Below are 49,975 nucleotides of genomic sequence, written 5' to 3' on the forward strand. Positions count from 1 at the left end.
ACAACATCCGGCTCACAGCCGGCCTCGAGGACCTGGTGCACGAGCGGACCCACGAGCTGGAGCAGCTCAGTCGCCGCCACACGTCCATCCTCGATGGCGCCGGTGAGGGCATCGTCGGCCTTGACCGCTCCGGACTGGTGACATTCGCCAACCCGGCAGCGGCCGCGCTGCTCGGTCGCGCTCCCGACGACCTGGTCGGGCGTTCCTTCCACGAGGTGACCCAGCCCCACGACGCCGATGGCGAGCCCATCGCGGCAGCCCTCGATCCGGTTGCCGTTGCCCTGATGGAAGAGCGGCGCCGCAGCGTTGCCGATGGAACCTACCGGCGAGCCGACGGGTCGGACTTCCACGTCGAGCTGACGGTCGCCCCCGTCCGGGACAGCGTGAACGGGGCCGGCGCGGACGGGGCCAGCATCGACGGGGCCGGCGCGGTCGTCATGTTCCGCGACGTGACCGAGCGCCGCGCGGTCGACCGGATGAAGAACGAGTTCGTCTCGGTGGTCAGCCACGAGCTCCGTACGCCGCTGACCTCGCTGCGGGGCGCGCTGGGCCTGCTGCAGCATGGCCTGCTGCGCGACACGGATCCCAAGGCGCAGCGGATGGTGCACATCGCGGTGGAGTCGACCGACCGCCTGATCCGGCTGATCAACGACATCCTCGACGTCGAGCGGATCACTGCCGGCAAGCTCGCCCTGCACCGACAGGCCTGGCCCGCGGAAGACCTGGTGGGCCGCGCCGTGGAGGAGATGCGGGGGCTCGCCTCTCAGGCCGAGGTGCACCTCGAGTTGCGTGCGACCGTCGGAGTCGTCGACGCAGACGCCGACCGCATCGTGCAGACACTGGCGAACCTGCTCTCCAACGCGATCAAGTTCTCCCCGGCAGCAGGCACCGTGCGGGTCACCGCGCTGGAGCGGGACGACGACGTGCTGTTCGGCGTCAGCGACGAGGGAACCGGCATCCCCCTAGACCAGCAGGAGGCCGTTTTCGGTCGTTTCGCCCAGGTGGACGCCTCGGACACCCGGGAGAAGGGAGGGTCAGGGCTCGGCCTGGCGATCTGCCGCGGCATCGTCGAGCAGCACGGGGGAGAGATCTGGGTGGACAGCCGGCCTGGCCCGGGGGCCACGTTCTGCTTCACGCTTCCCAAGGTGGATGCCTACCCCGGCCCGGAGACGGCCCCGGACCACGACCCTGCGCTCCCGACCGTCCTGGTCTGCGAGGACGATGCGCCCACCCGGACCGTGATCAGCGACCTGCTGGGCATGCACGGCTATCGGGTGGTCGGCGCAGCATCGGGCGAGGAGGCGCTGACCCTGGCGGCCAAGCAGCCGCCGGACGCGGTGCTGATGGACCCATCCCTGCCGTCCATGGACGGCTGGGCCGCCATCGCCGCCCTCCGGGCGGACCCGCGGACCCGCAACGTGCCGGTGCTCATCGTGAGCGGCCTCCAGCCGGGGGTCGCGCCGGTCGACGTGGACGCGTGGCTGACCAAGCCGCTCGACGTCACCCGGCTCCTGACCGTGCTTGCCGACACCGTCGGCGACGGCGACGCGCGACGACGTGTCCTGATCGTCGAGGACGACCCGGCACTCACCCAGGTGCTCACGGCGCTGTTCGCCGAGCACGGCGTGACGGCGGTGCACGTGAACACCGCCCGTGGCGCGCTGAGGGTCAGCCAAGACCTGGCGCCGGACCTGATGCTGCTGGACCTGCTGCTGCCCGACAGTGACGGGTTCGCGCTGGTCGACTGGCTGCGTGAGGACCCGCGGCTGTGCCGGGTCCCCCTGGTCGTCTACAGCGCACTCGAGCTGGACGAGGGCGCCAAGCAGCGACTGCGGCTGGGCCCGACCGAGTTCTTCACCAAGACCAAGACGAACCCTGAGGAGGTCGAGCGCCAGGTGCTGGAACTGCTCGACGCCGTGGTCGCCGGAGCCACCCGATGACCCGGCGAGCATTGGTCGTCGACGACGACGACATCCGCGAGGTGGCCCAGTACAGCCTGGAGCTGCTCGGGTGGGACCGGTGACCTCGCCACGACCGCGGTCCGAGGCCACCGCGACAGCCCAGGAACGGACGCAGGCAGCCGAACTGGCCTCCCACGGCGACACCCTGCGTGCCCCGACCAAGGCCGCCGAGGCGGCGCTGTCTCGCGCCAAGGCGGGACGGGCGCACGTGCTCACCGCCGAGGACCAGCCCCACCCCAGCCGAACCGCCCCGCGCGCCTCGGAAGAGCACCGGCGACCGGTCCCGCCCGTCGAGCCCACCATCCAGGCCTACTACGCGACCCTGGTCGAGCACGAGCGACTCGACACGACCTGCCACGGACGTCTGGAACGGGCACGCACCCAGGAGCTGCTCACCCGGACGCTACCCGAGGCGCCCGCGCGGATACTCGACGTCGGCGGCGGGACCGGCGTGTACGCGGCCTGGTTGGCCGAGGCAGGCTACGCGGTGCACCTGATCGACGTCATCCCGGAGCATGTTGCGGCGGCGCTCAACGACGGTGCTGCGTTCACCGCAGCCCTCGGTGACGCGCGGCACCTCGACGAGCCCGACGACTCGGCCGAGGCGGTGATGATGCTGGGCCCCCTCTACCACCTGCTCGACCGCAATGATCGTGTCCAGGCACTGCGTGAAGCGCGCCGAGTGCTCCGTCCCGGCGGCACCCTCGCCGCCGCGGTGATCAGTCGGCATGCCGCGCTCCTCGCCTACGCGAGCCGTGGCGAGCTCGACCCCGGTCGCCGGGACCTAGCGCTCGCCACCCTCGGCCACGGGCAACACGACCCGCAGCTCGGATTCACCACAGCCTTCTTCCACACCCCCGACGAGGCGCTCAGCGAGTTCCGCGTGGCCGGCTTCCACGACGTTCACGTGCGCGCGATCGAGGGCCCGATGTGGACTGCGGTCAAGACCTGCACCGACCCCACTCACCAGGACGCCTTGGTCGAGAGTGCCCTGATGTGCGCCCGCGCCGTGGAGACCGACCCGGCCATGCTCGCGGCCAGCGCTCACCTGCTCGCCACCGGTCACGCGTAGCCGACGCCACCAGCCTGCAGTCGAGAACACGGCCTTCTGGTTGCCGTCGACATCGTCAATGGGCTCCGTGCCGCCCAGAGCCGTCCGCACCCTGGTGAGGTTCACCCGGATGTCGTCCAGTGTCCGTGTGGTGTCCATCCGCGGGCTCCTGTGGGGGTGGGGTGCCGCTGCTTGCATGTGGCTGCTCAGGACTGGCGTCGTCGTGGGACTCGGGATCACGTCGTGGCGTGGCCGGTCATCGACTCATGAAAGGGTGATTGAGTTGTCCCACGACGACATCGAGAACATCGGTTCCAACACGTCCACCAACCCGCACATCGACCAGATCGTCGCGACCCGGTACTCCCGACGTTCGCTGATGGTGGGCGGCACGGCCACCGCCGCGGTCCTCTTCTACGGCGGCTCACAGGTGCTCGCATCGGGCGCGGCCGCCTCCGGAGCCGGCCGGCGGGGTCCCCGCATCGGCTTCACGCCGGTGCCGACAAGCTCGGCCGACGCCCTCACCGTTCCCGAGGAGTACACCGCCCAGGTGCTGATCCCCTGGGGCACGCCGCTCTTCGCCGGCACGGAGTGGCAGAAGGACGCCTCCAACACCGCCGCCGACCAGGAGAAGCAGGTCGGCTTCAACCACGACGGCATCTTCTACTACCCGCTCGAGGACGGCGCCGCGGGCTCCCGGCACGGTCTCCTGGTGCTGAACCATGAGTACACCGACGCGAACCAGATCTACACCGCCGAGCAGGGCTCGGCGATCACCCCCGACGCTGCAGGTCGGGAGAAGGTCGCCAAGGCCCTCGCCGGCCACGGCGTGACCGTGGTCGAGGTGAGCCAGAACGCCGACGGCACGTGGAGCGAGGTCATCGACTCGCCGTACAACCGCCGGATCACCGGTGTCACGCCCGTCCAGTTCACCGGCCCGGTCACCCTCGACCACCCGGCGCTGGCGAGTAGGAACGCGCCGATGGGCACGCTCAACAACTGCGGCAGCGGCCCGACCCCGTGGGGCACCTACCTCACCTGCGAGGAGAACTGGAACGGCTACTTCGGCACTGCTGACACCACGTGGGCTCCGACCGCCTCGCAGCGCCGGTACGGCGTGAGCGCCGCCGGGTTCGGCTACTCCTGGCACGTGGCCGAACCACGCTTCGACGTGGCGCTCAACCCCAACGAGCTCCACCGGTTCGGCTGGATCGTCGAGATCGACCCGATGGACCCGCACAGCAAGCCGATGAAGCGCACCGCGCTCGGCCGGATCAAGCATGAGAGCGCCGCCGTCACCGAATCCCGGGGCAAGGCCGTGGTCTACTCCGGCGACGACGAGAACCTCGACTACGCTTACAAGTTCGTCAGCGCCCGGCCGTGGAAGGAGGCCCGCGCCCGCGGCCTCAGCCCCCTGGACGAGGGCACGCTGTACGTCGCCAAGTTCGAGGCCGACGGCACCGGCACCTGGCTGCCGCTGGTCCACGGCGTCGGGCCGCTCACCGCAGCCAACGGTTTCGCCGACCAGGCCGACGTGCTGATCCGCACCCGCGAGGCGGCCGACGCGGTCGGCGCCACCCCGATGCACCGCCCGGAGTGGATCTCCGTCGACGAGCTCACCAGCGAGGTCTACCTCACCCTGACCAACGGATCCGGCTACACCCAGGGCCGTGGGGCCACCGAGCCGAACCCGGCGGTCAACAGCGAACGCAACCCCAACCCCTACGGCCACGTGCTCAAGTGGCGTGAAAAGGACCGCGACCACACCGCTCTTACCTTCGAGTGGGACATCTTCGTCCTGGCAGGCGACCCGGTCTACGACGAGAAGGCGAACGGGCTAACAGGCGACAACATCTTCGGCTCGCCCGACGGCATCTGGCTCGACCCCGACGGCCGGTTGTGGATCCAGACCGACATCTCCAACAGCTCCCAGAACCTCGCCTCGCGCGGCTACGACAACATCGGCAACAACCAGATGCTGGTCGCGAACCCCCGCACCCGGGAGATCAGGCGGTTCCTGGTCGGGCCGCGCGGTTGCGAGATCACCGGCGTCCACACCACCCCCGACCAGCGGACGATGTTCGTCAACGTCCAGCATCCGGGCGAGTCCACGACCCACTGGAACACCCAGTTCGGCACGCCGAGCACGACCAACCCGCGCACCGTCAGCAACTGGCCGCAGTTCGACCCCGCGGGTCGGCCGCGAAGCGCCACCGTCGTGATCCGCCGCAAGGACGGCGGGGTGATCGGCAGCTGACACCGGCAACCAGGTACGCCGCCGGGTGATGACCCGCGCTACCCGGGTTTCGGCTGGCGGGCTGGGCGAGATCCGGTCGATGGCCGAGGCCAGGGCGGCCGCCAGGCGCACCTGCCGACCGAGGTGAGTGCGGACTGCCCTCGGTCCTGCTGGCTGGACTCCATCCGCTGCGAGGACAAGCAGGGGCATGCGCGGCGCTCCGTGAGGATTGTCGGACGTAGCCCCGGGCGTGGAGGCGGTCTACACGCCCGGGGCTATCCGCGCATCGGTCGGGCTGCGCGAGGCCTGCTACGGCACGCGGATCTCGAAGCGCTGGGTTGCGATCGAGGTGCGGCCGTAGGGGTCGACGCTCCGGACGGTGACCATGTGGAGGCCGGGTCCCAGGTGGGGGATCGGAAGGGTCCAGATGTGGGAGGAGGGTTCCGGGTTGACCGGACGCTGCGCCCCTGAGAGGTTCTCGCGGAGGGTTCTGATGTAGGTGTCCAGGTTGCCGCCGGGCTGCCCGTTGGTCAGCCCGAACACCGGGGGGTTGTTCTCCATCGGGACGAACCTGCCGTTGTCGAACCGGGCCTCCACACGGTGACGGGTGCCGCCGTCGAAGACGTTGGCCTCGATCACGGGTCGCTGGGCGGACTGCCAGTCAGTGGGGGCGAACCAGGGCGCTGGGCTGATGCCGTTGGATCCGCTGGGACCGGACGGGATCCACACGGGGGTGCCGCTGGCGAGTGTGTGGTTTCCGACTCCGCCGCGCATCGTGACGCGCGACTGGAAGCTCGCGGGGAGGCTGGCCGGCTTGTAGCGCATCCGGTACTCGTTGCCGTCGACGGACAGGAAGTAGTAGCCGTTGGGGTTGCCGTCGGCCATGTCGGCGGCCTGGACGCCGCGCTCATCTGTCGGACCCGAGTTCCAGCCACCGCCGCGGACCTCGGCGAGCACCTGGTGATGGAAGGCTTGGGGCCCGTTCCAGACGGCCGGCTCGACGCCCGAGGGAGTCGGACGCTCCTCGCCGGGCTCCAGGTACATCTGCCAGCTGTTGGAGGTGTCGTGGCCGGAGCTGGAGAAGACGTGCTCGCGGCCGTCCAGGATGTCGAACAGTTGCTGGAGGTTCACGGTGTTCTGCGCCTCGTCGCCGATCGCCTCGGTCCGCAGCGGGATGTGGGTTGTGATCACGACCAGCTTGTCCGCCGGAACATGGGCGAGGTCGTTGGCGAGCCATTCCAGCCTGCGCTGGTCGAGGTGGCCGCGGTAGCCGCGGCCCTGACCGAGGTAGTCGATGTTGTCCATGTTGACGAAGTGGACGTCGCCGTACTCGAAGGAGTAGTCGGTGGGGCCGTAGACGCTCTTGTACGTCTCGGTCGAGTAGGTGTCGTCCGGCACGTCGTAGTTGAGGTCGTGGTTGCCGGGGAGGTTCCACCACGGGATGCCGAGCGTGGAGACGATCTCGTTGTGCGGCCCGAACAGGTCGAGCGGGTCGTTCACCACGTCCCCAGCGGTGATGCCGAACGATGCGGCGGAGCCGCCGAGCTCCTTGATGACGTCGGCACGCATGGCCTCGAGTTCGCCCAGAGTGCGGGTCTGCGGGTCGGCGAAGAGCAGCGCGGTGAAGTCCGTGCCGACCGTGGACTTGTGGAGCGCGAAGTCCACCGACTCCGGCAGCGGTCCGGTGGGCGCGATCCCGGGATACCGGGTCTCGAGGGGGGAGCCGTTCGGGTAGTGGGTGTAGTAGAACTGCGGCAGCTGGTGCTCGTCTACGGGGACCGTGTAGCCGGCCGGTTGGGTGACGAAGACGATGGTCTCCTCGTCCACGCCGATGTTGTAGCGGCCGTTCGCGTCGGTGCTTACGACGTCCCGGCCGTTTGAGACCGACACGTCGGCTACACCGGGCTCGGCCGCGTCCTGGCGACCGTTGCGGTTGCGGTCCTCGAAGACGACACCGGTGGCCGTCTGCGCCGAGCCCGTGTCCTCCGCCCAGCTGAGGGTGGGCTCGACGGCGGTCAACGCCGCCAGAGAGACCGCGGTGGCGAGGAGCACGGTCGGCGCTCTCCTCGCTCTCGGCCTTGAGATCTCAGTCATCTCTCTCACCTTCCGTGTGGTTCGCGCCGGCGGTCGCCGGTCACGTCGACAGGAGCCGCAGGGAGAACCACGCCAGGCCGACGAGCGCGATCGAGCCGGAGGCAGCCATCCCCAGGTGCCGCGACCAGGCAAACCGGCGCGCGAGGAGCAGCAGCGGGAACAGTCCTGCGACAACCAGCGCCTGTCCCAACTCGACGCCGAGGTTGAACCCCAGCAGGGGCCAGACCGACAACCACGCGTCCCCCGAGAGCCCGAAGGCCCCGGCGAAGCCCACCCCATGCAGGAGGCCGAACCCGAACACAGCCAGCAGCCGGAAGCGGGACCGGTCACGATGGACCAGGTTCTGCGCCGCGACGTACGCGATGGACAAGGCGATGAGCGGTTCGACGACCGAGGCCGGGACGCTGAGGGTGGAGGTGGCGGCCAGGATCAAGGTCAGACTGTGTGCTGCCGTGAAGACCGTGACCACGGCGAGGAACTCCCGGAATGTGCGTGCGCCGATGAGCAGCGCGACGAGGAACAATAGGTGGTCCAGGCCATGGAGGATGTGGTCGAAACCGAGGGCGGCGAACCGGTAGACCTGACGGGCCACACTGGCCTCGCCCACGACGAGGTCGCGATGTGCGGAGTCGAAGACGAACCGCCCACCGCCGCCGGCCAGCTCGTAGTCGACAACGTTGCTGTGCCCGGGGTCGATGTCGCCGACCAGGACCGCGTACCGGATCTCGAACTCCCCGGCTCCGGGGCAGTCGTAGATCAATGAGATTCGTGCGTAGGGCTCGCCGAACCGCTCCTCCACGCCGGTGTTGGTCAGGTTCCCCGCACAGGCGACCCCGTCTACGAGCACCTGGAGCCGCGAGTCGACGTACTCTTCGAGGATCGCTCGGTCAGCTCGCAGGACCTCGTCCGCGTCGGCCGGCGCACCGCCCCCGGGTTCGCCGATGCCCGCGACAGCAGCCAGGGCGGCGAAGTCGACGACCAGCTCGTAGCGCACGTCCTCGCCGTCCTGCCGGACCTTGGAGTACCCGACGGTGTCGAGGGAGTGGGCGGCGGCAGAGCCGGGTAGCAGGCACAGGACGGCGACGAGCGCGACCGTGCCGACCACCATGAGCTTGTGCGCCCGAGCGCGCGGGGACATGTGGTAGTTCTTCCGTGGGGGACGGGATGGGAACGACTCGCCCCAGACTCTTGCGGCGCGCGCAGGCGCTCCACAAGATCGGTTCCGAGTCCCCGCCGAGTGTTCACGCCAGTTGGTCCAGGGCTTCGGGCACCGTTCATCGGCCGCGCCCGTGATACCGGGTCCTGCGCCACGGGATCGCCGGGAGAACTTCGCCGAGCCAGCCCTTCGCAGTGGACTCGTCCAGCAACTCACGCAGTCGGCCGAAGTGTTCCGTGCTCGGGCCGGTCGTTCCGATTCTCAGGGCGAGCGCGGTCACGGGGTGGACGCTCGCAGGCGGCTATTAGACGGTGCACGTGGGACCGTTGTCCGGCGAGACTCGGTCCAGGCCTTCGGCGGCATGCGCTCCATGCCGCTACCCACCCTCCCCGCATGTGGCTCTGCCGCCTCGTCTTGGGCGTCCCGCTGGGGCTCGGCTTGCCGCGGTTGCTGCTGGCGCGGGGCGAAATACTCGGTCGACTGAGTGGTCCAGGCCGTCCTCGAGGCCGTCCTCGCCTAGCGTCGGCTGCTTGCCCCACGCTGAGCACAACGAGATTTTGTGGTCAGCGGGTGCCGGTCAGGACCCGACAGCAGTGGGCGGCGCTCACGAGTGGGGCCACTTCCATGCGTACCAGACGTTCGGCGTGGTTACGGCGATTTCCAGCCTGCCGAACAGCAGGTAGTAGACCAGCTGGAATTGGGAGAGCACACCCGGCGCGGCTTGGCCCCGCTGGACTACACCCAGAACGCGATCAACAACCGCTGGTCGCGCCGTGCTTCCCTCGACCGGCGCCCGGTGCGCCCGTATCCGTCCCGAACGGCTGGAACGAGCTCGACGATCCTGAGCTGCGTCCGGACCGGTGACGATCCGGACCGTGCTGGACCGGCTCGAGCGCGCGGCGACCCGTCCCGGACCGTGCTCGTGATGGAGCAAAACCCGCCCGAGATCACCTGAGGCGCGTCAGCGGGCCTGCTGCTCGGCGACCCAGCTGGCGACCTGGGGCCGGGAGGTCATGCCGAGCTTGGCGAGGATGTGGTCGACGTGGGTCTCGGCCGTGCGCTGGGGATGACGAGCCGAGCGGCGATCTCTCGGTTGGTAAGGCCTTCGGCGAGGAGCCCGGCGACCTCCCGCTCGCGCGGGGTCAGCCCGCCGGGGGCCTCCGGCCCCGGGCCTCGGGCCGGGGTGGTGGCCGCTGCCTCGGATCCAGGGGCGTCGCCGTCGTCGCCCAGGGCAAGCGCCACGGCTTGGTCGAAGGAGTACGACGCACCCTCCGCGGAAGCCTCTTCGAACCGGGTGGACTCGAACTTGGCGGAGCCGAGGGCTGCCCGCAGGGCGTCCTCGGACCGCCTGTCGAACACGCTGTACGCGGTCGTCTCGTCGACCTTCGTCCCGCTCGTCCGCCAGACGGCCTGGGACGCGCCGAGCAGCCGGGCCGCCCGCTCGTCGGGGGACGCGAAGGCAGCACACCAGGAGAGCGCCTGGACGCCGAAGCTGATGCCGGTCAGGTCCTTCATCGGTTGGAACAACCGGACCGACTTCCGCAGCGACCGCGTCGCCTCGTCAAAGTGCCCGGCCCGCCACTGTGCGATGCCGACCGCCCAGAGCGCGTAGGCCGTCGACGACTGCGCGCCGTGCTGCTCAGCCAGCGCCAGCGCATCCCGGCTGAACTCGTCGGCCCGGGGATCGTCGAGGAAGAAGGTGCCAGCAGTGAGCAGGATCAACGTGTCGAACTCGCCCAGCGGGTCCCCGACCGCCCGGAACTCCCGGCGGGCCTGATCCAGCAGCTCGATGGCGCCCGGTAGGTCGCCCCGGTAGAGCGTGGCCTGTCCCCGGCACTCCTTGATCCGTGCGTGCAGCAGGTCGTCGTCGAGCCTCGCGGCGATCTCCTCACACTCGGCCAGATGGAGTGCGACGTCGCCGGATGGTCCGGTTGGGGATCTACCGCGGCAGCTCTTCACCGATGCCCGCCGAACCGACCTCGAGATGCCAGCGCCAGGTGAGGCTAGTCCGGCAGGGCACTGCGGGGCGTCTCAACAATCCAGCACGGTCGACCTGCCGCATTTCGACACTTCGGATCAGCCACTTCCCGGACCCGCGCCCGCGACGCTATAACGCCGACCCGTGCCTCGGCAGTTCGCGGACACGCATCCGTCCGAACCGACCGTTGACAACAAGAGGGGAGGCTGCTGGTGGCAGGGAGGCGTCCGGAGCGCTTCCGAACCCACGACCCTCCCGTTCAGCTCAGTGGTCGAGCCAGCTGCGCAGCTTTCGGGTGGGAAGGTGTTCCAGCAGGGATGGGTACTCCCGTTCGAGCTCGGCGGCCCGTCCCTGCTCGAGCGCGTGCAGTCGGCCGAAGGTGAAGCCGTTCTCTCCGTCGAGATGCGCTTGGACCCCGATCTCGCGGAGGGTGTCGCGCGCGACCACGGTGTCCTGGTGCTCGCCGAGCATCTGTTGGATGCGTTTGGCCCGGGTGCCCAGGCGTTTGGCTCGCTTGCCGAAGACCGGCCGCGCGGTCTCGGCCGCGTAGCGGAGCCGTTTGGCGGCCTTGCGGACCTCATGGTGGGCGAGGTCCTGCGCGTGCTGGTCCGGAGCCTCTTCGACGGCGCGGTGCCGCTTCCGCACCCGCTTGAGATCGGCCTGGAGTAGCCGGGGCACCCCGCGGCGTATGGGCTGCTGGGCCGCCTCGGAGAACGGGGGAGCGCTGGTGAAGGTGTCCAGCCGGTCCAGCAGCCGGAAGTACCGCTTGCCCGCGAGGGCCAGCTCGGCCTCGGACCGACCCGTGCGGAAACTCGCACCGAGTTCGTTGTCGATTCGTTGAGGCACCGGCCCGAGCACCAGCTCGGCCGGCTGGTGCCGCACCAGCTCGCCGAGCCGCTCCCGCAGGACCTGGGCGTCCCGGGCCGGCGCCAGCACGCCGCCGAGCCACTTCAGCTCCGCACGCAGCCCCTCGGCCGACCCCGGCGCCAGCACGTCGCGGTAGGTCGCCAGGGCCGACCGCAGCCGACGCGCCGCGATGCGCATCTGATGCACACCCTCGTCGTCCCCGGCGCGCAGGCGCAGATCCTCCTGCTTGAGCCGCGATACGTGTTCACTCAAGTACTCGGTCAGCAGCACGCCCGTCGCGTCATTCCTGCCCGGCCGCGTGGCGCGAGACCGCCCCGTTGGGCCGGGTAGCCGCTCGCCGAGCGCCCGGGCGAGCTTGGACGAACTACCCGCGGGGCGGGCGCCGGCGTTGAGCAGCAGCGTCTCCACCGGCTCCAGCAGGTCGGTCCCGTCGACCAGCTCCACCTCCCATTCACGCCAGTGCCCGGGGGGTGAGCCATCTGCGGGGTGCTGCGCGGTTACGTGGTCGTCGCACAGCTCGGCGAGGGTCCTGCCCTCGGCGTCCAGCAGCCGGTGCACCACGCGACGGTTCCTCACCGACATCACCGGCGCCACCTCCTGGTCCCGAACGAAGGCGCGCACATACTCGAGGAGCTCGGCCGGCGCACCCCCGTGACCTTCCTCCAGGGGCCGCCGCACCTCGCTGCGGATGTCCGCGGATACCGGCAGCTTCAGGTGCCATCCGGCGTCCGCACCGCCGGTGCGGCGTCGCAGCGTGATGCCGGCCCTAGCGAGCGCCAGGCCCGCGGTGTCGAAGTACGTCGCGTCGAGCTCGACCTCGTCTGCTGGTGCGACCCGGTCCACCTCAGGCACGCTGGTCAGCTCCGGGACCCTGGCACCGGGCGGCACGTCGTACTTGCGCTCGACCTCGGTGTGCTGGTCAGCGACCACAAGACGATGTTCCTCCCTGCCATCGACGGTCGCAACATCCCGCCCAAGGTCCGTCCGCAACGAAGCGTGCCCGGGGTGCCACAACGTGCTATTGCCGGACATCCCAGGTCGCTCCATCCTGAGTGGATGCACCCAGCAGACCAGGTTCCTGCCGTCCCCGCGCAGCGTCGGGGCATGCGCACGGTTCTGCACACAGAGACCCGAGCGCTGACGGACATGATCGACCGGCTCACGATCCGCTTCCCGCGGCACTCGAGAGCCACCGTCGCCGAGGCCGTCAGTCAGGCACACCAACGGTACGACGACAGTCACTTCCGGGAATACGTTCCCGTGCTCGTCGAACGCGAGGCCCGCCTGAAACTGGAACGCACCGCGGCGCAGGCCGCGCCGACCCACGAACCGTCCTCAGCGCCGCTACAGGCCGGCGTCGGGTGACGGGCAGACCCCGGCCCCGGTGCTGACGCCCTCTGCCCGGCCAACTCGAGATGACTCCCGCAAGGCGCCAGGAACGCCCCTCTCCGCACGGGCCCAGGCACAGGACGAGGAGGCCCGTTCCTCCTGCGGAACCACCCGGCTCGGAGAGCACGTCGAGCGTTCCCGCCAGGGCGTGCTCTCGTCCCAGCACGACCCGCCAGACGATGCCCAGGACGAGGTTCGTCCAGCGACTGACGCCGGAGGCTAGGCGAAGACGGCCTGGACGACCCAGTCGACGAATATTTCGACGAGGGCCACGGCCACTCGGGCCAGCACCGCGGCAACGATCGTTTCCATCTGAACCTCAATTCTGATTCCACGGCAGGCTAGATTTCTTGCCTCGACCGTAGGGTGCGGGGCAGACGGGGCGGGCACGTGAGGCTGGCGCGACGGTGTCGTGTCGAATCAGGAAAGTGTTGGTAAACGGATCCGTTCACCGCGCCTTCGCGGCCTCGGGGATTAGTCCGGCGGCAGTCGCACCCGCGTGTCCCGTGGGCCCGGGGCGTTCGGCGTGCTCGGCCCCGGGGGCGGCAGCGGTGCGGATGCGCGTGGCGATCGCGGCTGCCAGCATGGCGGCCGCCGCGGGGGTCAGGCCCAGCGTCCAACCGATCGGGCCCAGGGGCCGGTTGCCGAAGAAGTGGGCGATTCCCGGTGTCTGCACGCTCACGACCAGGGCGGCGATCGAGGCCAGGCTGGCGGCGATGACCAAAGGGCTGCGGCGGCCGACGAGCAGCGTCTGTCCGAGCTGGGCGCCGACCAGCGCGACGAGCGCGACAGTGGCGGCGTGGGACCGGGTCCCGGTCGCACGGCCCATCGCCCAGGCGGTCGTGGCGGCGATGGTGGTCACGGTGGCGCGGATCCAGATCTCGCGGCTCAGGGCGGTCCCCAGCGAGACGTCCGGCCCCTCATGCAGCAGCTCATCCGGGCTGACGTTGGGGGGTCGTTGTCCCGCGATGGCCATCGCAGGCAACACATCGGTCAGGAGGTTCACCAGCAGCAGCTGGCGGGCGTTGAGTGCAGATCCGGAGCGGGTGGCCACGCCCGTTCCCAGCGTGAACGCGATCTCGGCGATGTTCCCGCCGATCATGACAGCCAACGCGTCACGGACCGAGGCCCACAGCGCCCGCCCTTCGACGACGGCATCGGTGATCGTCTCGATGCGGTCGTCGGTGATCACCAGGTCGGCGGCCTGCTTGGTCGCATTGGTGCCACGAAGGCCCATCGCGATGCCGACATCGGCCGTCCTGATCGCCGGTGCGTCGTTGGCGCCGTCACCAGTCACCGCCACGACCCGCCCGTCGCGGCGCATCAGCTCCACGATCCGCACCTTGTGCATCGGGCTGGTCCGCGCGAAGACGACCGTCTCTGCGAGCGCACCTGCCAAGGACAGGTCGTCGAGCTCGTCGAGCTCGGGCCCGGTCATGATCCCGCGCCCGTCCAGCAGGCCGAGCTCAGCGGCGATCGCCTCCGCGGTGCTCGGGTGGTCCCCGGTCACCATGACCACATCGACACCGGCAGTGTGCAGTGTGCGGACCGCCTCTGCGGCGCTGGGCCTCACCGGGTCCGCCAGTGCCAGGAGGCCCAGGAAGCACAGGCGGGTCAGCCGAGCCTCGGTGAAGTCGGTGCGCCCGGACGCGGGTCGATCGGCGACGGCCAGGACGCGATAGCCGCTGCGCGCCAGCCGGTCGATCTCTGCTGCGACCTCGCGATGCGCGTCGCCGTCGAACTCCACGATCTCCCTGTCCCGTAGCCACGTGGTGCACCGCGGTACGACCACCTCGGGCGCACCCTTGACCGTGATCCGACTCCCGGTCGGGCATCGGCCAAGGGTCGCGTGGTACCCCCGTGCCGGCTCGAACGGCAGCTCGGCAGCGAGCTCCCAACCCGCAAGCCCGGTGGAGGGCTCGACCCGGCAGCGGGCAGCGCCTTCCAGGACCGCCTCGTCCGTCGGGTGTGCGACCGGGTGCGGCGTGTTCTGATGTGGGGTCGCCCGAAGAGCCGCCCCGAGAATGGTCCGGAAGCTTGGCGTCAATGACGCGGTGCGCTGGTCTGTGCGGCCGTTAGAGACGGCCCGGAGCCGGATCCTGCCCTCGGTGAGGGTGCCGGTCTTGTCGAAACACAGGGTGTCTACCCTGCCCAGGGCCTCGATGGTCGCCGGCTGCCTGACCAGGGCGTTGCGGTGCGAGAGCCGACCCGCGGCCCCGAGCTGCGCGACGGTGGCCACGAACGGCAGTCCCTCGGGAACCGCGGCAACAGCGAGGCTGATCGCGGTGGCCAGGGAGCCGTACAGGGGCCGTCTCCACAGCAGGCCGGCGCCGACCAGAGCCACGCCGGCGCCGACAGAGATGGGGATTGTGGTCCGGGTCAGCGAGCGGAGCCGCGCCTCCACCCCGCCGGGCCGCGAGGTGCGGGCCGCCGCCCGCGCCGTCCTGCCGAGCTCGGTCGCACCGCCGGTGGCGACGACCACGGCCCTGCCGTGCCCGGCGGCGATGGCAGTGCCCTCGTGCAGCATCGAATGACGGTCCGCCAGAGCCGTTGCCACCGAGGGTTGCGCACTCTTCAGGACCGGTAGGGACTCGCCGGTCAGGCTGGACTCGTCGACCTCGAGGCCCGTCGCCGCGAGAACCCGGCAGTCCGCGGGGACCGCGTCCCCCGCCTGGAGTTCGATGACGTCCCCGGGAACCAGGTCCCGCGCCTTCGCCTGGGTCGGGGCGCCGTCCCGGCGCAGCCGAACTCGCACGGCGGTGGTGTCGACCAGCCGGTGCATCGCCCGGTCGGCACCGACGCGCTGAGCGCCGCCGATCAGCGCATTCACCCCGAGCACGGTGCCGATCAGGACGGCGTCGACCATGGCGCCGCTGACTGCCGAGGCTCCAGCCGCCATCGACAGGGTCGGGGTGAGCGGGTTCGCGAGCTCCTCCATCGTTGCTCGGGTGATGCCCGGCGTCGCCTGCCCGTGGCCGTCCGTCGCGGCGCGAGCGGCGAGCCGCGCCCGCGCTTCCTGCTCGGTGAGCCCCTCGGGAGCCGACCTGAGCCGCTCCAGGGTTGCCGCCGCGGACAGGACGTGCCAGGAGGTCGGGTCCCTGGGCACCGGGGTGGGACGGCGGACCAACGTCGCCGCGGACCACGTCCCCGCCGCGACGCTGAACAACGTCGCACCGTGGACAGCGACCATCGCCCGACGCGCCGAGCCACGCGCAGGTCCGGTGAACACCAGCAGCGCGCCGAACGCCGACCCGACCAACGCCAGCGTCGCGCTGCGTCGGCTGGCCGTTCGAGCCGCGGGGACGGCGTCCAGCAACTGGCACACCTCGGTCAGACCCGGGCCGCACAGCAGGTGCGCACCCCAGGGCGTCGCGGACGAGGGACCGAGCACGCCGATGCCGCAGTCGGCAGCGGTCAGCGCCTCATCGCCGGTCCGCGACACCAGGACGACGCCGCGCCCGGCCTGCTGGAGGGCTCGAATCGAAGCGGCCAGCCGGCGGCCACCCGGCACCACCTCGTCTACGGACAGTCGCTTGCCGAGATGGGAGGTCGCGTTCGCCAACACCACCTCTCCGGTGTTGCGTGCGGTGGTGACGAGCTCTTCGGCGAGCGGGTCCAGCTCCGGGACAACGGTCACGATGCCGACTCGTCGACCGTTTCTTGTCATCAGCAACGTCGCCGAAGCGCGGCTGGGCAGCGCGCTGCCATCGCGGACGGGTTTACCTGCGGGCTCGCGAGTTCGCCCCCGCACCCGGTGCACGGCCCAGCCGTCCTGACTTCGCGAGCTGTGGGCGCTTGCCGGGTCAACGAGCTCGTGCGCTCGCACGTACAGCTCGACCGGGTCGGCCCGAGCGTCGAGTGCGCGCACCTCACGGATGAGGTGCCTTCCGGTGACAAGGACGGATGAATCCAGGACCGTGACATCGATGCGGTCGAGTCGCCGCAGAGCCGCCGGGTCAACTGCCACGACTCCTCGCTTCGCCAGCCCCTGACCCAGCTGGGCGGCGAAGACCTCACGCCCCACGCGCGCGGCGGTCGACGTACCGGCGAGCAGCAGGCCGAACGCGCGCGAGGGGCTCCGGGTCGCCGCCAACGCGAGACCCGACAGGGCCAAGGTCGTCCAGGAGGCGAGTCTGGCGTACTGCTCGACCGGACCAACGGGCAGCGGCGCCGGCCGCGGCTGCCTGGCGATCGGCGCAACGCTCTGGGCGTCGGCGAGCTGCGGTTCTCGTTGGAGCCACGCGGCCTGCCACGCCTGCGCCTCGGTGAACTCGGAGAGTCGGCGCGCCACGTCGGCGAGGAGGCCGGCCTCGCCCTGGGCCAGCCCCATGGTACCTGCACCAGTCAGCGCGGTCCCGAGGCCCGCGGTCCGGGCCCCCAGACCGGCGACCAGCCAATCGTGCGCCTTGGGCGAGGACTCCACCAGCGACACCAGCCACGGCACGGCTACCGGGATCGGTGGCACCCGAAGGGCACGGCCAGCGAGGGACAGGCCCAGGGCAGTCACATCCGCAGCAACCGCAGCCACCGGGACGATCAAAGACTCGACGTCACCCGGATGCGGCCACGACTGCCCCACGTCCTCGGGGACCAGTCCCGCCTGGCGCTCCTCCTCTTCGATCACCTGGACCAGGGCCTCGACACTCAACTGATCGTCGTCGAAGTCGACAACCACCCGACCCAGCACGCCATTGACCGCAGCGGCATGGACGCCGTCCAGCGCAGCCAGCCGCTCCTCCAGCGCTCGGGCCAGCTTCGCGCCGTCCGGACCATCGACACCCAAGACCTGCACATGTGCGCGGCCGCCGTTCACCCAGGCGCGCCGTCGTGACCGCCCGACCAGGACCGAGCTCGCTCCGCGCACTGACGCCAGCGCCGCGCCAATCGAGGCCAGGCTCGGCGGGCGCGGTAGGCGCACGAGGACCTCCACAGCAAGAGATCGGGAAGACGAAGCCCACCGACGGCGCAAGGCCGCCGGTGGGCGGATCCCTCAGGACCCGGATCGTTGCGACGGGCGAGAGGGGGCTCCAGCGACAGAGCAAGCGCGCTTCGCGACAATGGTGCCCGCCGCGACGGCGGCGGCCACCGGCCAGTCGATGATGCCGATCAGGGCACCGGCGCCCAGGCCCGTGTAAAGGGCGACCTCGTCACGCGGTGGCATGTTCGAGCCGACAATGCGCGCGGCGCCGCTCACGTCTGCTCTGCTGACATGCGGATGCGGGATGTGCACCTTCGGCACGGTCAGTGAGGGCATTCCCGGATGCGGGACGTGAATGCTTGGCGTGTGCACCTCCGGGACCCGGAACTCGGCAGTGACGAACGGGAGCGTCACCGTCGCGGTCTTCGATTTCTTCACGGTTCGAGCAGAAGCCGCGCGCGTAGCCGTCGCGGATCCGGTGGCCGACTTGCGAGGCTGTGATGCCTTCGTCGTGCTCGTGGCAGCGCGCTTCCTGACTGCCTTCGTTTCGCCTGCCTTGGTTTCAGTCTGAGTTGCCATGGCCACCCCCTCGGATGCTCGTGAGTGTCTGGCTGACGGATGTCAAAGCAACACTCCATGCTAGGCCCGCAGCGCAGGCGAGCACAGGGCCGACGGGCCCTCTCTTGGGACAGATTGCGTGCGATCATCGACCACACGGCCGCTGGTGAGCGCGTCGATCGAGATCCACTCCGGGCGGTGCATCCGGGTGGCGCCGACCGGCGTCGGCCGCCTCGCGGGTGCAGATCAGCACGTCGGCCTGGTAGGCGAAGCCTTGGCTGCGGTCAGCCGCCCGACGCCGTGGACCAGCGGCAGCCAGGTGCCGGTAGCGTCGACCTCGAACCGGCGACGTACAGCGCGCCCTCGTCCAGGGCCTCCTTTCCACGGGCGGGCGCTGATGAACTTGAGGAGCTGCCCGCCGAGCAGCCGTCCGGTCGCCCGGTCGCCGGTGAGGCGGACGCACAGTGACGAGGCGCCCGGGTAGGCCTCGTGATCGTCCACGTCGTCCTGCACGCTGAGCGGATCGAAGCCCCGCGGCCTTCGCCTCGCTACCAACCAGGCTGACCTGCACCGGGGGGTCGAGCTCGAGGCAGCGCTCGAGGCAGCGGCGGGGCGGCCTCGATTCCGCCATCGCTTCCCGTATCGCTGCGTGCATGACCTCCCGGTGGTTCCGGCGGTGCGGGGGGTGACGTCGGCCACTCTCAGCATTGCCAAGCTGCGGGCGGCTCGTTCATTCCCTCGCTGCTCGAACGCGGGCCGGCCACCCGACAATTCGTCAACACACCCCCCGCTGGGCCCAACAAGCGCGGACGTTCGGGGGCCCGGTCAGGAGGGCCGCACGCTTGTCCCGATCTGCGCGCGGCAGATCCGTCTGAGTAGCTCGTGCGCCACCGCCGTTGGTTGGAGGTCGACCACTATCCGATGCGGTCCGTCGGCGTGGCGTTCCAGGCTGGTGACCCCTGCGGAGTTCACCCGGACCCAGCCCTGGGCGAAGGTGAACAACTCGGGCCGTACGGCGGCCAGGACCGCGATCGGATCGTGCGGACTGTCCGGCCGGCCAAGCCAGGTCCGAAACTGACGGATCTCGGCCGACAGCAGCGCCCCCAGGGCTCCGCACGCCTCGATGGCCGCGATCTCCTCCTCACTGAGGACGACGCGCTTGGTCTGGTCGATTCCGGTCACCTCCGCCGGCACCCCGGCAGCGAACACGGCCTGCGCTGCAGCCACGTCGCACAAGATGTTGGCAGGGCACCGGCATGACGGCCCGGCTGAAGTGCTCGCGCAGCAGCGCGGCGGTGCGGGGCGGGTCCTCGAGCGGGGCGAGGTGGCCGACACCGCGCAGGACGGCGAAGCGGCCGTTGGTGATGCCCGGGCGAGGTGCTGGTGCTGGGCAGCGGGCGTGACCGGGGTCGTGATCTCGTCGAGGCGGCCGGTCACGTCGAAGTGTCCCAGTGCCTCGCAGACGAGGGCGTAGCTCTCCGGGTCGACCGAGGCCAGGTCGTCCACCGCCGCGCGCGAGAGGTCGGTCGGTTCGGCCTGGACGCGGCTGCCGAACCAGCGGCCGGGCGAGGATGCCACCATCGGCGCCATGCCCTCCGCCCGTACGAGTGCGGCCCGGTCGCCCACGCCTGCGGCGTACCGAATCTGGCGCCGCTGCAGAACGCGGCTGCGGCCCGGAAGCGGGCAGGGTGGTCGAGGAGCAGCTGCAGGCCGACCGCGCCCCCGACCGAGTCGCCGGCATAGAGGTACGGCGTCGCGGCCGCGTCGGCGCCGACGGCACTGTCGACCGCCGCGAGGACGGCCGAGGCCAGGTCGCCGAGGCCGAAGTCCGCGCTCGTTGCGGGGCTCAGCCCGTGGCCAGGGAGGTCCCAGCCGACGATGTGGAGTTCGCCGAGCTCCGCGGCGACCGTGCCCCACAGGCGGTCGACGCGGGTGCCCAGCGAGGGTCCGACAACAGGAGAGTCCAAGAACTCGGTTAGCCGCGCTGCCTCGCTACGCTGAGACGGTCGAAGGGACTGCCATGGAGACTGTTGCGCTCACGCACGGTGGCGGTGCCTAAAGGGGAGGCCTTGTCGTTGTGCCGACGCCGTCATCCCGGGCTCGTGGCGAGCACGCCTTATCAAGTGAGGACTCGAGACCCTTGGCCTCGGTCAGGAGATGTGTGGTCGAAGAGGGCTCAGCCACCGAGCCGCCAACTCCAACTGCCTTCGTCCCAATTTCGGCGGCTCAGGCGACGCCCTCGGCCTCCTGGCCCCTTCGCTGTTCGGGCTGCCGTCGGTCGCCCTGCGAACCAAGGCACCCACCAGACCCTTCAGGTCCTGCTGGCGGGACATCGGCGCCATGGGCAGGTCGGCCGCGGTGTCGTCGGGCAGCGGCGGGAAGTAGCCGGGGAGAAGGGAGAGTGCAAGGAGCGCCGGGGGCTTGTCACTCCCGATCGCTTCCACTCTCGCCCTCGCGCGGCTTGGTGTTCCCGCGGCGCTCTGCTTGCTGACGCGCTGGGACGGCTGATGGTGGTGAGTTGCTGGTTGGCGTTGCTCGCACCGGATCCGGACGGGCTGTGGGGGCAGCTGGCGGGAAATTTCCCATCTCAGTAGGACGGCGCCTTGTCGTCCCCCTCGGTCCCGGCGACGCGGTGCCGGTTGGTGCCGTCGGCGTTCATCATCCAGATGTCGGCGTCACCGGGCTCCCCGGCGTCGTAGACGATCTTGGTGTCGTCTTGGGCCCAGTCGGCGTTCTTCTCCTCCAGCGCCGTCGAGTTCGGCACGCGCCGCTTGTTCGTGCCGTTGGAGTTCATGAGCCACAGGTCCCAGTTCCCGCCGGAGTTGGTGTGCCACACGATCTGTGATGTACCGGCCCTTCGGGAGAACGACGGCGAGTAGTCAGCGCCGGCGGGGTTGTATCCGGATGCGGCCGTGGACAGCAGAGTTTCGCGCCTGGGCGTCCCGGTCTGGACGGTGTAGATGTCCCAGTCGGTACCCGACGGGGTGGCTCGGTTGCTTGTGAACGCGACGAGGCTGCCATCGGCGGAGAACGACGGTGCCCGGTCGTTTCCGGGGTTGGTTGTGAGCCGGGTCAACTGGCTGCCGTTGATCCCGATTGTCCAGATGTCGTGGTTCCCGGCGTTGTTGGAGACGAACGCCAGTCGGGTCCCGTCACCTGACCAGTCCGGTTGGTAGTTGTCCCCGGCCGGCTGGTTCGGTACGGCTGCCTGCCCGATGATGCAGCCAGCTGAGTTCAAGCCGACGACGAAGATCTTGCGGCGTCCAGGGACGCCGACGTTCATTGCGAATGCTCTCCGGTTCGGCGCCCACACTGCGCCGGCCTCCTCGTTGGCCGACGATGCGGACAACTCCTGCACCCGCCCGTCCAAGGTTGCGGCGAAGACATCGAGTAGCGGCAGCATCGCGTCGCTGTCGAACAGGATCTGTCCGCCGACGCAGTACTGCGTTGCGGTCATCGGTGGCTGGGTGACCACGACCGGGCCACCGGTACCGCAACCGCAGTTCCAGATGACCTGTGGCGTCCAGCTGCCCGGCCCATTCGGGGTGACGTCGACGCGGATGACTGTGCCGCCGACCGGGATGGACCCGATGGTGCACACGATCCGACCAGTCTGTTGCGTGCAGGTTTGGCCGCCGCTGCTGCCTGCGCTGCTCGTGTTGGTGGTCGGGGACAAGGTGACGCCGTTGGTGCCGGTGCCCGTGGAGATGGTGACGGTTCCGCCGGGCATCGGTCCTGGATTCGGGTTCGGGATCCGGATTGTCACGCCGCACACGCCGGGAACGCCGTAGTCGGGGCAGGTGGTCACTTCTGGGGTGCCGGTCACCTTGGTCTGGCCCCAGTCGGGCTCATAGTCGCCGTCGGTGGGGAAGTTCGACACGTTGAGCGGTGTTCCGCCGGTTACGTCGATGGCCATGACTTCGCCGTTGCCGCCTCCGGTCGCGTGGTTGTACGCGATCATGCGTCCGTCCGGGGACCAGGTGGGGTGCTGCGCGATTCCGGTGCTCGGGGCAACTATCCGCCGGAAACCGGTGCCGTCGAGGTTCACCACGTGGATGCCCTGGCGTAAGCGGGTCAGGGCAAGCTGGCGGCCGTCTGGCGACCAGGCCGGCTGCTGGCCGGTGGCGGTGCTCGGTAGTGGCAGGAGCCGGTCGCCGCTGCCGTTGGCACTGATGACGCGGACGCCGCCGGTGCCCATGTAGGCGAGCTGGGTACCGTCCGGTGACCACGTCGGCATGGTGTCGTCGGTCGTGTTGCGGGTCACTTGCTGCGCGCTGGTGCCGTCGGGTCGGATGGTCCAGATCTCGTGGTCGCCGTCGCGGTTGCTGGCGTAGGCGATCCGCTGTCCGTCCGGGGACCAGGCGGGGAACAGGTTCATGCGGGTGTCCCGGGTGACGTTGCTGGTGGCGCCGGTGACGACGTTGACGACCCAGACGTCGGAGTTTCCGTCTCGGGTGGAGGTGAAGGCGATCTGGGTGCGGTCCGGGCTCCAGGACGGGGCGCTAGAGTTCTGCCTCAACATCAGTCGCCGCGGCGTGCCTCCGGGCGTGGCTGCCCACAAACCTCCTGTGCCGGTCTCGGTGACGGACCCGGCGCGGACCCACACCAGCTCGGGCCCGCTGGCTTGTGGCTGCGGCACCTGAACCGTGACAGGTGACGAGGCCGTCTGGTTGCCAGCCGTGTCGGTGGCGACCGCACGGACGGTGTGCACTCCGGGGGTGGCGCCGGTGGCGTCCCACGTGCCGGTGTACGGCGCAGTGCTGTCGATGGCGGCGTTGGCGCCGTCGACGGTGAACTTCACCGAGCTCACGCCGACTGCGTCGCTGGCGGTCGCGGCCAGGTTCACGTTGCCGGTCACGGTGGCGCCGTTGGCGGGACTGGTCAGCGCCACGATCGGGCCGGTGGTGTCGTGGACGGTGGCGGTGAAGCTGCCGGTGGCGGTGTTCCCAGCCTCGTCGGTGGCGGTGCACTGCACTGTTGTCGTCCCGATCGCGAACACCGAGCCGGACGGCGGGGTGCACACCACGACCGGTGAGCCATCGGTCTCGTCGGTGGCGGTCGCGGTGTAGGTGACCTCGGCGCCGGCGCTGCTGGTGGCCTCGCGCGTCACCGGGCTGGTGGGCAATTGCAGGACTGGCTTGGTGGTGTCGGCGGGCACCGGAGTTTGGCCCCAGTCGGGCGCTAGGTCGGCGACGGTAGCCTGCCGGGACACGTTGGATCGGTTGGTGCCGTCGAGGTTCATCGACCACACGTCCCAGTCGTTGTTCACGAACACTGACATGGCGATCCGGTTGCCGTCAGGCGACCACGTCGGTTGCGATACCCGCTCCCCGAGGGCCGTCACGCGTTGATCGTCGGTGCCGTCGGGGCGGATGGTGTGCACCTCCGAGCCGCCCGTGCTCGGGAAGGAGTACGCGATCCGGGTGCCGTCGGGCGACCATGCCGGCGCTTCGTCGATGTTCGAAGTGGCCGAGATGACGCGCCGGTCTGTGCCGTCGGCCCGCACGGTGACCAGGTCTCCCACGCTGGTGAACACGAGGCGGCGGGCGTCTGGTGACCAGGCCGGGAAACCGTCGCGGGGCTCGGTGTCGTTCGTGAGCTGCCGTAGCCCAGTCCCGTCGACTCGAAGCGTGTAGATCTCGTAGTCGCCGTCGCGGTTGCTGGTGAATGCGATCCGAGTGCCGTCGGGTGACCAGGCCGGGTCGTCGTTGAAGCCCGTCCTGGTCTGGGTGAGGTTGGTCAGGGCCCCAGTGGCGACGTCCATGATCCAGATGTCGTAGTTGCCGTCGCGGTTGCTGGCGAATGCGACCTTGACCCGGTCGGGGCTCCACGAGGCGTTGAGCGCGTCTCCGGTGAAGATCTGTCGTGCGGTGCTGCTGGCGGAGCCGACCCACAGCGCCCCGGTTCCGCCCAGGGAGTGCCACACCAGCGGGGTGGCAGGGTCCGGGGGCGCGACTTGCACGGTGACCGGTGCTGAGGTGGTGGTGTGCCCAGCTTCGTCGCGGGCGATGGCGCGGATGGTGTGCGCGCCGGGGACGGCGTTGGTGGCGTCCCAGCTGCCAGTGAAGGGCGCGGTCGTGTCGGCGGTGCCGATCAGGGTTCCGTCGACGAGGAACTGCACGGCCGTGACCCCGACGACGTCGGTCGCGGTCGCGGCCAGGTCGACGGTCCCGGCGACGGCCGCGCCGTCGACGGGGCTGGTGACTGACACGTGCGGGTCGTCCTGGTCGGTGACCGTGACGGTGAAGCTGCCTGTGCTGGTGTTGCCGGCTGCGTCCGTGGCGACGCAGTTCACGGTGGTCTCACCGAGCGGGAACACCGTGCTGGAGGCGGGGGTGCAGTCCACTGCCGGAGCCGGGTCCTCGTTGTCGGTCGCCAAGGCGGTGTAGCGGACGGCGGTGCCCTCGGGACTGGTCGCGGCCGCGGTGACCGGGTCCGGCAGGGTGAGCGTCGGCGGTGTGGTGTCGGTAGGCGTGCCGGCCGGGACGGAGCCGGTGAACACGTCGAAGACGCCGTTGGTGTCGCCGGCGGTGAGATTGGCTGCCGTGGACGCGAACAGGAAGCGGGTCCCGTCGCCGCTGATCACCCCATCCTGGGTGCCGCTGCTCTGTTGGATACCGTCTTCAGCGACGCTGACCCGGACGGTGGTGCCGGTGTCGAGGTCGCTCACGAAGGTATCCACGGTGGCGTTGGTGTCCCCGGGCACCAGGTTGGACGCCGAGGACTGGAACAGAACCCGGCGGCCGTCGCTGCTCAGGGACGGCGAGTGGCTTTGTCCGTTGCTCAGCGCTCCAGTGAAAGCGCGGCTGACGAGCTCAGTGGTGCCGGCGACGCGGTCGCGGATGAAGATGTCGTTCCCGGAGCTGGTGTCGTTCGGTGTCAGGCTGTCCGCGTTGGACTGGAAGGCGACGTAGCGGCCGCCAGCGCTGACTCCGACCCGGGAGGAGAACAAGGTGGCGTTCACCTCCGTGCCACTGCTCGTGACGCTGACACGTTCGGTAGTGCCGGCCACCAGGTCACGCAGGAAGATGTCGCCGCCGTTGTTGGTATCGCCGGGCACCAGGTTGCTGGCGGCGCTGTAGAAAGCGACATAGCGGCCGTCGTCGGACAGGTCCGCACTGCTGCTCTGCCCGTTGGCTTCGCTGCCGTCACTGGCGACGCTGACCCGCGTAACGATGTCCTGCTGGGTGTCGGCCAAGAACAGATCGACGACGCCGTTGGTGTCACCGGGGACGAGGTTAGAGGCGGCGGAGCCGAAGAGAGCATAGCGACCGTCGGCGCTGATGCTGCGCATGCTGCTGGCCCCGTTGGCCTGCGTGCCGTCAGCGGCGACACTGAGCAGCGTAGTTGCGGCGGTCTGCCGGTCGAACAAGAAAGCGTCGTTGACGCCGTTGGTGTCGCCGGGTGCCAGATTCGTGGCGGACGACCAGAACGCCACGTACCGGCCGTCGTCGCTCACCACTGGGTCCGAGCTCTGCGAGTTCGGCACCGCGCCACCCACGCCGACGCCGACGCGCTCGGTAACACCCGTCTGCAGGTCGCGCCAGAACACGTTGAAGAACCCGCCGCCGGTCGGCGCGAAGGTCGTGGCACGCGAGTCGAACACCACGTACCGGCCGTTACCGCTGAGCGCGGACCGCACCGAGTGTCCATCACCTTGGACCCCAGACGAACTGACCGACACCCGTTCCAGGGTCACCCCGCTGTCGGCGCTGACCGGCGCTGCGGCCGCCATCACGACAACTGCGGTCGTGAGAGTGGTGCTCAAGGCGAGGAAGGCACGCAAAGATCGCCGAACGGACATGACTGAGCCCCCCTAATGGAAGAGCGTCACGTCACAATTCCGGTGAATTTGTCCCCTTGCCGGGGTCCTCGTGACCACCCCATTCTTCGCGGAAATCTACGTGACCAGGCCTGCTGCCGCATGACGCATCTGGGTGATGTTCTATCCAAAGCCATCTCACCGGCTTTGCCGACCTGTGTCGACGGCGCGTGTGAACCGACAGTGATCGACGGGGGTTCTAGAGGCGGTTTCGGGGCGAGGGGTGCAGAGTCGGCGGTGACGTAAGGGGAGTCGGCCAGCACCCTGAGTGTAAGGATCGTCTGACCTGGGGTCGCTGCTGGGTGAGGTGGGCGTGGCACCGCCTGTTCGGTGTCGCGGTCCTGGTTGCTTGGCGCGTGCAAGGGTTCGCGCCGAGCCCGCGAGACCTGCTGTGGCTCGCCGTCGTGCTGCTGGCCACGTGGGCGTCGGCGCGCTTCAACCGGACGGCGTCCAGCGCCCCTGGCGGCGGGAGCTAGACCGCACCAGCTCACGAGCATGGGCGGCCGCTCGAGCAGCGAAGGGCTGTCGAGCGGCCCGGCCCAGTTGCGAATGACTAAGGGAGGTCATTGCTCCCCGGGAGCCGGAGCGTGATGCTTCTTGAATCGTCTCCTAGGCGGCCATGTGTGGAGACCGAGAAGGTAGAACGTCATGGACTCTCCAGACAATCACGTGGCTTCGCTCCCGGGGGCGCCGAGGTCGTCAGGGCGCGCGGCCTTCGTCGTCGTCGCGGTCGCGGCGTGCCTCCTCGCCGGACTGGCGCCCGCCCTCTCGCTCCCGGTGCAGGCACGAGATCGGGTTCCCGTGCTCTTGGGCCCTGTGGAGCCCCTCGCGGAGTGGCCGCAGCTTCCGGACGACGACACCGAGAGCCCCGTGCTCGTCCGTGACGGGGACGGCGTCACCGCTTTCCTGCAGGAAGGCTGCTGCGGTGTCGTCTACGCGCGTGAGCGCATGCGGGGCGGCACGTGGTCCCCGGAGCAAGAGGTCCCGTGTGTGTGGTCGGGGATGTCGACGGACTACTGCAAGGTTTACGGGGCCGCGGTCGGTGTCGAAGGCGAGCTGGTCGCGCTCGTTCACCTGTTCACGGGCCGCCGCACGGCGTTGGCAATCAGTGTTCGTGCCGCTGGTCAGACTTCCTGGTCAGACCCGCAGCTCATCAGTGACGGGTACGTCGTCGCTGGCAACACACGGCCGACGATCCGCGGGACCGGAGCGGGGGCGCTCCTGGTCACGTTCGGCGACTTTCGTCGCGGTCGGCCTGATGCGCTCATCGCTGCTCATCTCAGGCCCGGGCAGACTTGGGACGCGGCCACATACCACCGCCTGCCCAACGTGCAATGGCCGCAGGTGAGCGGCCTGTCGAGGCGCGGACGGGCCGTGGTCATCTACTCGAACGACCCAGGACTCACCGCTCCCGTGCTGGTTGCTCGGTTCATTCCCGGGCACGGATGGGCCAAGCCGACGCGGATTGGGACTGGGTGGACGGAGAACTATGCCGTGGCGATGGGACTGGGAGGCCGCGCGGTCGCAACCTGGCTGGAGACGAATACCGACAGCACGGGCAGCACCCTCACCACTCAAAGCCAGCGCGTGCGGCTGATGACCAGACGGGGCCACTGGAGCCGGGCGTGGGTGCTGGCCCGCGGGGAGCGTGGCACTAGCGGCAACGCGCGGGTCTGGATACATGGGGAGGCCGGGGTCGCATGGAGCCCCTGGATTGGAGATGCTGTTCGCGTCGCTGCCAAGCCGGTCGGTGAGCCCTGGCAGAAGGAAACGATCGCCGGGGGGCGCAACGGAGGTCCCTTGCGCGTGGTCGACATCAATCCTGCCGGGAACCTGGTGCTGACGTGGGTGAGCTGGCGGGAAGGCGTTGGCGACAGGCTCGTGCTCGCTCTTAGGCCCCGCGGCAGCAACTGGAGTGCCCCGCGGATCGTCTACACCGACCAGGACACCGCCAGCGGCAGCGCCCTGGTACGGCGCTCGGGGAGCGCCATCGTCGCCTACGGCGACGACAACCTGCAACAAGGGGTGGCGCGGCGCGCGTACCTCGACCGAGACGACTCCGGCTAGAAGCTGCCCGGGCTCCGTCAGCGTGACGGTGAGGGTTACGCCGGCGTCCACCGCGTGACCACCGGCCGGGTCCTGCGCGACGACGTACCCGGATGCTGGCCCGCCTTTGGGAGCCATCTTCACCACCCGGACTCGCGGGCGCCGGCGAGCTTGAGACGCTCGCGGGCCGAGGTGACGCGCAGGCCGACTACGGACCCGAGCAGGTCCTCCTGCGCGCGAACCAGGTACGACTGGTCGATTTGCAGCATCACGTCGCCGACGACCTGGTTGTCGAGCTCGATGACGATGGACTTGGCGAGACTCTCAGGGTCGAGGAATTGGGCGCGGTAATCCCGGAGAGTCGCGGGTGCCCGGGTCAGCCAGCGGCTGACTTCGGGGAGCTGACGGAACTGCCAGGTGGCCTTGAGGTCAGTTGCAACAGCAGGACGGAGACTCAACCGAGGGGTGCGGACCGGCCAGTTGACCTGGTCGAGCGTGCGGCCGGTCATGGCCGCCACCGGTCTCCGCCTGTGCGCACGTACTGGGTCCACACGTAGCGCCATGGGGTGACGGCGATGATGACGACGACGAGGGAGCAGTTGATCACCATCTCGGTCGTGGCTGAGTCCAAGCCGCCGCTGGTGGCACGAGGCAGGGCAACCAGGGAGAGCCACAGAAGCTTCCAGGCCGTCTCGAACAGCAGCAGCGGCAGCAGCTTGACCGGGTAGCGCAGACCGAGGAGCGCCAGGAGGGACATGGCGGTGAGCAGGCAGAGCGTCACACCCTCGTACAGCGGAAGCGAGTGCGCGTCAGGCAGGAGTGGCCACTTGACGAGAGCGAGCCCCACTCCCATCAGCACGTAGCCGGCGCGCATGAGGTGCAGGCGAGTCAGCGACAGGTCGGGACGGGTCGTCGATGCGACGGCGGCGGCGGTTGTGGTGGTCATGGTTGGTCTCCTGTCTTGGCTGGTTGAGCGCGCGTCGGTGTAGTTGTGGCGTGACGTCACGGTGAGGGCACGGGACGTGCGGGTCTACCGGTGTTGCTGTTCCTGGGAACCGGTGCCGGGCTGCGCCCGTGGCCTCTTTCTGGATCAGCCTCGTCTGTGGCGGCTGTTGCGTCCTGGGTGGCATCGGAGGTGACCGAGATGAGAGTGGCGCCGAGGTCGCGGACCTTGGAGAGGAGGCCGTGCAGCTCGGCCTGGTCGGCCACCTTGCCGCGCAGGGTGGTGGTGCCGTCGTCCTCGTGGGTGATGACGAGGGCGCCGAACCAGGCCGACCAGTGCTCGTCGAGGTGTCCAGCGATCCTGAGCTCGTAGTGGGCGGGTGTGTGTGGTCCGGGCTGATGGTTCATCGCGACGTGGCCAATCGGGGAGCGGTGGGCGCGCGTCGGGTTCGGTGGGCGAGGGGGCGGTGGATGTCCCATTCGGCGACGGCGAGGTTGATGACCCAGGCTGCGCCCATCCAGAGCGCGGTGGTCAGGTCCGCGTTGCCGAACAACCGGCCACCGATTCCCAGGGTGAACACCTGGGTGCCGGCGACGAGGCCGATGGCGTAGCTGCGCATCAGCCAGGCCCGGTGCCGGGCGATGTCGCGCCGACGGATCGCGGCGAACCCGAGGATGATGGTGAGCACCATCGCCGTGCCGAATGCGAGCCGGAGCGGATACAGCACCTCACGAGTGGCGTCTGCGCGCGGGTAGAACTGGTTCAGCCAGAGCGCCGACAGCGCCACCACCAGCCCCGCGATCACCAGCACCCGTCCCGCTCTCCGGTGCCACCCGGGCCGGCGACGGCGGAAGCCGGTCGAGAACTGAAATGCACCCACGATTGCGAACACGGTGGCGCTGACGATGTGCAGAACGACGGGCAGGGGGGACGCGGTGTACCGGGCGTCCGAGGGCATGGTCTCCGTCCCGCCGGAGAGCTCGACGAGGCGGAGTGAGCCGGCGATGACCGGGACGGTGCCGAGTGCGACCAGGGCGATCGGCACGCGCCACGTCGAGGCTCGGGTGGTCACCAGGCACCGGCTGGGATGACGCGCGAGTCTTTGCTTGCGGCCTGCACCGGGGTGCCATCAGTGTGGGCCGTGTGGGCGGTTCGCCACAGCGAGTAGCCGAGGGCGACCATGGCGATGCCGTTCGGGAAGGCCAGCAGCCGGTAGAACGCGTCCGGCATCACAAATAGTGAGGCGCTCAGCGGGCCGCTCGCGGTCCGCAGCAGGGTGGCCCAGCGGGTCAAGACGTGGGCGCGGAACAGGGCGATGCCGAAGAGGAGGCCGCCGCCGAGATAGGCGAAGCCCTGGACCTTGAGCACGGTTGCGAGCGGTCCTATGTCGCCGGTGAAGGTGCGTCCGGAGGCCGCGGCAAGTACGTCGTTGACGTACCCGGGGTTGGTTTCGGCGATGGAGGGAAGGACGAAGGCTGCGATGTAGGGCGGGGTCATCAGGAGCAGGTAGCCGGCGGCGAACACCAGGTAGCCGATGAGGCCGAGGAGGCCGTTGCGGCGGATCTGGCTCACGTACATGCCGGTGATGCCAGCCAGCGCCAGGGCCGCCATCAGCACCTTCAAGGAGTTCCGGCCGATGAGCTCGGTCGTGGCGATGGAGGTGGCGTCCATGTGCGGGTGGCCAATGTTGACCCCGATGAAGATCGCGCCGGCCCCGATCGCGGCGGCGCCGGCGGCTCGGGTGAGCGCGGTGGGTGTGACGGTCATGTCAGGCTCCAGTTCCACTGTCCGCGTCGAGTGCCGCGGGGATGGCTGAAACCTAGGAAGCGACAGGGTGGTCAGGCGTCACCAGACGATGTGATTGGCGATGTGACATCGGAGTCCGGAAGTGGCGGAACGGCGAGGCCTAGAGGAGCCCGCGTTCGTGGGCGCGGCGCACGGCCGCGGCCCGGGTGTTGACGTCCAGCTTCGTGAAGATGCGTTTGGTGTGGGTGCGCAGGGTGTTGAGCGAGACGTAGAGCTCGCGGGCGATCTGCGGACCGGTCAGATCGTTGTCGAGCAGCCGCAGGACGTCGAGCTCGCGGTCGCTCAGCGGGTCGGCCAACGCGTGTTGGGCAGCCTTCCTGGCTGTCTGCCGCGACCCAGCAGCGTCGAGGAGACGACGAGCGTGCTGGCTCACCGCGTCGTGCGCGCCGCCGCCGCCGTCTGCGGCCTCACCCAGCAGCGCGAGCATCGGGTCGCTCTCGTCGAGGAAGAGCCGCACGTAGCTCTCCGGTTCCGGCGATTGGGTCAGCGCATACTCCAGGTCCTCGAAAGCCTGGGTTCGTTCCCCGCGTGCATGGTGGGTGAGCGCGCGCAGCATGGCGATCTCGATCACGCTGCCCGGACGGCCGGGTTCAGCGCAGGCGAGAAGTCGGTCGAGCAGCGCGAGCGCGGTGTCGAGTGGTGAAGTGTCGGAGGCCACAGCGTTCTCGGGGCCGTTCACGCGCCGGTGTCGGGCGAGCACGAGGCGCACGCGGGTGAGGTGGTCGTACTCGTGCAGGTAGGTCGTCTCATCGGCGGCCGCGACGTCGTGCCCGCGTGCCCACTCCTCGGCCGCTGCGAGGTTGCCTTGCGAGATCTGAATCCGGGCTCTCGTCGCTGCGATCGGGCGGACATCGGGGTAGAAGCCGCGACGGTAGAGCGCCTCAGCCTGGTCGAGTAGCTGGGTTACGGTGGCAACGTCTCCGGTGATGGCGCGCCGCTGCGCCATCGCGACGTACCACCGGTGCCGGTTCTCGGTGATGGAGGTGCGCTCGGCGAGGGCACGAGCTGTTTCGAGGTGCGCCTGAGCGGTGGCGAGGTCGCCGAGCTCACGGTCGAGCTCGGCCAGACAGACGTGCAGGTCCGCCGTGGCGCGGGGGTACGGCTCGCCACCAGCGGTCGCCGTCTGTAGCGCGCGCTCGTACAGCTGACGGGCCCTGCCGGGTCGCCCTGCGGCCACCCACATGTCGGCGAGCACGATCGTGCTGTCCAACTCGTCGACCAGATTTCCCGCGGCGTGCAGGCTGCTCATCGCGTCGCTGAACGTGGACAGCGCCTCCTGGACGTCCCCGGCTGCCCAGGCGGCCAAGCCGAGGAACCCGCCAACAGCGCCGCGGATGAAATGGTCTTCGGGCCCGGCGCGGTCCAGCGCGCTCCGGGCATGGTGCACGGTGCCGGCGACGTCTCCGTGCGCCTGGGCCAGCGACGCGCGGTATACCGAGATCGTCGCGGACGCCGTGCGCAGGTCCTCGGTGTCCGCCCACTCTCGCGCCAGTTCTGGGTCCTGCTCGCCGGCGGCGAGCGCCGCTTCGGCGTCATCCAGCCTGCGTTCCACGGCGTCGAGGTCGCCGGACATCAGCTGTGACCAGCCGGAGACGATGCTCAGGACGGGCTCCGGCGGGTCACGGACTCCGGCAACGCGGCGATCCATGTGCGCAGCAGGCTGTCCTGCCGGGCACGGCGTGTCTCGGGGAGCGCGGCCTCCATCAGGTAGGCCGCATGGCCGCCGGGGACGAGACGCTGGGCGCTCGGCCGTGCACATGATTGAGCGCATGGTCGCGCGGACCTGTCGAAGCGAAGGCTTAGACCAGCTCTGGCGCCTGCGCAGCACTCCCGGCAGGCTCGAGCTCGAACGGATGAGGTTGTCGCCTTCGATTCCGTAGGTCTTCGCGGTTGAGAGTTCCCTGCACTCGGTCACGTCGCGCGTCATTCAAGGTACCCGAGACGAGGGGATCGCCGACGACGCTGTCGAGCCCGATGAGCCGCGCAACGTTTTCGCAATGACTTCGGCGCGCACTCTCCCGTCTGGTGAGCGTGACCGGCGCCGGCTTCAGGAGGACATGATCGATGACACGGGTAGCGGCGGTTCGAATCCGGTCGAGGTACGTCGCACACGAGCGGCCCCGACCAGCCACAATGCTGGATCGGGGCCCTTCTGCGTTTGTCCGGCTGATCCGGTGGAGATGGTGACCAAGGATCAGCGCACCGGTTCGGCGATTCCGTCCTTGGGGAGCATGCGCCGACTGGCCTCGCCGAGTCCGTCGGCGATGGCGGTGAGCTGCTCGCGGGTCAGCACGTCGATCAACAGCTCTCGCACGAGCGCGACATGCCCGGGGGCGGCGCGTTCCAGGAGCTTCCTTCCCTCGTCGGTGAGGGCGGCGTAGACGCCGCGGACGTCGATCGTGCAGGGCGCGCGATGCACCAGGCCCGACTTCTCCAGCTGGGAGATCTGGTAGGTGAGCCCGCTCTTGGAGTTCAGCAGGCTGGCGGCCAGCTCGGTCATCCGCATCGCGTTGCCCTCCGCGGCAGCGAGCTGGACCAGGATCTCGTACTGCAGGTGTGAAAGGCCGACCTCGTCCCTCAGCTGCTGGTCGAGGCGGCGGTCCAGCAGCGCGCTGGTGGCGAGGAACGCCTGCCAGGCGCGCATCTCCTCGTCGTCGAGCCACTTCGGGTCAGCCATGCGACCAGCCTATCCCCAGATTTGTTCAAATTCGAATCTCCTGCTACCTTCTCGAAGTCGTTCGAACTCGAACGACCCGACCCGAGGAGCGCCCGACATGGAGTACACCGCACACCCGCGCCGCCCGCTCGGGCCGGAGGCCGCGACCATCAGAACGCAGGTGCAGGTGCCGTTGCAGTTCGCCGACGGCTACGCCACGACCGCCCACGTCACGACCTTCCGCGGCCTCGCCGACGGTCAGGAGCACCTGGCGTGGGCGTTCGGCGACCCCGCCGACTCGGGACTCCCGCTGGTGCGTGTGCACTCGGAATGCCTGACCGGGGACGTGTTCGGGTCCGCCCGCTGCGACTGCGGCCCGCAGCTGCGCGAGGCGGTCGAGCGGATCGCGACCAGCGGCGGCGTGCTGCTCTACCTGCGGCAGGAGGGCCGCGGCATCGGCCTCTACAACAAGCTCGACGCCTACGCGCTGCAGGACGCCGGCCTGGACACCTACGAGGCGAACACCGCTCTGGGCTTCGCCGAGGATGCACGCGACTACACCGTCGCGGCGCAGATGCTGGCCGCTCTGGGCGTCACGCGGCTGGACCTGCTCACGAACAACCCCGACAAGGCGGGCCAGCTCCGCGAGCTGGGCGTCGCCGTCCGGCGCACGGTCCCGACCGGCGTGTTCGCCAGCGAGAGCAACCTCCGCTATCTCCACGCGAAGGCCGAGCACACCCAGCACACGCTCGCGCTCCCGGTCGGGCCGGGGTCGGCCGTTCTCGCGGGCTGAGCGCGCTCATCACCGACCTGACCCACCAGATCCGAGGAGAGATGTGATGCGAGCTGTCGTGATCAAAGGGTTTCCGCTCCGAGCCGGAGCTTGTGGAGGTTCCGGTGCCAGAGCCGGGACCCGATGAGATCCTGGTCCGGATCCATGCTGCCGGGCTGAACCCTTTCGACTGGAAGGTGGCCGATGGTGCCCTCGAGGGCGCGGTCGAGCACTCCTTCCCGCTCGTCATGGGCTCCGATGGCGCGGGCGTGGTCACCGCCGTCGGCAGCGGCGTCACCGCCTTCCGACCCGGCGACCGCGTCTACGGGCAGTTCATGAAGCTCTCGAAGGGCCGGGGCTCGCACGCCGAGTACGCGCTCGGCGACGCGGACGGCAAGGTCGCCACGATCCCGGACCACCTGTCCTTCACCCTCGCCGCAGCGCTGCCCACCGCCACCGTGACGGCCTACCAGGCGGTCCAGGCGGCCGCGCTCCAGCCGGGTCACACCATCCTGGTCAACGGAGCCTCGGGTGGTGTCGGCCAGTCCGCGGTGCAGTTCGCCGCCGGCCAAGGAGCCTGGGTGGTGGCCACCGACCGGGAGACCTGAGAGAGCAACTGCGCGAGCTCGGCGCCGACCACATCATCGACTTCACCGCGGCACCCACCATGGACCAGGTCCGCGCGGCTCACCCCGGAGGCATCGACGCCGTGCTCGACCTGGTCAGCGGACCCGGCGAGCCCAACCCGTTCGCCGCGCTGCTGCGCCCGGGCGGAGTCCTCGTCAGCACCAATGGGGCGGCCGACCCCGAACTCCTCCCAACGCAGGGCCGCACCGGAGTCAACTTCTACAGCAACGCGACCCGTCATGACCTCGAGACCCTCGCCGGGCTCGCGGCCGATGGCCGGATCCGCGTGCGGATCGACGCCGAGGTCCCGCTGGCCGAGGCACCGGACGCCGTCGCGCGCGCCCGCACCGGGCAGGCCAGCGGCAAGACCGTGCTCGTCACCTGAGTATCTCAATGGGTGGCCGGCGGGCCATGGCGCCGGCTGTTGACCCCTCGCCCGACTTTGCCGTTGCCGGCCTCAACCTCGTGTCATATCGGTGTCACAGACCGGGTCGAAGCCGTCTCTCATGCAGGCCAGCCCGCCACGTCCGACGGACTGCAAATCCGTCGGCTTTGCCTTCGAAGGTTCGAATCCTTCACCTGCCACATCAGGGAGAACGGGCCCCTGACCAGCGGAAACGTTGGTCAGGGGCCCGTTTGCTCTGTCCGACTGTGTCCGGCCAGAACCGGCCCTCCATGGCCATCTGTGTCCAATACGTGTCCGAGTTTGCCGTCTACGGCCGCTTGACCCGCCCGGAGCGCCGCCTCGATCCGCGCCTTCGCGACCGACTCCTGACCGTCGAGACACGAGGCATACACCCGCAGGAGCACCGCAACACTGTGACCGTCCCCGCTCTTCAACGCGTACATCATCAACAACACCGACGTCTTCTTCGGCTACTACCCCGTCGTACGACACGACGTCCGCATCGAAGGGAAGAAGCGCACGATCCTGGACCCAATGGGGAAGGACTCAGTGCTGTTCCAGCACATCGACGACGGCGACCCCGACTCCACCGGCTCCCAGTTCGTAGCCCAGACCCGGGCATGGTTCGACAGCATTTGGGACACCATCGCCACCCCATCACCATGACGGCGCCTCTCGTGCTGCTGAACTCCGCGCAGGCCGTGTTGCTGGACTTCGACGGGCCGATTGCGGAGCTGATGCCACCGCCGGTGAACTCTGAAGCTGCAACAGCAGCTCGCCAGATCCTTGCCGGCATCGAACTGCCCTACGAGATCGAGACCTCGACCGACCACCTCGCCGTGCTGCGCTGGGCGCGAATTGCGATGACGGCGTTCTCCTTGGGGTCGAAGCGGCATGCACCGGCTGAGGTCCAGGCAGCAGAGGTCTGCGCTGCCAGCGTCCACGCGGCCGCCTTCATGGAGTTTGGACACAGCCGGGACCTCCCCCTCGCCATCGTCAGCAACAACTCCTCCGACGCGGTTCGAACGGCCCTTGCGCGATGGCATTGGCTGGACAGGATCGCCGCCTTCGCATGCCGCACTCCTGATGCCATCGACTGGATGAAGCCCAGCCCACGCTTGCTCCTGCTCGCCGCCGACGTACTCCACGTCAACATCAGCAGAACCGTGTTCGTAGAGGACGCGGTTTCCGACGTCGTCGCTGCGAAGGCGGCAGGCGCGCCCCTTATCGGCCTAGCCAAGAGCGAGGCCAGAGCGAACGAACTCGGCGAAGCCGGCGCCGACCTGGTCGCGGACCTGCGAGACGGATCCGCCCTCGGGCTCGGTGGTCTGGGATAACCAAGGCCTACTCAGGGCACGCACATGAGCCCGGACAGCCGAGGAGCGGATGGTTTCCTGGGACGGCTGAGAGCTCGTGCTGGGAGGGGCAGGCACCCGTTCAGGTCATCGTCAAGCGGGATGGGCCGTGACCAGCTGCGAGGTCCAGAGGTGGCCGAGCCAGGTGGCGAAGCGCTCGTCGGGCCATCCGCTTTCTGCGACGAGCCGCTTCCAGAGTGTGCCGTCCATTGTTGCGGCCAGCACGTCACGGCACTCGGCTTCGCTGACCGCGAGCTGCCCCGTGGCGGCCGCGGCCGCGGCGTACTTGGTGCATGCGTCGAGCCGCTGCTGGTCCCACTCGGCGAGCATCGCGCCGGCTGCGGACTCGCTCGCGGCGGCACCCTGCAGCGCTGCCAGCAGTGGAGCGATGCGCCGGAACACCGCCGTGATGACGACGGCGTGCTGGACGAAGCGGGTCGCGAGGTCCGGTTCGGCGAGCACGGCGCGGATCTCCGGCCGGTCCAGAAGACGGACGTCTTCCTCGTCGCCGCGGAAGCTGACATACCAAACTTGGCGCAACAGCGTGTGCTTGTTCCGGAACGCCGCGTAGACCGTCTCGATGGCGACACCGGCCGTCGAGGCGATCTCGGCGATCGTGGTGCGGCCATACCCCTTCGCGACGAACAACTCGTGCGCTGCCTGGATGATGCGCAGACGGGTCTCGGCCGCCTGCTCCTGCCGACGGGTCGAGTTGTACTGCCTCTTGACGGACTTCGACATTAGATGCACCCTAACTGTATTGATAACAATCTAACAGTATCGGAGGTGTGTCATGGCTACCGCGACCGAGCGGTTCCTCGACGAGATGCTGCCCCGGCAGCGCGCCGCGGAGCAGGCCATCCACAACGGCGACGCCGAGCCGCGCCTCGCGCTGTGGTCTCGCACGGACCCGGTCACGGTGTTCGGCGCGAAGATGTCCAGCTCCGGCTGGCCCAACCTGGAGCAGATGTTCCGGAAGGTCGCATCGTGGTTCTCCGACTCGTCGGAATACGAGTTCGAGGTCATCGCAGCCGGCGCCAGCGGCGACCTGGCCTACACGGTCGGCTACGAGCACAACCGGGTGAAGGTGGACGGCCAGCCGCGGACCTACACATTGCGGGTCACGCACGTCTACCGGCGCGAGGACGATCAGTGGCGAATCGTGCACCGGCACGGAGACGTCCTGCCCGAGGACGACCGTCCGATCTGATCACTGGGCGTCGGCTTTCACCACAAGCCACCGCGAACTGGAGCGTTCCCATGAGCAACTCCCTGCCTTCGTTCCTGGCGACAGACCCTGACGTCTATGAGCACTTCATGGGGCGCTGGAGTGCCCGGCTGGCGGAGCCGTTCCTGGAATTCGCCGGGGTCACGCGCGGCGACAGGGTGTTGGATGTCGGCTGCGGCACCGGCACCATCTCGTTGGCTCTGGCAGCGCTTGGAGCCAGGACCGTTGGCGTGGATGCGTCCGAGTCGTACCTCGACGGGGCGCGTCGTCTTCGATCACATCCCAACGTCACCTACGCTCACGGTGACGCCTGCCGCTTGGCGTACTCCAGCGAGTCGTTCGATGCCTGCGTCTCGACCCTTGCGATCGATGTCATTCCGGAGGTCGAGCTGGTGGCCACCGAGATGCGACGAGTCACCCGTCCAGGCGGGGTCGTGGCCTGCGGCACCTTCGACTTCTGGGGCGGCAATTCCGTGCTCGACCTGGTTCTGGACACAGGCGCTGTGCTGGATGAGGGCATCCGAAGCCTGCGAGCGCAGATCAAGGCCCGCCCCATCGTGTGGGCGAACGGACAGGCCAACCTCTGGGCTCGGGTTGGGCTCGTCGAGGTCCTGGAGGTGCCGATCGTGCTCAGCTTCGACTACAGCGACTTCGAGGACTACTGGTCCAGCTTCTCGACCGGTCCGACAAGGGTTGCTCAGCGGCTGACGGCTCTGCCGTCCGGCCTGCGGAGCGAGATCGAGCAGCATGTGCGCGCCGGTTATCTGGCTGGCCTGCCGGATGGGCCTCGATCGTTTGCCGGCATCGTCAGAGCGGTGCGAGGGAAAGTCCCGGGGTGAACGCTCCTAACGCATGCGCGCGGCTTAACGCCGCCTATCGGTGCGTGATGCTCCCAGATCGAAGAGCGATGCTACGGTCCAGCACCACCAGTTTCGGGGCGCCTCCCTAGGCGCCAACGGTCCAGAGACCTGGCTGAGGTGCGCTCCCGAAGGGGTCGGGTCCGTCGCTATAAAGGGCCAGGCGACGCCCGCCTGGGGACCAGGCCGGCGTCAGGTCGAGCTCGGGGGTGCCCATGACCATGCGCAGCCCTGATCCGTCAGGCCGGATGGTCCAGACGTCGATCCCTTCGCGGTAGGGTCCCGGCCAGTGGGTGAATGCGAGTCGTCGACCGTCGGGTGACCAGTCGAAGCCGCTCTCTGCGCCAGGGGTCCGCGTCACGCGCCGGATCTCCCCCTCGAGACGGAACGATCATGAGGTCGCAAGACTTCCCGCCGCTGAAGGCGATCCACTTCCCGTCTGGTGACCTGCTCGGTCCGAGGAAGATACAGCCGTTGCCTGTGCGTGGAATGCGAGTTCGCTCGCGACTGCGCAGATCGACGATCATCAGTGATTCGTACGTGCCCCAGGCCAGCCGGCGACCATCGGGTGACCATGTGAGGGCCCCCAACGGCCCCTCGGCGAAGGAGCGCCCCACGCGCTCTGTCTTGAGCGTTCGGACGTCCATCACCCACGCGACCCCTGGATATCCAAACCAGTCATGGGTGGCGTAGGCGATCTGGGAGTGATCCGGGGACCAGGTCACTTCGACGACGTGACCACTCGACGTGAGCTGACGGACGCGGCGGCCGTCGGGACGCACGGTGAACAAGTCGAATCCGGCCTCGGAGGCCGCGAAATAGGCGATCCTCGGTCCGTCTGATGCCGGCACGACGGCGGGCGTGGGATCCGGAGCGGAGCTCGGGCGCCAGCTGGGGCGCCAGCTGGGGCGCGAGCCTTCACGGACGACGAACTGGGCGTGCGTGCCGTCGGGGTTGACCGTCCAGATGCCTGCCTTGTCCGTGTACAGGGCACCGTCGCTCTGCATCGCGACGCGCCGCCCGTCGGGGGACCAGCTCGGGGATCCCTCGTTGCCCTTGCTGCGCGTCACCTGGGTCTTCCCGGTGCCGTCGGGACGGATAGACCACAGGCCTCCGCTGAACTCCCCACCCCTTCCACCGTAGACCTCGGTGTAGAGGATCGTCGTGCCGTCGGGCGACCACGCCGGACTCACTGCGAAGGGCTCCGTGTTGGGAATCGCCGCGAGCCGCGATCCGTCCGGTCTCACGCGGAACAGCTGCGTGGCATTGACGTATTCGGCATCCTTCTCGGAGCTGACCCGAGTGAGTGCGATCCAGGTACCGTCCGGAGACCACGACGAGTCAACGACTCGCGGCCAGTCGTCGGTGTGGCCCACCACGACGCTCTGCGTGTCGTCACGCAGGTTGAGGGAGCAGAGGTCCCTGCTCCTGTGGGGCACGCGTAGCTCAACCGCCGTCCGTCTGGAGCCCACGCCGCGTTCGTCCCATTCACGAGGCGCCGCTGAGAGCCGCCGAGGGCGTCCATCAGCCAGATGGCCTCGCCCCGCTCGAATGCGATCTCCGTGCCATCAGGGGACCAGACCGGGTCGTCGCCACCGGTTGTCGTGAGCTGCCGCCGGTGCGACCCGTCGGGGTTAATGTTGAAGACATCGGTCTGTCCGCTCGCGGGGTCGAATGCCGCGTAGGCGATCATTCCGATCTTTCCAGGGACGACCGGGGGCGCTGAACGTGATGGGTCCTGAACGGCACGGGGCCGCTGATTCGGGGCCTCGATCGAACCTCTAGCACCCAGGGCCAGCGACGCGCTGATGGTCAAGAGGACCACGGCGATGAGGAGGCGTCGCATGTGTGCCTCCGTCCGGAACCGTGCAGTCCCATGCCCATGTCAGGCACAACAAAGCAGGCACAACAAAGACGGTACGCGCGTAACACAGAGCGGACCATAGACAATTGGGTCTGCTGCACGAACTGGTGACAGTCGGGGTTAGGCCGCCTGGGCAGCGGCCGGTGTCATGATCAGCTCGTATTCGACGGGGGTCAACCGGCCGAGAGCGGCTTGGCGACGTCGTCGGTGGTAGGTCATCTCGATCCAGGTCACGGTCGCGATCCGCAGCTCCTCGCGGGTGTTCCACGTCCGTCGGTCGAGGACGTTCTTCTGCAGCAGCGAGAAGAATGACTCCATCGCCGCGTTGTCGCCGGCCGCGCCGACGCGGCCCATTGATCCGACCATGTCGTGACGGTTGAGCTGGTGGACCAGCTTCCTGGAGCGAAATTGCGACCCTCGATCGGTGTGCAGGACACAGCCGGCCACATCCACGCCTTCGGCGTTGCGACGCGCGACGGCGTTGTCGAGTGCAGCGACCGCGATCCGTGACTTCATGCGTGAGTCGATGGAGTAGCCGACGATCCGGTTGGAGTAGACGTCCTTGATCGCGCAGAGGTAGAGCTTGCCTTCGCGGGTCCAGTGCTCGGTGATGTCCGAGAGCCAGAGCCGGTTCGGAGCATCAGCGCTGAAGTTCCGTTCCACCAGGTCGTCATGGACCGGCGGTCCGGCCTTCTGACCGGGCTTCTTGCCGTTGCGTCCGCGTTTCTTCCCGAACGCGGACCACCAGCCGAGCTCGGAGCAGATCCGCCACGCGGTCCGTTCGGCCATCGGCTCGCCGGCGTCGCGTGCCTCATCGAGGAGGAACCGGTAGCCGAACTCGGGGTCGTCACGGTGTGCGTCGAACAACGCGTTGGCCCGGTAGGCCGCGGTCAGCTCGGCAGCGGTGACCGGGTTGGCCAGCCAGCGGTAGTAGGGCTGGCGAGCGATCTCGAGCACCCGGCACGTCACCGCGACCGGGATGCCGTCGGCGGCCAGCTCGCGGACGAGCGGGTACATCATTTTCCCGGCAGGTGTGCCTGGGAGAGGTAGGCCGCCGCCCTGCGGAGGACCTCGTTCTCTTGCTCGAGGAGCTTGATCCGCTTGTTCGCCTCACGCAGTGCGTCGGACTCGTTCGCAGCTTGAGCGGCCGGCGACGGGTTGGCGGAGTTGCGGTCGTCGATGGTGATCCATCGCTTGAGGCATGACGGCGAGATGCCGAAGTCCTTCGCGACCTGGGCCAGGGAGGCATCGGAGTCGCGGTAGACCCGGATCACGTCCTCGCGGAACTCCTTGGGAAATGCCTTCGGCATGGTGCACATCCTTCCAGCGTCGACACACATCGACGCAGATCAGATGTCACCTATCCGTGCAGCAGACCCATTGGACCCAGGACAGGAATGAGTACGTCTACGACCACGTGAAGCGGACCTAGCGAGGGCCGCTCACGCGTTTTTAGCTGAATGTTCTCAACTCGGCACGACCGATCTGCCGCATGAGGGGCGGTTCGACCACCCACGGCGGTCGCGTCGCAAGCACCCGACGTACGAATGCGGCATGAGCGAGCACTTCGAACGTTGAACCGAGCGCTCCAGCGGGAAGTGAGGTAGGCCGATCGACTTTTCCACTGCGACTTGTCGGTGGAGACGACAATCGGTGATCTAGGCCACTCCGTGTTGGTGCGCGCTGCGGGCGGCCCGTTCGTCACCGGCGTCGAGGGCGACCACCACAACGTGGTCGGGCTGAGCCTGTCGTTGCTACGCAACCTGCTGGCGCCGAGTTCGACCTCCCGTGGGTCGACCTCTGGCGGGTCTACTCCGCCTCCACGAACGTGATCGACTCGCGGGCCGCGGCCGCCTGGTCCAACAAGTCCCTCGGTGCGTCTTCGGTCCGGAACATGTCGACCACCACCGTGGTCCCGTTGAAGTCCACGACCCAGAAGTCGACGACGACGAACCGGGGACCCTTGGGAGAAACGTTGAAATAGCTGATGCCGCGTCCACCTACTGGGGTCTCGACCACCCGGTAGATCGAGGCGCCGCAGGCGGCGTCGATCCGGGACCGCAGGTGAATGGTGTTGTGGCCGAACGCCTCCGTCGCTGCGGGCGGCTGGACCACCTCGCTCCGCGGCAGGCGGGCAAGTTGCCGCGCCAGCTGCTGCGGCTCGTTGGCCGCACCCGTAACCTTCCCCTCGTCCAAGCACCCGGAGCCGCCGGCCACCGATTCGACCTGATAGGCGCCGATTCCCGCGAAGCGCTCGCCGGCGTACGCCACCGGGTAGTTCGAGCCCGCCCAGTTCGCACCCTCGACGGTCAGGTCGGCTTCGATCACTTCGGAGTCCGCATCGAAGCCCACGAACGTCCGGTATGTGCCGGGTGCCGTCGGGCCCCCGTTCGTGTCCGCCCAGTCCGGCGGAACTGCCGCCGACTCGGACGGCTCGCTCGGCCCGCTAGCGACGTCAGCGTCGGGATCATTGCCACCGATCTGGGTGACGCCGTAGACGCCCCCGGCGACGAGCAGGACCGCCGCGGCGGCGAGGCCTCTGCGCATCGTGTTGCGGCGGCGGAGGCGGTCTTGCCCCCGATTGACCATGCCTCCGATATCGGGTGTGGGTGTGGTGCGCATTTCCGCCTCCTGGCTGAGTACTGCTCTGAGTTCCTCTTCGAGATTCATGACTCGCCCAACACCTCCCCGACTCCCGACGCGGCCAGAGCCCGCCGAAGAGCCTTCATCGCCGCTGACGTCTGTGACTTCACGGTGCCCGGCGCACAGCCGAGGACCTCGGCGATCTGTGCCTCGGTCAGGTCCTCGTAGTAGCGCAGCACGATCACGGCCCGCTGCCGCACGGGCAGTGCGCACACCAGGGGCCACAGCAGCGACCGATCGAGCACCCCCAAGTCGATGGCGTCCCCCGCGGTCTCCGGCATCGAATCGGACGGCACCTCGCGCAGCCAGGCTCTACGGCGGCTCGACACCAGCGCGTTTGCCAGCATCCGGCGCACGTACGCCTCGGGGAACTCCATCCGGCTGATCCTCGACCAACTCCCGTACGCCTTCTCGAGCGTGGTCTGGAGCAGGTCCTCGGCCGCGGTCGGCGACGCCGTGAGCAGGTAAGCCAGGCGGTAGAGCGCCGTCCATCGCGCGGTGACGAACTCGGTGAAGTCCGTCTCCGTGCTCATCGCTCACCCCTGTTCGTCACACCCCCTGTAACGCGATGGTGATCGATCCGGTTCGTCGGCGCCGCAGAATGGCTCTTGCCATGCTGTGCCCATCGGCGCACACGCTGAGCGAGGTCCGGGGATGGCGCTTGGGCAGGCGTCGGGACCCGGACATCAGCGCCGAACACCAGTGCCTCCCGACCGTTCTTGAACACCTGACGCGCCAACCGGAGCCGACATTCCTGATATTCCAACGGGCAACCTCAGCCTCCCAGCCGCGCGCCTAACCGGGGCGGCGCCCTTCAGCCGGGAGTATCCGGTCCGCCGATCAGCAAGCGAGTCTGGAGCGCATCGAAGTGCGCACGCTGGTCGACTAGACCCGGATCCACCGGTGGCCTGATGGCGATCGTCTGATCAGGTCCGTGGAGGTGGTGAGGACTTGTTGGTCGCCAGACCTCGCTGTCCGGGAGTTCCCCTTTGGTCCTCGGGTCGCGCACCGGTTGCTGCTGGTCAGGCCTTGAGGGCTGGTGGCGGGTCGCTGGCTCGGTCGAACAGCGCGGTCCAGGCGGTCTCCCTCGAAACCATCCGACCATCGGCAGTTGAGGACGCCTATCGGTTCAGACGGCTCCTGAGAGGATGTGCGCGTGGAGCCGGTTCTGAGTCAGGCACTAGAGCCGATCCTGCATGACCTCGCGCCGGGCTCGTGGCGCCCTGGCTGGAAGACGTCGACTGGACGGGTGACCCCGAATATCCGTCGGAAATGATGTGGCGGCTTGACGGCAGTGGTTCGGGCGTAGCGACCGCCACCATTCCGCTCAAGAACTAGGTGGAGCTTCTGCCGGTGTCTGATCAATAATTACAACTGGCTCACTGCCGTCAACCCAGGCATCGTGGCCAGGGGGAATAACGGATACATCACCTGGCCCGAACTCGTATTCCTTGCCATCTTCCATCTTAATGTGCAGTTGGCCGGAGATATGTACAAAATAATGCGGCACCGGGCACAATTCAGTATCGGCTTGCGGTCCTATATCTTCGGTCCAGCGCCAACCGGGGTAAAAGATTACCCGTTTGAAGGTCGTGTCCCCCGCCCTGATAATTGCCACCTTTCCCCGGCCGGGACTTATCTCTTCATCCGGAGATCCAAAATTGCGCTTGACAACGGTAGCCACACACTGGAGTGTATCTGCCTTCCTGCCGGGCGGAGGCTCGTCCGAGCCCAGTGACACTCATTGGCCGGGCCTCGACGTGTGCGGCCGCTCATCGGCACGATCGCGCGGAACGCGGCAATTCAGGTCGTTGGCGGCACACAGACTTCCACGGCGGACATGATTGTGCCGTGGCGACTCCCCATTAAGCCTGACTAGGTTGGTCGCCAGGCCGGCGACCTTGCACGAAGTCGCGCGCTGCGTCCGCAAGCGCCGGCCATGCCTTGTGGACGCTCGGGTAGACAGCAACCCAGGTGGGGCTGGTGCGGCCATGGCCAGGGTCGAAGAGTTCGCCGCTGTTGGCTGAGATCAGTTCGGCGACTCGGTCGGCGGGAAGTTTGAACACCAGATTCTGCCGCCAGGGAAACATGAAGACCTTGCCCTGTGCGCAGAGCGCGGTTGTCCCGAACATCCGCTTCTCGGTCACCAACTCGTCGCGCAAGAGTTCGGTTCGTCGCTGCTCGTAGAAGGCCGCTGCGGCGTCTTCGCCCGGGTGCTTGGCTCGGCATCGCCGTCAGCTCTCGACGTGCTGCTTCAATCCTGCGAGGATGCCGCGCTGGGTCTGATGGAACTTGCGACGAATCATTGGCAGCATGAGCCTGCTCAGCAGTGTGCTGGGTTGGAAGACGCTGCGCGCGACGACCCGGGTTTCCCTGTCCCCGTGCGGCTCGAGGGTGAACCCTGCGCTCCAGTCCGAGACCATCCGCGAGAAGCCGGTGCTGTCCTTCTCGACCGTCCACATGATTCTTCGACCCTCGTCGAAATTGGTGCACCGCTCCGCGGTCCTACCGGGCTTCTTCCCGACCATAACGTCGCATTCGCGGACGGCACCGAGCGTGTGGTCGCCGATGATACGGGTGAGTGCCGGATGCCATTGAGCGTGTCTCGCCGGGTCGCGAATCGCGTCCCACACGTGAGCAGTTGGGGCCGCTACTAAGAGCTCGTCCTGGATGTCCTCCACCCCGGGTCACCTCCCGCGGGTCTCTCGCGTCTCACGCTAGGGCGACCGCTTGCGAAATGCACGTGAAGAATGGCATGCCCCTATGCGAACGGCGACGCGGCGCTCCGACTGCCCGATCAGCTTCGCGCTGGACCTCTTTGGCGACAGGTGGTCACTGCTTGTCATGCGTGACCTGTTGTTCCAGGAGAAGGACCAGTTTCCGCGACTTCGCAGCATCGGAGGAGCGGATCGCCAGCAACATCCTCGCCGACCGCCTGCAGCGACTCGAGCACGCCGGGCTGATCACGAAGGTGCCCGGGCCCGGCGGCCGAGAGAGGACTGCATACCGCGCGACCGACAAGGGCAAGGACCTGATCCCGGTCCTGCTGGCGATGATGCTCTGGAGCGCCCGACACGACCCGGACACCGGCGCCCTCGAGCAACTGGTTGCTGAGCTGGAGCGAGACCAACGAAGGGTGGCGCGTCGGGTGCGACGCGATGGCAGTATCCAGGCGTACCTCCGGAACCTCCAACCGGTCGCCGAATGATCGGGCGCTACGTCTCGACACCGGAGTGGCGCGTCTCCACCCGGCGTCGAGCCTAAGAGGCGGTACAGGCGCGCATCTTCGACATCGGCGGCTGACGGAACAAGCAGGGGCCGGTGCTCAGTCGGTATCCGCAGCGGGGAACGCTGTCGCGACGATCGCGAAGAAGATCACCAGTAGGCCAACGACGATGGCCACGACGGCAAGCCGACGGTGCGCTCCACCCAAGCTTTGAATGCCGAGCCGGATGCCGCCACCCGCCACGATCGCGGGAAATCCCAGCCAGGAGGCCGGAAGCGCCAGCACTACGGCGGCTCCACTGTGGATCAGCGCGGCCTTATGGACGGATCCGGGATTGCGCACTGCACGCGGCACCGTGAAACCAAAGACGACGAGCGTGGTCACCACGCTGAGGACGAGGGTAACAAGGAAGGTTGCCGGGTCCACAGGAAAGGAGTTGTCGTCTGAACCGCGTTCGTTGCCCCACAGGTGGTCCCACGCCATCAGCCCGACCGTCAGCAGGAGGACACCAATAGCGATCGGAATACTCCCGATCGCCGACCCGCGGGCGGTAGAGGACGATCCCACGCCACCAGCGTCGAGGCTCTTCAAATGAGGCGTCAAGAGGTGCATCGAACGGGACCGTTCGATCGTGCCGATCCCACCGCTGATCGTGCCGATCCCACCGCCGCAAGCGGTCGCTCATCGGCAGGACCGCGCGAACAGCGGCATGAGCGGACGCGGGACACACTCGGTCGTTCGCCCTTCTGTTGCCGCCGGTAGAACAGCACGTCTGTGCTCGGCGACACCGTCCGGTACTGCGCATCCCGTCCTATTCACCCACGCTCATGCTCGAGTCGGCGATGCTACTGCCAGCGCTGTCGACGACGCCGCGGGGAACGGGGCGGGCCATCTCAGGAAGGGAAAGGCAAATTTGTGCGTTTCAGGCGCCGATCCGAGGTTGGTCTGATTGCATGTGCGCATTGCCAGCGGCTCTTGGGAGAATCATGGATAACAGCGAATGCGTCACCGTGCCCGGCCTCCCCTCTGTGGACGGATGCTGACCGGTGGGGTTCCTTAGTCGAAAAAGTCCGACGTCGACCACCTCGGAATCCAGTGCGGCCCCCACTCGCTCGCCGGAGGTCCCCCTCCAGAACCCGGGGCTCCCCGAACACGATCTGCGCCAGGTTACCTACACACTTACGACCGGATTCGGCCTCACTGCTGTCGTCTACGGTCCGGGGGATCCGGTCGCATGTTTCGACGCAGTCTGTGCCCAAGTGCCTGTCGTTGCGGAGAGCACATCGGGCGGCCCCGGGCTAGGACTCATGCAGGGCAGGCAGGAACTGCCTTGGTCCATGGTCACCGGCCCGGTCGGCACCGCCATGCACATCTACGGATCGCCAGACGTCGACAGCGACTGGTTCTTCCGCGCTGTCATGCAACCGCTTGACCACGTCGCCGCACCTTGGACCAAGGAAGTCGTCTTTATGACCGGGACGGGCAGCCCCGCAGTTGCAAACGTATTCAACAGCGCCACGGCTGGCGTGCCCGTCTGGGAAATTCCTAGGCTCGGTCTCACACCTCCCGAGCCTCCCGCGCATCCCTTCCCCGAGTCGGTGGCAACCTTCCTTCTCAACTCCGGCTGGCACGAACTCGACGGTCCCGTCTACAAGGGCGTGCTCGACGTCGGGGGTGGTCGGAGCCAGGTGTTGCTGGTGGGCAGTGCTGACCAGGAGAACCTCGGCTTGATGTCGCCCATCTGCAAAGCGGTTGGCGACCAGGTGCCACCTGTCGTGGCCCTCGCGGCCGCGAACGCGGGCTACCGCACGAGTGTGATCGTGGATCTGGTCATGCTCGAGACGCTGATGCCGAAACTGGAGGCCGCGGCGGATCAGCATGACCTTGTCAATCGCCTAACGGCTCTCGGGCACGCCGCTGACCTGTTGGAGCAACAGTTCGCCGAGGGCGACGAGTTCTAACGGAGACTCGCGGCCCCCCCGAGTCCACCCAAATTGCGGAACGGGCGCACAACTCACCTTCGATGGAATCGATTGGAGTCACGATGTTCAAGACCGAAGCTCAGAAGACTGCGAGCGGGAATTACGACGTTCAGGCAACTTGCACCAAGGGCCACACCTGCTTCAAGAAGCGGGGCGACCGGGACACCTATAAATGCCCGTACTGCGGGAATGACGTCCCCTGATCGCCAGATCCTTCGGACTGGTGGACAACACACAGTCGTTCGCACTGCGCCGAGTCAGGACCAATCGGACGCAACATCGGGAGCGCATTCGTTTGCCCCGGTCTCTGAAGTGAAAGGTAACAATCCAATGGCCTTCATTGCCAAGTACTTCGAGTTCCCAGGCGAACTCGATGAACTGCACGCGTCGATCTGCGGCGTCGTCGGTCGCTTGCACGAAACCGACAACGTGCCCCACGGCTACCACGGCATGGACCAATACTGGAGTTTCGCCGTCGGAAGTTTGACGGGCCAGGTCATGGTTCAGCGGGCGCCGGACAGGTTGAAGGTCGTGGTGTTCACCATGCCGAACATCCTTCAGAAGTCGAAAGCGCGCGAGTTGTTGGACCGTGTGGTCACACTCCCTGGGGCGCAGGCCCGCCCTTTCCCTGGGGGCAAGGGCGGACTCCTATCGTTCGTCTGACCACTTCAGGCGTATCGCTGACATGAGGCGTGCACGCTGGTGGACGAGTGGGGCTCCCGCGAGCACGGGTGGGTTCCGGTCAGTCGCCGGCCCCGGTCGTCTTGGGGGTTTTCTCCTTTCGTAGCCGATCGTTGGCTACCCACATCCGCCGGTCAGCCCAACCGCTCATCGGCTGCTTGTTTCATTGACCCCAGGACCGGTGCCTGGCGAGGCTCGGTCCAGGCGCCCGGCTCGTCGCTCTCATTTCGGCTGCCCACGCTGGTCGTGTGGCTCTCATTTGGCCTGCGCTGGCCGGGCGTCGCCAGAGTCAGGAGAGGCTCAAGAGGGGTTTGCCCAGCTCGAAGCAGCGTTGCCCTCCCGGCTCGACAACCCACCAACACGTTCGAGCAACGGAGGACTCGATGAGCTCCACAACGACACCAGACTCACCCGGCGTGGTGATCGGGATGGACCCGCATAAACGCTCCGCGACCATCGAGGTCATGTCGGCCGACGAGGCCATCCAAGGCGGCGGTCGGTTCGCCACCGACACCGATGGCTACACCGCCATGCTGCGCTACGGCAGGCGGTGGCCGGACCGGGTCTGGGCGATCGAGGGCTGCGCCGGCATCGGCAAGCACATCGCCAACCGGCTGCTGGCCGACGGCGAAGAGGTCGTCGACGTGCCGCCGAAGCTGTCGGCCCGCGCCCGGGTGTTCGCCACCGGACAGGGCCGCAAGACCGACGCCACCGACGCCCACTCCGTCGCCCTGGTCGGCACCCGGATGACCGGGCTGCGGCCGGTGGTCAACGACGAGCAACTCGCGGTGCTGCGGATCCTGGTCGACCGCCGCCGCTCCCTAGGTGAGGACCACACCCGAATGACCTCCCA

41 protein-coding genes and 1 pseudogene are annotated in these 49,975 nt (G+C 68.4%); 16 read left to right on the forward strand and 26 right to left on the reverse strand.

All coding sequences use genetic code 11. The features are described from left to right. The 3 genes from DDE18_RS21465 to DDE18_RS21475 form a co-directional block, all read left to right on the forward strand. On the forward strand, positions 1-1,940 hold a 1,940-nt coding region (locus DDE18_RS21465; protein WP_116574462.1), incomplete at its 5' end, for a response regulator. 79 nt (positions 1,941-2,019) lie between these two features. Then, positions 2,020-3,033 (forward strand): class I SAM-dependent methyltransferase, encoded by a 1,014-nt coding sequence (locus DDE18_RS21470; protein WP_211754685.1) that lies wholly within the window; start codon positions 2,020-2,022, stop codon positions 3,031-3,033. A gap of 262 nt (positions 3,034-3,295) precedes the next feature. Next, a complete protein-coding gene (locus DDE18_RS21475; RefSeq protein ID WP_211754686.1) occupies positions 3,296-5,269 on the forward strand; it encodes a PhoX family protein in 1,974 nt (657 codons plus the stop codon). Positions 5,270-5,557: 288 nt separating this feature from the next. On the opposite strand, the gene DDE18_RS21480 is transcribed toward DDE18_RS21475, so the two are convergent. The 4 genes from DDE18_RS21480 to DDE18_RS21500 all read right to left on the reverse strand — a co-directional run bounded on the left by DDE18_RS21480 (position 5,558) and on the right by DDE18_RS21500 (position 12,273). Continuing rightward, entirely contained in the window at positions 5,558-7,342 is a 1,785-nt protein-coding gene (locus DDE18_RS21480; RefSeq protein WP_116574465.1) for a calcineurin-like phosphoesterase C-terminal domain-containing protein, read from the reverse strand. 40 nt (positions 7,343-7,382) lie between these two features. Beyond that, the gene (locus tag DDE18_RS21485) at positions 7,383-8,480 is read right to left on the reverse strand and encodes a HupE/UreJ family protein (protein ID WP_116574467.1); all 1,098 of its coding nucleotides are present in this window, start codon (positions 8,478-8,480) and stop codon (positions 7,383-7,385) included. A gap of 1,029 nt (positions 8,481-9,509) precedes the next feature. Then, entirely contained in the window at positions 9,510-10,457 is a 948-nt protein-coding gene (locus tag DDE18_RS23865) for a LuxR C-terminal-related transcriptional regulator (RefSeq protein WP_116574468.1), read from the reverse strand. 283 nt (positions 10,458-10,740) lie between these two features. Further along, positions 10,741-12,273, reverse strand: a complete 1,533-nt coding sequence (locus DDE18_RS21500) for a CYTH and CHAD domain-containing protein (RefSeq protein ID WP_245916926.1) — start codon at positions 12,271-12,273, stop codon at positions 10,741-10,743. A gap of 174 nt (positions 12,274-12,447) precedes the next feature. On the opposite strand from DDE18_RS21500, the gene DDE18_RS21505 reads away from it, so the two are divergent. Continuing rightward, positions 12,448-12,708: a three-helix bundle dimerization domain-containing protein gene (locus DDE18_RS21505; RefSeq protein ID WP_211754687.1), complete on the forward strand. Its 261-nt coding sequence runs from the start codon at positions 12,448-12,450 to the stop codon at positions 12,706-12,708. A 472-nt stretch (positions 12,709-13,180) separates the two neighbouring features. Here the strand turns inward: DDE18_RS21505 and DDE18_RS21510 are convergent, their stop codons facing one another. The 6 genes and pseudogenes from DDE18_RS21510 to DDE18_RS21535 all read right to left on the reverse strand — a co-directional run bounded on the left by DDE18_RS21510 (position 13,181) and on the right by DDE18_RS21535 (position 25,976). Next, positions 13,181-17,650, reverse strand: a complete 4,470-nt coding sequence (locus DDE18_RS21510) for a cation-translocating P-type ATPase (RefSeq protein ID WP_133241301.1) — start codon at positions 17,648-17,650, stop codon at positions 13,181-13,183. Positions 17,651-17,722: 72 nt separating this feature from the next. Further along, entirely contained in the window at positions 17,723-18,229 is a 507-nt protein-coding gene (locus DDE18_RS22685) for a hypothetical protein (protein WP_133241302.1), read from the reverse strand. 225 nt (positions 18,230-18,454) lie between these two features. After that, positions 18,455-18,709 carry a hypothetical protein gene (locus tag DDE18_RS21515; RefSeq protein WP_133241303.1) on the reverse strand — a complete coding sequence of 85 codons (255 nt, stop codon included), beginning with the start codon at positions 18,707-18,709 and terminating at the stop codon, positions 18,455-18,457. A gap of 324 nt (positions 18,710-19,033) precedes the next feature. Then, the gene (locus DDE18_RS23870) at positions 19,034-19,834 is read right to left on the reverse strand and encodes a nucleoside hydrolase (RefSeq protein WP_245916927.1); all 801 of its coding nucleotides are present in this window, start codon (positions 19,832-19,834) and stop codon (positions 19,034-19,036) included. Positions 19,835-19,899: 65 nt separating this feature from the next. Further along, positions 19,900-20,175, reverse strand: a pseudogene (locus DDE18_RS24310) (alpha/beta fold hydrolase); the annotation flags it as partial. A 620-nt stretch (positions 20,176-20,795) separates the two neighbouring features. Further along, a complete protein-coding gene (locus DDE18_RS21535; protein ID WP_165821307.1) occupies positions 20,796-25,976 on the reverse strand; it encodes an Ig-like domain-containing protein in 5,181 nt (1,726 codons plus the stop codon). A gap of 702 nt (positions 25,977-26,678) precedes the next feature. Between DDE18_RS21535 and DDE18_RS21540 the strand changes: the two genes are divergently transcribed. Continuing rightward, complete coding sequence (locus tag DDE18_RS21540; protein ID WP_133241304.1) at positions 26,679-28,097, forward strand: hypothetical protein; 1,419 nt, start codon at positions 26,679-26,681, stop codon at positions 28,095-28,097. 119 nt (positions 28,098-28,216) lie between these two features. Here the strand turns inward: DDE18_RS21540 and DDE18_RS21545 are convergent, their stop codons facing one another. The 7 genes from DDE18_RS21545 to DDE18_RS21575 all read right to left on the reverse strand — a co-directional run bounded on the left by DDE18_RS21545 (position 28,217) and on the right by DDE18_RS21575 (position 33,502). Further along, entirely contained in the window at positions 28,217-28,585 is a 369-nt protein-coding gene (locus DDE18_RS21545; protein ID WP_133241305.1) for a GNAT family N-acetyltransferase, read from the reverse strand. Next, positions 28,582-29,022, reverse strand: a complete 441-nt coding sequence (locus DDE18_RS21550; RefSeq protein ID WP_116574483.1) for a hypothetical protein — start codon at positions 29,020-29,022, stop codon at positions 28,582-28,584. Before DDE18_RS21550 ends, DDE18_RS21545 begins: the two co-directional genes overlap by 4 nt. Before the next feature lie 56 nt (positions 29,023-29,078). Then, a complete protein-coding gene (locus DDE18_RS23510) occupies positions 29,079-29,426 on the reverse strand; it encodes a hypothetical protein (RefSeq protein WP_211754688.1) in 348 nt (115 codons plus the stop codon). Continuing rightward, on the reverse strand, positions 29,423-30,091 hold the full coding sequence (locus tag DDE18_RS21560) for a DUF2306 domain-containing protein (protein ID WP_245916929.1): 669 nt from the start codon (positions 30,089-30,091) through the stop codon (positions 29,423-29,425). Before DDE18_RS21560 ends, DDE18_RS23510 begins: the two co-directional genes overlap by 4 nt. After that, on the reverse strand, positions 30,088-30,786 hold the full coding sequence (locus DDE18_RS21565; protein WP_116574484.1) for a hypothetical protein: 699 nt from the start codon (positions 30,784-30,786) through the stop codon (positions 30,088-30,090). Before DDE18_RS21565 ends, DDE18_RS21560 begins: the two co-directional genes overlap by 4 nt. 139 nt (positions 30,787-30,925) lie before the next feature. Beyond that, entirely contained in the window at positions 30,926-32,473 is a 1,548-nt protein-coding gene (locus DDE18_RS21570) for a LuxR C-terminal-related transcriptional regulator (protein WP_165821308.1), read from the reverse strand. Between the two features lie 546 nt (positions 32,474-33,019). Further along, positions 33,020-33,502 (reverse strand): MarR family winged helix-turn-helix transcriptional regulator, encoded by a 483-nt coding sequence (locus tag DDE18_RS21575; protein WP_116574487.1) that lies wholly within the window; start codon positions 33,500-33,502, stop codon positions 33,020-33,022. A gap of 97 nt (positions 33,503-33,599) precedes the next feature. Between DDE18_RS21575 and DDE18_RS21580 the strand changes: the two genes are divergently transcribed. The 5 genes from DDE18_RS21580 (at position 33,600) to DDE18_RS21595 (ending at position 36,623) form a co-directional block, all read left to right on the forward strand. After that, entirely contained in the window at positions 33,600-34,274 is a 675-nt protein-coding gene (locus DDE18_RS21580) for a GTP cyclohydrolase II (protein WP_116574489.1), read from the forward strand. A 104-nt stretch (positions 34,275-34,378) separates the two neighbouring features. Next, positions 34,379-34,861 carry an NADP-dependent oxidoreductase gene (locus tag DDE18_RS23515; RefSeq protein WP_211754689.1) on the forward strand — a complete coding sequence of 161 codons (483 nt, stop codon included), beginning with the start codon at positions 34,379-34,381 and terminating at the stop codon, positions 34,859-34,861. 8 nt (positions 34,862-34,869) lie between these two features. Further along, complete coding sequence (locus DDE18_RS23520; protein WP_281258425.1) at positions 34,870-35,265, forward strand: zinc-binding dehydrogenase; 396 nt, start codon at positions 34,870-34,872, stop codon at positions 35,263-35,265. A 555-nt stretch (positions 35,266-35,820) separates the two neighbouring features. Then, positions 35,821-35,952, forward strand: coding sequence for a hypothetical protein (locus tag DDE18_RS24120; RefSeq protein ID WP_281258424.1), 132 nt, complete (start codon positions 35,821-35,823; stop codon positions 35,950-35,952). 11 nt (positions 35,953-35,963) lie between these two features. After that, the gene (locus DDE18_RS21595) at positions 35,964-36,623 is read left to right on the forward strand and encodes an HAD family hydrolase (protein ID WP_165821310.1); all 660 of its coding nucleotides are present in this window, start codon (positions 35,964-35,966) and stop codon (positions 36,621-36,623) included. A gap of 111 nt (positions 36,624-36,734) precedes the next feature. Here DDE18_RS21595 and DDE18_RS21600 read toward each other — a convergent pair whose 3' ends face one another. Then, entirely contained in the window at positions 36,735-37,382 is a 648-nt protein-coding gene (locus DDE18_RS21600) for a TetR/AcrR family transcriptional regulator (RefSeq protein WP_116574492.1), read from the reverse strand. 52 nt (positions 37,383-37,434) lie between these two features. Between DDE18_RS21600 and DDE18_RS21605 the strand changes: the two genes are divergently transcribed. Then, entirely contained in the window at positions 37,435-37,851 is a 417-nt protein-coding gene (locus DDE18_RS21605; protein WP_116574494.1) for a YybH family protein, read from the forward strand. 50 nt (positions 37,852-37,901) lie between these two features. Beyond that, the gene (locus DDE18_RS21610) at positions 37,902-38,708 is read left to right on the forward strand and encodes a class I SAM-dependent methyltransferase (RefSeq protein ID WP_116574495.1); all 807 of its coding nucleotides are present in this window, start codon (positions 37,902-37,904) and stop codon (positions 38,706-38,708) included. 257 nt (positions 38,709-38,965) lie between these two features. Here the strand turns inward: DDE18_RS21610 and DDE18_RS21620 are convergent, their stop codons facing one another. From DDE18_RS21620 to DDE18_RS21660, 7 genes are all read right to left on the reverse strand, one after another. Then, on the reverse strand, positions 38,966-40,102 hold the full coding sequence (locus tag DDE18_RS21620; RefSeq protein WP_165821311.1) for a PD40 domain-containing protein: 1,137 nt from the start codon (positions 40,100-40,102) through the stop codon (positions 38,966-38,968). 608 nt (positions 40,103-40,710) lie between these two features. After that, a protein-coding gene (locus DDE18_RS21630; RefSeq protein WP_116574501.1) for an IS3 family transposase occupies positions 40,711-41,900 on the reverse strand; the annotation gives its coding sequence in 2 pieces (ribosomal slippage) (positions 40,711-41,613 and positions 41,616-41,900; 1,188 coding nt in all). Positions 41,901-42,399: 499 nt separating this feature from the next. After that, positions 42,400-43,212 (reverse strand): hypothetical protein, encoded by an 813-nt coding sequence (locus tag DDE18_RS21640; RefSeq protein WP_116574503.1) that lies wholly within the window; start codon positions 43,210-43,212, stop codon positions 42,400-42,402. A 44-nt stretch (positions 43,213-43,256) separates the two neighbouring features. Beyond that, entirely contained in the window at positions 43,257-43,766 is a 510-nt protein-coding gene (locus tag DDE18_RS21645; RefSeq protein WP_116574505.1) for a SigE family RNA polymerase sigma factor, read from the reverse strand. A 794-nt stretch (positions 43,767-44,560) separates the two neighbouring features. Beyond that, entirely contained in the window at positions 44,561-44,917 is a 357-nt protein-coding gene (locus tag DDE18_RS21650) for a cupin domain-containing protein (RefSeq protein ID WP_116574506.1), read from the reverse strand. A 181-nt stretch (positions 44,918-45,098) separates the two neighbouring features. Further along, positions 45,099-45,395: a TfoX/Sxy family protein gene (locus DDE18_RS21655; protein WP_116574508.1), complete on the reverse strand. Its 297-nt coding sequence runs from the start codon at positions 45,393-45,395 to the stop codon at positions 45,099-45,101. Between the two features lie 72 nt (positions 45,396-45,467). Next, the gene (locus DDE18_RS21660) at positions 45,468-45,914 is read right to left on the reverse strand and encodes an SRPBCC family protein (protein ID WP_116574510.1); all 447 of its coding nucleotides are present in this window, start codon (positions 45,912-45,914) and stop codon (positions 45,468-45,470) included. Positions 45,915-46,081: 167 nt separating this feature from the next. On the opposite strand from DDE18_RS21660, the gene DDE18_RS21665 reads away from it, so the two are divergent. Then, on the forward strand, positions 46,082-46,441 hold the full coding sequence (locus DDE18_RS21665) for a winged helix-turn-helix transcriptional regulator (protein ID WP_211754690.1): 360 nt from the start codon (positions 46,082-46,084) through the stop codon (positions 46,439-46,441). A gap of 117 nt (positions 46,442-46,558) precedes the next feature. On the opposite strand, the gene DDE18_RS21670 is transcribed toward DDE18_RS21665, so the two are convergent. Continuing rightward, positions 46,559-47,071 (reverse strand): hypothetical protein, encoded by a 513-nt coding sequence (locus DDE18_RS21670; RefSeq protein WP_116574512.1) that lies wholly within the window; start codon positions 47,069-47,071, stop codon positions 46,559-46,561. 725 nt (positions 47,072-47,796) lie between these two features. Between DDE18_RS21670 and DDE18_RS21675 the strand changes: the two genes are divergently transcribed. From DDE18_RS21675 to DDE18_RS21685, 3 genes are all read left to right on the forward strand, one after another. Next, a complete protein-coding gene (locus DDE18_RS21675) occupies positions 47,797-48,420 on the forward strand; it encodes a hypothetical protein (protein ID WP_133241308.1) in 624 nt (207 codons plus the stop codon). Between the two features lie 351 nt (positions 48,421-48,771). Further along, positions 48,772-49,104 (forward strand): hypothetical protein, encoded by a 333-nt coding sequence (locus DDE18_RS21680; protein ID WP_116574516.1) that lies wholly within the window; start codon positions 48,772-48,774, stop codon positions 49,102-49,104. A 401-nt stretch (positions 49,105-49,505) separates the two neighbouring features. Continuing rightward, positions 49,506-49,975 (forward strand): IS110 family transposase (locus DDE18_RS21685; protein WP_211754691.1); only part of this gene is annotated, 470 nt, incomplete at its 3' end.

This window comes from Nocardioides gansuensis (genome assembly GCF_003076135.1).
Taxonomy (GTDB): Bacteria; Actinomycetota; Actinomycetes; order Propionibacteriales; family Nocardioidaceae; genus Nocardioides; species Nocardioides gansuensis.

Coding starts and splice junctions, on each gene's coding strand:
- DDE18_RS21480 (WP_116574465.1), bottom strand. CDS start 7,342: ATGACTGAGATCTCAAGGCCGAGAGCGAGGAGAGCGCCGACCGTGCTC.
- DDE18_RS21485 (WP_116574467.1), bottom strand. CDS start 8,480: ATGTCCCCGCGCGCTCGGGCGCACAAGCTCATGGTGGTCGGCACGGTC.
- DDE18_RS21505 (WP_211754687.1), top strand. CDS start 12,448: ATGCGCACGGTTCTGCACACAGAGACCCGAGCGCTGACGGACATGATC.
- DDE18_RS22685 (WP_133241302.1), bottom strand. CDS start 18,229: ATGGCAACTCAGACTGAAACCAAGGCAGGCGAAACGAAGGCAGTCAGG.
- DDE18_RS21540 (WP_133241304.1), top strand. CDS start 26,679: ATGGACTCTCCAGACAATCACGTGGCTTCGCTCCCGGGGGCGCCGAGG.
- DDE18_RS21545 (WP_133241305.1), bottom strand. CDS start 28,585: ATGACCGGCCGCACGCTCGACCAGGTCAACTGGCCGGTCCGCACCCCT.
- DDE18_RS21550 (WP_116574483.1), bottom strand. CDS start 29,022: ATGACCACCACAACCGCCGCCGCCGTCGCATCGACGACCCGTCCCGAC.
- DDE18_RS23510 (WP_211754688.1), bottom strand. CDS start 29,426: ATGAACCATCAGCCCGGACCACACACACCCGCCCACTACGAGCTCAGG.
- DDE18_RS21565 (WP_116574484.1), bottom strand. CDS start 30,786: ATGACCGTCACACCCACCGCGCTCACCCGAGCCGCCGGCGCCGCCGCG.
- DDE18_RS21570 (WP_165821308.1), bottom strand. CDS start 32,473: ATGGATCGCCGCGTTGCCGGAGTCCGTGACCCGCCGGAGCCCGTCCTG.
- DDE18_RS21575 (WP_116574487.1), bottom strand. CDS start 33,502: ATGGCTGACCCGAAGTGGCTCGACGACGAGGAGATGCGCGCCTGGCAG.
- DDE18_RS21580 (WP_116574489.1), top strand. CDS start 33,600: ATGGAGTACACCGCACACCCGCGCCGCCCGCTCGGGCCGGAGGCCGCG.
- DDE18_RS24120 (WP_281258424.1), top strand. CDS start 35,821: ATGGGGAAGGACTCAGTGCTGTTCCAGCACATCGACGACGGCGACCCC.
- DDE18_RS21600 (WP_116574492.1), bottom strand. CDS start 37,382: ATGTCGAAGTCCGTCAAGAGGCAGTACAACTCGACCCGTCGGCAGGAG.
- DDE18_RS21605 (WP_116574494.1), top strand. CDS start 37,435: ATGGCTACCGCGACCGAGCGGTTCCTCGACGAGATGCTGCCCCGGCAG.
- DDE18_RS21610 (WP_116574495.1), top strand. CDS start 37,902: ATGAGCAACTCCCTGCCTTCGTTCCTGGCGACAGACCCTGACGTCTAT.
- DDE18_RS21640 (WP_116574503.1), bottom strand. CDS start 43,212: ATGCGCACCACACCCACACCCGATATCGGAGGCATGGTCAATCGGGGG.
- DDE18_RS21645 (WP_116574505.1), bottom strand. CDS start 43,766: ATGAGCACGGAGACGGACTTCACCGAGTTCGTCACCGCGCGATGGACG.
- DDE18_RS21670 (WP_116574512.1), bottom strand. CDS start 47,071: ATGCACCTCTTGACGCCTCATTTGAAGAGCCTCGACGCTGGTGGCGTG.
- DDE18_RS21675 (WP_133241308.1), top strand. CDS start 47,797: ATGGTCACCGGCCCGGTCGGCACCGCCATGCACATCTACGGATCGCCA.
- DDE18_RS21680 (WP_116574516.1), top strand. CDS start 48,772: ATGGCCTTCATTGCCAAGTACTTCGAGTTCCCAGGCGAACTCGATGAA.